53 protein-coding genes and 2 pseudogenes (1 of these 55 running past the window's edge) are annotated in these 57671 nt (G+C 54.2%); 39 read left to right on the top strand and 16 right to left on the bottom strand.

Annotated elements, in window-relative coordinates; translation table 11 throughout:
- The 6 genes from adiA to pmrB form a co-directional block, all read left to right on the top strand.
- Positions 1-310: the end of an arginine decarboxylase gene (adiA, locus tag OQV04_RS11035; protein ID WP_077757444.1), read on the top strand. 1958 nt of this gene lie to the left of the window's left edge; the window shows 310 of its 2268 coding nt (coding positions 1959-2268); the start codon falls outside the window, past its left edge; the stop codon is at positions 308-310.
- 323 nt (positions 311-633) lie between these two features.
- Positions 634-1395 (top strand): DNA-binding transcriptional activator AdiY, encoded by a 762-nt coding sequence (adiY, locus tag OQV04_RS11030; protein WP_032282020.1) that lies wholly within the window; start codon positions 634-636, stop codon positions 1393-1395.
- A 136-nt stretch (positions 1396-1531) separates the two neighbouring features.
- Positions 1532-2869, top strand: a complete 1338-nt coding sequence (gene adiC, locus OQV04_RS11025; RefSeq protein WP_000093154.1) for an arginine/agmatine antiporter — start codon at positions 1532-1534, stop codon at positions 2867-2869.
- A 103-nt stretch (positions 2870-2972) separates the two neighbouring features.
- Positions 2973-4616, top strand: a complete 1644-nt coding sequence (gene eptA / locus OQV04_RS11020; protein WP_032282018.1) for a phosphoethanolamine transferase EptA — start codon at positions 2973-2975, stop codon at positions 4614-4616.
- Entirely contained in the window at positions 4613-5281 is a 669-nt protein-coding gene (gene basR, locus OQV04_RS11015) for a two-component system response regulator BasR (protein ID WP_000697915.1), read from the top strand. Before eptA ends, basR begins: the two co-directional genes overlap by 4 nt.
- Positions 5282-6382: a two-component system sensor histidine kinase PmrB gene (pmrB, locus tag OQV04_RS11010; RefSeq protein ID WP_162721658.1), complete on the top strand. Its 1101-nt coding sequence runs from the start codon at positions 5282-5284 to the stop codon at positions 6380-6382.
- Here pmrB and pmrR read toward each other — a convergent pair.
- The 4 genes from pmrR to crfC form a co-directional block, all read right to left on the bottom strand.
- Complete coding sequence (gene pmrR, locus OQV04_RS11005; RefSeq protein WP_000797657.1) at positions 6358-6447, bottom strand: LpxT activity modulator PmrR; 90 nt, start codon at positions 6445-6447, stop codon at positions 6358-6360. The two genes, pmrB and pmrR, sit on opposite strands and share 25 nt — an antisense overlap.
- Positions 6448-6561: 114 nt before the next feature.
- Positions 6562-8064, bottom strand: coding sequence for a glycine betaine/L-proline transporter ProP (gene proP / locus OQV04_RS11000; protein ID WP_012311661.1), 1503 nt, complete (start codon positions 8062-8064; stop codon positions 6562-6564).
- Positions 8065-8327: 263 nt separating this feature from the next.
- Complete coding sequence (locus OQV04_RS10995) at positions 8328-9206, bottom strand: YjcZ-like family protein (RefSeq protein ID WP_032282017.1); 879 nt, start codon at positions 9204-9206, stop codon at positions 8328-8330.
- A complete protein-coding gene (gene crfC / locus OQV04_RS10990; RefSeq protein WP_032282016.1) occupies positions 9203-11431 on the bottom strand; it encodes a clamp-binding protein CrfC in 2229 nt (742 codons plus the stop codon). The genes OQV04_RS10995 and crfC overlap by 4 nt, the downstream gene beginning before the upstream one ends.
- A 401-nt stretch (positions 11432-11832) precedes the next feature.
- Here crfC and OQV04_RS10985 point away from each other — a divergent pair, with 401 nt between their 5' ends.
- From OQV04_RS10985 to phnP, 16 genes are all read left to right on the top strand, one after another.
- Positions 11833-12168 carry a zinc ribbon domain-containing protein YjdM gene (locus OQV04_RS10985; protein WP_001300891.1) on the top strand — a complete coding sequence of 112 codons (336 nt, stop codon included), beginning with the start codon at positions 11833-11835 and terminating at the stop codon, positions 12166-12168.
- A 257-nt stretch (positions 12169-12425) separates the two neighbouring features.
- The gene (yjdN, locus tag OQV04_RS10980; protein WP_001131322.1) at positions 12426-12869 is read left to right on the top strand and encodes a VOC family metalloprotein YjdN; all 444 of its coding nucleotides are present in this window, start codon (positions 12426-12428) and stop codon (positions 12867-12869) included.
- 132 nt (positions 12870-13001) lie between these two features.
- The gene (gene phnC, locus OQV04_RS10975; protein ID WP_032282015.1) at positions 13002-13790 is read left to right on the top strand and encodes a phosphonate ABC transporter ATP-binding protein; all 789 of its coding nucleotides are present in this window, start codon (positions 13002-13004) and stop codon (positions 13788-13790) included.
- Between the two features lie 24 nt (positions 13791-13814).
- Entirely contained in the window at positions 13815-14831 is a 1017-nt protein-coding gene (phnD, locus tag OQV04_RS10970) for a phosphonate ABC transporter substrate-binding protein (protein ID WP_000992011.1), read from the top strand.
- A gap of 105 nt (positions 14832-14936) precedes the next feature.
- The gene (gene phnE / locus OQV04_RS10965) at positions 14937-15716 is read left to right on the top strand and encodes a phosphonate ABC transporter, permease protein PhnE (protein WP_032282051.1); all 780 of its coding nucleotides are present in this window, start codon (positions 14937-14939) and stop codon (positions 15714-15716) included.
- A gap of 20 nt (positions 15717-15736) precedes the next feature.
- Positions 15737-16462 (top strand): phosphonate metabolism transcriptional regulator PhnF, encoded by a 726-nt coding sequence (phnF, locus tag OQV04_RS10960; protein WP_045176819.1) that lies wholly within the window; start codon positions 15737-15739, stop codon positions 16460-16462.
- Positions 16463-16915, top strand: coding sequence for a phosphonate C-P lyase system protein PhnG (gene phnG, locus OQV04_RS10955; RefSeq protein ID WP_032282014.1), 453 nt, complete (start codon positions 16463-16465; stop codon positions 16913-16915).
- Complete coding sequence (phnH, locus tag OQV04_RS10950) at positions 16912-17496, top strand: phosphonate C-P lyase system protein PhnH (protein ID WP_000171586.1); 585 nt, start codon at positions 16912-16914, stop codon at positions 17494-17496. The genes phnG and phnH overlap by 4 nt, the downstream gene beginning before the upstream one ends.
- Positions 17496-18560 (top strand): alpha-D-ribose 1-methylphosphonate 5-triphosphate synthase subunit PhnI, encoded by a 1065-nt coding sequence (gene phnI, locus OQV04_RS10945; RefSeq protein ID WP_001298870.1) that lies wholly within the window; start codon positions 17496-17498, stop codon positions 18558-18560. Before phnH ends, phnI begins: the two co-directional genes overlap by 1 nt.
- Positions 18553-19398, top strand: a complete 846-nt coding sequence (gene phnJ / locus OQV04_RS10940) for an alpha-D-ribose 1-methylphosphonate 5-phosphate C-P-lyase PhnJ (RefSeq protein WP_045176818.1) — start codon at positions 18553-18555, stop codon at positions 19396-19398. Before phnI ends, phnJ begins: the two co-directional genes overlap by 8 nt.
- Positions 19395-20153, top strand: a complete 759-nt coding sequence (phnK, locus tag OQV04_RS10935; protein ID WP_001075518.1) for a phosphonate C-P lyase system protein PhnK — start codon at positions 19395-19397, stop codon at positions 20151-20153. The genes phnJ and phnK overlap by 4 nt, the downstream gene beginning before the upstream one ends.
- Before the next feature lie 110 nt (positions 20154-20263).
- Positions 20264-20944 (top strand): phosphonate C-P lyase system protein PhnL, encoded by a 681-nt coding sequence (phnL, locus tag OQV04_RS10930; protein WP_000611425.1) that lies wholly within the window; start codon positions 20264-20266, stop codon positions 20942-20944.
- On the top strand, positions 20941-22077 hold the full coding sequence (gene phnM / locus OQV04_RS10925) for an alpha-D-ribose 1-methylphosphonate 5-triphosphate diphosphatase (protein ID WP_021557445.1): 1137 nt from the start codon (positions 20941-20943) through the stop codon (positions 22075-22077). The genes phnL and phnM overlap by 4 nt, the downstream gene beginning before the upstream one ends.
- Positions 22077-22634: a ribose 1,5-bisphosphokinase gene (gene phnN / locus OQV04_RS10920; protein ID WP_000147005.1), complete on the top strand. Its 558-nt coding sequence runs from the start codon at positions 22077-22079 to the stop codon at positions 22632-22634. Before phnM ends, phnN begins: the two co-directional genes overlap by 1 nt.
- A complete protein-coding gene (gene phnO / locus OQV04_RS10915; RefSeq protein WP_001110490.1) occupies positions 22621-23055 on the top strand; it encodes an aminoalkylphosphonate N-acetyltransferase in 435 nt (144 codons plus the stop codon). Before phnN ends, phnO begins: the two co-directional genes overlap by 14 nt.
- 1 nt (position 23056) lies before the next feature.
- Positions 23057-23815: a phosphonate metabolism protein PhnP gene (phnP, locus tag OQV04_RS10910; protein WP_032282012.1), complete on the top strand. Its 759-nt coding sequence runs from the start codon at positions 23057-23059 to the stop codon at positions 23813-23815.
- A 95-nt stretch (positions 23816-23910) separates the two neighbouring features.
- Here the strand turns inward: phnP and yjdP are convergent, their stop codons facing one another.
- The 3 genes and pseudogenes from yjdP to OQV04_RS10895 form a co-directional block, all read right to left on the bottom strand.
- Complete coding sequence (yjdP, locus tag OQV04_RS10905) at positions 23911-24240, bottom strand: DDRRRQL repeat protein YjdP (RefSeq protein ID WP_032282011.1); 330 nt, start codon at positions 24238-24240, stop codon at positions 23911-23913.
- 68 nt (positions 24241-24308) lie between these two features.
- The gene (locus tag OQV04_RS10900) at positions 24309-24941 is read right to left on the bottom strand and encodes an N-acetyltransferase (RefSeq protein ID WP_032282010.1); all 633 of its coding nucleotides are present in this window, start codon (positions 24939-24941) and stop codon (positions 24309-24311) included.
- Positions 24942-25053: 112 nt separating this feature from the next.
- Positions 25054-27318 (bottom strand): annotated as a pseudogene (locus OQV04_RS10895) (ATP-binding protein).
- Between the two features lie 113 nt (positions 27319-27431).
- Here OQV04_RS10895 and OQV04_RS10890 point away from each other — a divergent pair.
- From OQV04_RS10890 to OQV04_RS10865, 6 genes are read left to right on the top strand one after another with little or no spacing between them, the layout of a single operon-like run.
- Positions 27432-28952: a sugar ABC transporter ATP-binding protein gene (locus OQV04_RS10890; RefSeq protein ID WP_088375768.1), complete on the top strand. Its 1521-nt coding sequence runs from the start codon at positions 27432-27434 to the stop codon at positions 28950-28952.
- The gene (locus OQV04_RS10885) at positions 28949-29923 is read left to right on the top strand and encodes an ABC transporter permease subunit (RefSeq protein ID WP_032282006.1); all 975 of its coding nucleotides are present in this window, start codon (positions 28949-28951) and stop codon (positions 29921-29923) included. The genes OQV04_RS10890 and OQV04_RS10885 overlap by 4 nt, the downstream gene beginning before the upstream one ends.
- A gap of 18 nt (positions 29924-29941) precedes the next feature.
- On the top strand, positions 29942-30883 hold the full coding sequence (locus OQV04_RS10880) for an ABC transporter substrate-binding protein (protein ID WP_001237475.1): 942 nt from the start codon (positions 29942-29944) through the stop codon (positions 30881-30883).
- A gap of 54 nt (positions 30884-30937) precedes the next feature.
- Entirely contained in the window at positions 30938-31621 is a 684-nt protein-coding gene (locus OQV04_RS10875; RefSeq protein WP_032282005.1) for a D-lyxose/D-mannose isomerase, read from the top strand.
- Between the two features lie 14 nt (positions 31622-31635).
- A complete protein-coding gene (locus OQV04_RS10870) occupies positions 31636-32496 on the top strand; it encodes a ketose 1,6-bisphosphate aldolase (RefSeq protein WP_001128439.1) in 861 nt (286 codons plus the stop codon).
- The gene (locus OQV04_RS10865; protein ID WP_000970597.1) at positions 32493-33494 is read left to right on the top strand and encodes a carbohydrate kinase family protein; all 1002 of its coding nucleotides are present in this window, start codon (positions 32493-32495) and stop codon (positions 33492-33494) included. Before OQV04_RS10870 ends, OQV04_RS10865 begins: the two co-directional genes overlap by 4 nt.
- Here OQV04_RS10865 and OQV04_RS10860 read toward each other — a convergent pair.
- Positions 33491-34198: a response regulator transcription factor gene (locus OQV04_RS10860; RefSeq protein ID WP_000805929.1), complete on the bottom strand. Its 708-nt coding sequence runs from the start codon at positions 34196-34198 to the stop codon at positions 33491-33493. The two genes, OQV04_RS10865 and OQV04_RS10860, sit on opposite strands and share 4 nt — an antisense overlap.
- A 290-nt stretch (positions 34199-34488) precedes the next feature.
- Here OQV04_RS10860 and yjcS point away from each other — a divergent pair, with 290 nt between their 5' ends.
- The 7 genes from yjcS (at position 34489) to yjcO (ending at position 44647) form a co-directional block, all read left to right on the top strand.
- Positions 34489-36474 carry an alkyl sulfatase YjcS gene (gene yjcS, locus OQV04_RS10855; protein WP_032282004.1) on the top strand — a complete coding sequence of 662 codons (1986 nt, stop codon included), beginning with the start codon at positions 34489-34491 and terminating at the stop codon, positions 36472-36474.
- A gap of 208 nt (positions 36475-36682) precedes the next feature.
- Positions 36683-36958 carry a YtcA family lipoprotein gene (locus OQV04_RS10850; protein ID WP_001301712.1) on the top strand — a complete coding sequence of 92 codons (276 nt, stop codon included), beginning with the start codon at positions 36683-36685 and terminating at the stop codon, positions 36956-36958.
- An 18-nt stretch (positions 36959-36976) separates the two neighbouring features.
- The gene (gene mdtN / locus OQV04_RS10845) at positions 36977-38008 is read left to right on the top strand and encodes a multidrug efflux transporter periplasmic adaptor subunit MdtN (RefSeq protein ID WP_000446378.1); all 1032 of its coding nucleotides are present in this window, start codon (positions 36977-36979) and stop codon (positions 38006-38008) included.
- Positions 38008-40059, top strand: a complete 2052-nt coding sequence (gene mdtO, locus OQV04_RS10840) for a multidrug efflux transporter permease subunit MdtO (protein WP_032282003.1) — start codon at positions 38008-38010, stop codon at positions 40057-40059. Before mdtN ends, mdtO begins: the two co-directional genes overlap by 1 nt.
- On the top strand, positions 40056-41519 hold the full coding sequence (mdtP, locus tag OQV04_RS10835; protein WP_032282000.1) for a multidrug efflux transporter outer membrane subunit MdtP: 1464 nt from the start codon (positions 40056-40058) through the stop codon (positions 41517-41519). The genes mdtO and mdtP overlap by 4 nt, the downstream gene beginning before the upstream one ends.
- Before the next feature lie 197 nt (positions 41520-41716).
- Complete coding sequence (gene fdhF / locus OQV04_RS10830; RefSeq protein ID WP_001300547.1) at positions 41717-43864, top strand: formate dehydrogenase subunit alpha; 2148 nt, start codon at positions 41717-41719, stop codon at positions 43862-43864.
- A gap of 93 nt (positions 43865-43957) precedes the next feature.
- Positions 43958-44647 carry a Sel1 family TPR-like repeat protein YjcO gene (gene yjcO, locus OQV04_RS10825; RefSeq protein ID WP_000719886.1) on the top strand — a complete coding sequence of 230 codons (690 nt, stop codon included), beginning with the start codon at positions 43958-43960 and terminating at the stop codon, positions 44645-44647.
- A 189-nt stretch (positions 44648-44836) separates the two neighbouring features.
- Here the strand turns inward: yjcO and gltP are convergent, their stop codons facing one another.
- The 8 genes from gltP to nrfA form a co-directional block, all read right to left on the bottom strand.
- On the bottom strand, positions 44837-46150 hold the full coding sequence (gltP, locus tag OQV04_RS10820) for a glutamate/aspartate:proton symporter GltP (protein ID WP_000789589.1): 1314 nt from the start codon (positions 46148-46150) through the stop codon (positions 44837-44839).
- Between the two features lie 341 nt (positions 46151-46491).
- Positions 46492-47088 (bottom strand): heme lyase NrfEFG subunit NrfG, encoded by a 597-nt coding sequence (gene nrfG, locus OQV04_RS10815; protein WP_000812895.1) that lies wholly within the window; start codon positions 47086-47088, stop codon positions 46492-46494.
- Positions 47085-47468, bottom strand: coding sequence for a heme lyase NrfEFG subunit NrfF (nrfF, locus tag OQV04_RS10810; protein ID WP_032281999.1), 384 nt, complete (start codon positions 47466-47468; stop codon positions 47085-47087). Before nrfF ends, nrfG begins: the two co-directional genes overlap by 4 nt.
- Complete coding sequence (locus OQV04_RS10805; protein WP_071999288.1) at positions 47461-49179, bottom strand: heme lyase CcmF/NrfE family subunit; 1719 nt, start codon at positions 49177-49179, stop codon at positions 47461-47463. Before OQV04_RS10805 ends, nrfF begins: the two co-directional genes overlap by 8 nt.
- Before the next feature lie 19 nt (positions 49180-49198).
- On the bottom strand, positions 49199-50155 hold the full coding sequence (gene nrfD, locus OQV04_RS10800; RefSeq protein WP_032281997.1) for a cytochrome c nitrite reductase subunit NrfD: 957 nt from the start codon (positions 50153-50155) through the stop codon (positions 49199-49201).
- Positions 50152-50823, bottom strand: coding sequence for a cytochrome c nitrite reductase Fe-S protein (gene nrfC / locus OQV04_RS10795; RefSeq protein ID WP_000220281.1), 672 nt, complete (start codon positions 50821-50823; stop codon positions 50152-50154). The genes nrfD and nrfC overlap by 4 nt, the downstream gene beginning before the upstream one ends.
- Positions 50820-51386 (bottom strand): cytochrome c nitrite reductase pentaheme subunit, encoded by a 567-nt coding sequence (nrfB, locus tag OQV04_RS10790; protein WP_001296647.1) that lies wholly within the window; start codon positions 51384-51386, stop codon positions 50820-50822. The genes nrfC and nrfB overlap by 4 nt, the downstream gene beginning before the upstream one ends.
- A gap of 44 nt (positions 51387-51430) precedes the next feature.
- Complete coding sequence (gene nrfA / locus OQV04_RS10785; protein WP_000196875.1) at positions 51431-52867, bottom strand: ammonia-forming nitrite reductase cytochrome c552 subunit; 1437 nt, start codon at positions 52865-52867, stop codon at positions 51431-51433.
- Between the two features lie 392 nt (positions 52868-53259).
- Here nrfA and acs point away from each other — a divergent pair, with 392 nt between their 5' ends.
- The 4 genes and pseudogenes from acs to OQV04_RS10765 form a co-directional block, all read left to right on the top strand.
- Positions 53260-55218 (top strand): acetate--CoA ligase, encoded by a 1959-nt coding sequence (gene acs / locus OQV04_RS10780; RefSeq protein ID WP_000078209.1) that lies wholly within the window; start codon positions 53260-53262, stop codon positions 55216-55218.
- A gap of 132 nt (positions 55219-55350) precedes the next feature.
- Entirely contained in the window at positions 55351-55665 is a 315-nt protein-coding gene (locus OQV04_RS10775) for a DUF485 domain-containing protein (protein WP_001296646.1), read from the top strand.
- A complete protein-coding gene (actP, locus tag OQV04_RS10770; protein WP_000832550.1) occupies positions 55662-57311 on the top strand; it encodes a cation/acetate symporter ActP in 1650 nt (549 codons plus the stop codon). The genes OQV04_RS10775 and actP overlap by 4 nt, the downstream gene beginning before the upstream one ends.
- Before the next feature lie 177 nt (positions 57312-57488).
- A pseudogene (locus OQV04_RS10765) lies at positions 57489-57671 on the top strand (pentapeptide repeat-containing protein); the annotation flags it as partial.

The raw sequence follows: 57671 nt of genomic DNA, 5'->3' as shown, positions 1-57671 counted from the left end.
AGCCTATTCCGGCCTGCCGGTGGCGGAAATCACCCCGCGTGAAGCGTACAACGCGATTGTCGACAACAATGTCGAACTGGTTTCCATTGAAAATCTGCCAGGACGTATCGCGGCAAACTCAGTTATCCCGTATCCGCCAGGAATCCCGATGCTGCTGTCTGGTGAAAACTTCGGCGATAAAAACAGTCCGCAACTAAGTTATTTACGCTCGCTGCAATCCTGGGATCATCATTTCCCTGGATTTGAACACGAAACTGAAGGGACTGAAATTATTGACGGTATTTACCACGTTATGTGTGTGAAAGCGTAACCACTATTCCGCTGAAGGCGTAATTGTTTAAATAACATTACGCCGCCTGGCCTTAGGCCTTTTGAGTATGGCAACGTTTTCATAAAAATTGCTGCAAACAAAAATGTCATACTTTTTGCGCGGCCCCACCCCGCGCTTTTTTTGCCTGTTATTTACCCTGTAAAAAAATATGTACATGAGAAATTACTATAAAAATTTGTAATATTAGTAAAACTCGTTATTTTTATGCATGTTTATATTCATCATACAATTATATAACCATTTCCCGGTATCGCTTTGCTTTAGCGAGAACTGGTCTTTTATTCGCACTCAGGAGTACATGTATGAGGATTTGCAGCGACCAACCTTGTATTGTTTTATTGACTGAAAAAGATGTCTGGATAAGGGTGAATGGGAAAGAACCTATTAGCCTTAAAGCTAACCATATGGCGTTATTAAATTGTGAAAATAATATTATCGACGTCTCCTCTCTTAACAACACTTTGGTTGCTCATATTAGTCACGACATCATCAAAGATTACCTCCGGTTTCTGAATAAAGATCTCTCGCAAATACCAGTATGGCAACGTAGCGCTACGCCCATTCTCACCCTGCCATGCCTGACACCAGACGTCTTTCACGTTGCCGCGCAACACAGCATGATGCCCGCAGAAACTGAGTCAGAAAAGGAACGAACACGCGCATTATTATTCACTGTGCTATCCCGTTTTCTCGACAGTAAAAAATTCCTTTCATTAATGATGTATATGTTACGTAATTGTGTAAGTGACAGCGTTTATCAAATTATTGAAAGCGATATTCACAAAGACTGGAATCTTAGTATGGTAGCCAGTTGTTTATGTCTTAGCCCAAGTCTGTTAAAGAAAAAGCTGAAAAGCGAAAACACCAGTTATAGCCAAATAATCACCACCTGCCGCATGCGTTATGCCGTAAATGAATTAATGATGGACGGTAAAAATATCTCTCAGGTATCACAGTCCTGCGGCTACAACAGTACGTCGTACTTTATTTCTGTCTTTAAAGACTTCTACGGTATGACGCCACTGCATTATGTTAGCCAGCACAGAGAACGCACTGTCGCCTGATTTTTAACCTTAACGAAGAGCTATATTAATAACGGCATCAGCGATAACCCGGTCGATAATAATTCAACTATCGAATGCAGGCGTATGATATGACGTAATTTATTGTCACGAAGCTCGCCTTCGCAGGAGTTTAATTATGTCTTCGGATGCTGATGCTCACAAAGTGGGCTTAATCCCCGTCACCCTGATGGTGTCGGGGAATATTATGGGGTCAGGTGTTTTTCTGTTACCTGCAAACCTGGCCTCCACCGGCGGGATTGCCATTTATGGATGGTTGGTGACGATTATCGGTGCGCTGGGGCTCTCGATGGTATACGCCAAAATGTCGTTCCTCGACCCAAGTCCTGGTGGTTCTTACGCTTACGCCCGCCGCTGCTTTGGCCCGTTTCTCGGTTATCAAACCAACGTCCTCTACTGGCTGGCCTGCTGGATCGGCAATATCGCCATGGTGGTCATTGGCGTAGGATATTTAAGTTACTTCTTCCCGATTCTGAAAGATCCATTGGTATTAACCATCACCTGCGTCGTGGTGCTGTGGATCTTCGTCCTGCTGAACATTGTCGGTCCGAAAATGATCACCCGCGTACAGGCCGTTGCCACCGTGCTGGCGCTGATCCCCATCGTCGGGATTGCCGTATTTGGCTGGTTCTGGTTCCGTGGTGAAACCTATATGGCGGCATGGAACGTCAGCGGCCTGGGCACTTTCGGTGCAATTCAAAGCACCCTTAACGTTACGCTGTGGTCGTTCATCGGTGTGGAAAGTGCCTCCGTTGCCGCAGGTGTGGTGAAAAACCCGAAACGCAATGTCCCTATCGCCACCATCGGTGGGGTATTGATTGCCGCCGTTTGCTATGTGCTCTCCACCACCGCGATTATGGGGATGATCCCTAATGCCGCACTGCGCGTTTCTGCCTCGCCATTCGGTGATGCCGCACGGATGGCGTTGGGTGACACCGCCGGGGCCATTGTTTCCTTCTGCGCAGCTGCGGGTTGCTTAGGTTCACTGGGCGGCTGGACATTGCTGGCGGGTCAAACGGCGAAAGCCGCTGCCGATGACGGACTGTTCCCACCGATTTTTGCCCGTGTAAATAAAGCGGGTACGCCAGTAGCGGGGCTGATTATCGTCGGTATTTTGATGACCATCTTCCAGCTCAGCAGCATTTCACCAAACGCGACCAAAGAATTCGGTCTGGTTTCTTCCGTCTCGGTCATCTTTACACTGGTGCCATATCTTTACACCTGTGCGGCGTTACTGCTGCTCGGCCACGGTCATTTTGGTAAAGCACGCCCGGCATATCTGGCAGTTACTACCATTGCCTTCCTCTACTGCATCTGGGCCGTGGTGGGGTCCGGGGCGAAAGAGGTTATGTGGTCATTTGTCACCCTGATGGTCATCACCGCCATGTATGCGCTGAATTACAACCGGCTGCATAAAAACCCGTATCCCTTAGATGCACCAATAAGCAAAGATTAATTCCCCTTAATCCAGCAAAGATAAAAGCCAACCTTAAGAACTTAAGGTTGGCTTAATTTTGCTTTGCGAGCATATGCGCACTTTGTTCGATGGAAACACCGTGATGTTGAAGCGCCTACTAAAAAGACCCTCTTTGAATTTACTCGCCTGGCTATTGTTGGCCGCTTTTTATATCTCTATCTGCCTGAATATTGCCTTTTTTAAACAGGTGTTGCAGGCGCTGCCGCTGGACTCGCTGCATAACGTACTGGTTTTCTTGTCGATGCCGGTCGTCGCCTTCGGCGTGATTAATATTGTCCTGACACTAAGCTCTTTCTTATGGCTTAATCGACCGCTGGCCTGCCTGTTTATTCTGGTTGGCGCGGCTGCACAATATTTCATAATGACTTACGGCATCGTCATCGACCGCTCGATGATTGCCAATATTATTGATACCACTCCGGCAGAAAGCTATGCGCTGATGACACCGCAAATGTTATTAACGCTGGGATTCAGCGGCGTGCTTGCTGCGCTGATTGCCTGCTGGATTAAAATCAAACCTGCCACCTCGCGTCTGCGCAGTGTTCTTTTCCGTGGAGCCAATATTCTGGTTTCTGTACTGCTGATTTTGCTGGTCGCCGCACTATTTTATAAAGACTACGCCTCGTTGTTCCGCAACAACAAAGAGCTGGTGAAGTCCTTAAGCCCCTCTAACAGCATTGTTGCCAGCTGGTCATGGTACTCCCATCAGCGACTGGCAAATCTGCCGCTGGTGCGAATTGGTGAAGACGCGCACCGCAACCCATTAATGCAGAACGAAAAACGTAAAAATTTGACCATCCTGATTGTCGGCGAAACCTCGCGGGCGGAGAACTTCTCCCTCAACGGCTACCCGCGTGAAACTAACCCGCGGTTGGCGAAAGATAACGTGGTCTATTTCCCTAATACCGCATCTTGCGGCACGGCAACGGCAGTTTCAGTACCGTGCATGTTCTCGGATATGCCGCGTGAGCATTACAAAGAAGAGCTGGCACAGCACCAGGAAGGCGTGCTGGATATCATTCAGCGAGCGGGCATCAACGTGCTGTGGAATGACAACGATGGTGGCTGTAAAGGTGCCTGCGACCGCGTGCCTCACCAGAACGTCACCGCGCTGAATCTGCCTGGTCAGTGCATCAACGGCGAATGCTATGACGAAGTGCTGTTCCACGGGCTGGAAGAGTACATCAATAACCTGCAGGGTGATGGCGTGATTGTCTTACACACCATCGGCAGCCACGGTCCGACCTATTACAACCGCTATCCGCCGCAGTTCAGGAAATTTACCCCAACCTGCGACACCAATGAGATCCAGACCTGTACCAAAGAGCAACTGGTGAACACTTACGACAACACGCTGGTTTACGTCGACTATATTGTTGATAAAGCGATTAATCTGCTGAAAGAACATCAGGATAAATTTACCACCAGCCTGGTTTATCTTTCTGACCACGGTGAATCGTTAGGTGAAAATGGCATCTATCTGCACGGTCTGCCTTATGCCATCGCCCCGGATAGCCAAAAACAAGTGCCGATGCTGCTGTGGCTGTCGGAGGATTATCAAAAACGGTATCAGGTTGACCAGAACTGCCTGCAAAAACAGGCGCAAACGCAACACTATTCACAAGACAATTTATTCTCCACGCTATTGGGATTAACTGGCGTTGAGACGAAGTATTACCAGGCTGCGGATGATATTCTGCAAACTTGCAGGAGAGTGAGTGAATGAAAATTCTGATTGTTGAAGACGATACGCTGTTATTGCAGGGACTGATTCTGGCGGCGCAAACCGAAGGCTACGCGTGCGATGGCGTGACAACCGCGCGGATGGCGGAACAAAGCCTTGAGGCCGGTCATTACAGCCTGGTGGTACTGGATTTAGGGTTACCCGACGAAGATGGACTGCATTTTCTCGCCCGTATCCGGCAGAAAAAATATACCCTGCCGGTACTGATCCTCACCGCTCGCGATACGCTGACCGACAAAATCGCCGGGCTGGATGTCGGTGCCGACGACTATCTGGTGAAGCCTTTTGCGCTGGAAGAGTTACATGCCCGTATCCGCGCCCTGCTACGACGCCATAATAATCAGGGCGAAAGTGAGCTGATTGTTGGCAATCTGACGCTGAACATGGGTCGCCGTCAGGTATGGATGGGCGGTGAAGAGTTGATTCTGACGCCCAAAGAATATGCTCTGCTGTCACGGTTAATGCTCAAAGCAGGCAGTCCGGTGCATCGGGAAATTCTCTACAACGACATCTATAACTGGGACAATGAACCCTCGACCAACACCCTGGAAGTGCATATCCACAATCTGCGCGACAAAGTGGGCAAAGCCCGTATCCGCACCGTGCGCGGCTTTGGCTATATGCTTGTCGCTAATGAGGAAAACTAATTGAATCTGATGCGTTTTCTGCGCCGACCAATATCGCTGCGCCAACGGCTGATATTGACCATCGGGGCCATTTTGTTGGTGTTTGAGCTGATCAGCGTCTTCTGGCTATGGCATGAAAGTACCGAGCAGATTCAGCTGTTTGAGCAGGCGCTACGCGACAATCGCAACAACGATCGCCACATCATGCGTGAGATCCGCGAGGCGGTCGCCAGCCTGATTGTCCCCGGCGTCTTTATGGTCAGCCTGACGCTATTTATCTGCTATCAGGCGGTACGCCGCATCACCCGCCCGCTGGCGGAGCTGCAAAAAGAGCTGGAAGCGCGCACCGCCGACAACTTAACGCCCATTGCCATTCACAGCGCCACCCTCGAAATCGAAGCGGTGGTTTCGGCGTTAAACGATCTGGTCAGTCGCCTGACCAGCACGCTGGATAACGAAAGGTTGTTTACCGCTGACGTCGCGCACGAACTGCGAACGCCACTGGCGGGGGTACGTTTGCATCTGGAACTGCTGGCGAAAACGCATCACATTGATGTAGCACCGTTAGTGGCACGGCTTGATCAGATGATGGAGAGCGTCTCCCAGCTGCTGCAACTGGCGCGTGCCGGACAGTCATTTTCTTCCGGTAATTATCAACATGTAAAACTGCTGGAAGATGTCATTCTCCCCTCGTATGACGAACTCAGTACCATGCTCGACCAGCGACAGCAAACCCTGCTATTGCCAGAGAGCACCGCCGACATCACCGTTCAGGGTGATGCAACCCTGCTGCGGATGTTATTGCGAAATCTGGTAGAAAACGCCCATCGTTACAGCCCGCAAGGCAGCAACATTATGATTAAGCTGCAAGAAGATGACGGAGCGGTCATGGCCGTTGAAGATGAAGGACCGGGTATTGATGAGAGTAAATGCGGGGAGTTGAGTAAAGCGTTTGTACGAATGGACAGCCGTTATGGCGGGATTGGTCTGGGGTTAAGTATTGTCAGCCGCATTACACAGTTGCATCACGGGCAGTTTTTCCTGCAAAACCAGCAAGAGACTTCTGGCACGCGCGCCTGGATACGGCTGAAGAAAGATCAGTACGTGGCAAACCAGATATAAAGAAAGCTGCTGACCACCAGCACGCTGAACACGGTAGTTAAACTTTCATAAACACGGTTTTTCATTGCACTCTCCTCCGTTAACCTGGAGGAGAGTATGCGCGTCAGAGATTAAGTGAACCTTAAGAGTTCAATTGTTGGTCTGATAAGACAGCGTCACATCAGGCCATCTGTTTCAGCTTATTCATCAATTCGCGGATGTTGCTGCACCAGGCGGGTACGTTTCGCCTGCAAATCGGCAATCTCGTGGTCAATATCATCGATTTTCTGCTCGATATTATCGTAATGCTCGACGAGAATTTCCTTCGCTTCCTGTATATCTGACGCCGCCGGTGTTGCACCTTTTAACGGACGATTTGCCGTCTCTTTCATGGTTACGCCGGTGATTAAACCAACCACCGCCACTACCATCAGGTAATAGGCTGGCATCATCAGATTCTGCGAGCTTTCGACCAGCCAGGCCGCCAGTGTTGGCGTCAGACCGGCAACCAGCACCGAAATATTAAATGCCGCCGCCAGCGCGCTGTAACGGATATGCGTCGGGAACATCGCTGGCAAGGTAGAAGCCATAACGCCCGTAAAGCAGTTAAGGATCACCGCCAGCATCAGTAACCCGGCAAAAATCAGGCCGATGACGTTACTGTTAATCAGAATAAACGCCGGGATCGCCAACACAAACAGTGCAACACTACCAAGTAGCACAAACGGACGACGGCCAAAACGGTCACTCAGCAAGCCCATCACCGGCTGGACAAACAGCATACCGATCATAATGGCGATAATAATCAGCACCCCGTGGTCTTCGGAGTAATGCAGGTTATGCGACAAATAACTCGGCATATAGGTCAGTAACATGTAGTAAGTCACGTTGGTGGCAATTACCAGACCAATACATGTCAACAGGCTGCGCCAGTATTTAGTGGCAATCTCTTTAAACGAGACTTTCGGGCCATCCTGCAAACCTTCGCGGTCGCCCTGTTCCAGTTTATCAACATGCTGCTGGAACGCCGGAGTTTCTTCCAGCGCATGGCGCAGGTAAAGCCCGATAATCCCTAACGGCAGAGCAATAAAGAACGGAATACGCCAGCCCCAGTCGAGGAAGTTCTCTTCGCCGACAATGGTCGAAATTAACACCACTACGCCAGCTCCCAGCACAAACCCGGCAATAGAACCGAAGTCCAGCCAGCTGCCCATAAAGCCACGTTTACGGTCAGGGGAGTATTCCGCAACAAATATTGACGCCCCGGTATATTCACCGCCGACCGAGAAACCTTGTGCCATCTTACAGATCAACAGCAGAATCGGTGCCCAAATACCAATCGTGTCGTAGGACGGTATTAAGCCAATACAGAACGTACTGATCGACATAATCACAATAGTGATAGCGAGGATCTTCTGGCGACCATATTTATCGCCCAACATACCAAAGAAGAGTCCGCCAAGCGGTCGAATCAGAAAGGGAACGGAGAAAGTGGCAAGTGCAGCAACCATCTGCACGCTGGGGTCAGCCCCCGGGAAAAAAACTTTACCTAATGCGTAAGCAACAAAACCATAAACACCAAAATCAAACCATTCCATTGCATTACCCAGTGATGCTGCGGTAATGGCTTTACGCAGTTTACCGTCATCAATAATGGTGACATCACGAAGGGTAATCGGTTTTACTTTTTTCCTTTTCAGCATAGCTTTCCTCGCAGAGTTGGCCCATTTCCGCAAACGCCAGAAAAATCAGCGCGACGGCCGCAAAAGGGGAGCGGGAATTGCAGGATGCAATCTCTGTAACAAGCGTAGCGGGTTTGCTTACACCCTCCGGTTAAGGAATGTACAATCAAACCAGTTGACGCCTGAATTGGGCAGTTAATGACCTTTTTACCCTACCAGCGTTTAAATTTGTGATCAACTTCACACATGAATTTCGTTTAGGACTCATTGATGTAACTGATTATTTACACCAAATTTACAGAGAAGATTTCCTCGAGCATTGCCCCCGCCAGACGCTGCGCTGAACAGAGTCGTGGCATCCCCAGCGCGACAGTTTGCCAGCGTTGGGTCACTGACCAGCAAACGGGTTGTTTATCTGCCGTGGTCCACTTTCCCAGCCAACTTAAAAAATCAGCATGATCCCCGCCCGTCGGAACGGTCGAAGAGGCAAACCACTGATGGTAATAGTGACGCGTGGTCGGGGCCGCATTGATACTCTCTGCCAGATGTTGTGTCGCTTTCACGCGCAAATCACCCAGCAACAACGCCACCGCTTGCGGGCTTCCCAGACGACAGGCATCGCCAAATGCCCCCCAACGCAACTCTTCGAGAACGATAAAACAGCGCCCAGGCAACGACCAGGCGTTATACGCCCCAGCACGCCAGCGGGTAAAAATTTGCTCGCTCTGTTCACCCGCCTGCACCAGTAGGCCTCGTTGCGTTAACGCCTTTTCCTTCCAGCGACAACGGGCTGAAAACCACTCATACAAGGCGGCAATTTGCTGAGGGAGCTCCGGGAAAGCAGAGTGCTGGCGGAGATCCATTTTTTGCAGCAGCGCCAGATGCTGCGCGATCTGCGTCAGCGCCAGATGACCGGGATCCAGCATCGACGCCAGTTTTTCCACCAATGTCAGACGCAGGCTAAGCGGCGCATTTAACATGCCGCCGTTCGTCCATGCCTGAAGCTGCACGCGCGCAAGAAGTTCCTGCATCAGTCGTTCACGAAACTGCTGCTGATGGGCTTGTGGAAGGCGGGCATCATCGCCCTGCGCCAGATCCACTAAAAAGCGCGGATGAACCGACTCCAGCACGCGACCGGGGCCGTCCAGTAACGTCTTGGTCAATATCGTTCTGCCGTGAAAAGTGTTTGAATATCATCGCGTAACAGCTGAGCGTCGGTGTAAATCCAGCCGTGAGTCATCACAGTCTGCTGCAATTGCTGTTGCATCAGCCTGACCACCGATTCATTTTGTTGACGCAGAGCCAGACTTTCGCGTAAACGCGTCTGTAATTCCGTCAAACATGAAGCGAACTCAGCGAAAAAAGTATTCATGCCTGCCGTAACAGATTCATCGACCTGCTCTGCCAGAACTTTAGCCATTTGTTGGCAATAAAGATCGACTTCTGCGCTTAATGCTCGTTGCAACACACTGTAATCAACCGTTTCTGTCGGGGATTTCTCATTTCCCCGTCCCCAGTCGGGCTGATTCAACCAGCGCGAAAAAGTCTCACGCACAACGCCTAAACGCGTGCTCTGCTCGTCCGTTGCTTCCTGGCGCGAAATGACTTCACTGAACAGCTGGCGAGTATTGAAGTGGGGAACTGCGCCGTGAAAAACAGGAAAATGAAACCCAGGACGAAACCCTGACTCGCTCAATTCCATTTTGACTTGTTGTTCAATGGGGCGAATAACATCGGTTAACACCCGGCAAAGAGTGGATTCAAGCTCGGCAAAACGCAGCGTAAAGTCGCGACTGATGGTGTTCTGCGCCGTCTGTAACAGTGTCTCACAGCGGGTACGAATCTCGCTTAACGGCTCCGAATCATCCTGAAACAACGCGGCTAACTGCGCATTCAGCGCATCTTGCTGTTGACGCAGAAAGTGGTTGGCGGAGGTCAGGGCCAGCTCGATTTCATGTTTAATCTCGCCGCTCACCTGCGCCTGATTGAGTTGCAATAGCTGCAAACTTTCTTCGACCTGATGGATATTTTGCCGCAATTGTTCACAAGCGACATTTAACCCGTGCGCACGAAAATCCAGGTATTCCCGCGCCTGCTGCGCGTAATTCAACAGTTTATGCGCGGCAGATCGCAGAGCATACAACGAGGCGTTAGCGTAAGCGGCATGAAGCAGCGCCTGAATTGGCTGGGCGAACAGCGAATCTTCCCACAACTGATCGGCAGCATGACGAATATGTTCGAGGTCCGCCAGATCGGCATGACGCCAGCGCCTGCCGAGCGCGGCATGGGCAAAATCTTCCACCCAGCGTTGTTGCTCTGGCGCTGGTAACTTATCGTTGTTGGCTAACTCATGGCGCGCCCGATTTGCCAGGTAGCCCCACATCGACGACACCGGAAATATCTGCTGTGGCGTAATACAGCCTTTCATCAGCGTCCCGGAAATCAGTGCCCGCACCTGGTCGGCGTCGTCACTGTTACGATCCTGTTGATCGAACTTATTGACCAGCACATACAGCGGCACCGATTGCCCCACCGCCAAAATCGCCTCACGGACCTCTTCATCGGAGATCGATTTCAGTTGCGTATAATCCAGCACCGCCAGTACCGCCGAGGCGCGAGCCAGCTGCTGGTTAAGCATTTTTTGCAGATGCGGTTGCCCGGCTTCATTTGGCCCGGGGGTATCCAGTAACGTCAACTGACCGGGATAACTCTCCAGCCCCGCCAGATGGACAAACTCCACTTCAATCACGGGAATATGCTCAATGGCGGCGTAAGCAGAAAAAGGAAAATCGACGTCCAGCGCCTTCGCCAGTCGCACTAAATCATTCAAACTTTTCAGACAATGAAAAATAGGCTGGGCACCCAGATAATATTTTTCGAAAGCGACGCCATTTTCGATCCGCTGCATAAGCGCACGCATATCTTTATCTATTTCCAGCACATCGGTCAGATGCTTAATATCGCAATCACGCAGGCGCTGTTGTAATTGTTGAATTAAACAATCGATTGGCGCGACATGTGAAAAATGCAGTACCGGTTCCTTTTGCCCGGGCGTATGGCGAATAAGCGTCGGCAGGGCAGTCATTGGGCGATTGCGATTAGGCAGAACCTCCGTACCAACAATGGCATTAATGGTGGTTGATTTCCCTGCTTTCATAGTACCGACAATCGCCAGCACCATTTCCAGTTGGGAAATTTTACGCAACTCATTATTCAGCATCGCGTGACGCTCGGCGATATTAGGCTGACTCCAGGGTAAAGCCAGTTGTGGCGCATCGTCTCCGGGTACAGAGAGAGGCATTTTTTCCAGTAACTGCAACTGTTGGCGAGAAAGCTGTAACAGCCGTTCAGCCTCCTGACTTAACTCATACAGGGTCTGTGTGTACATAGAAAATTCTTCCTTAAAGCAAATTTTATTACTTTTATTTAGCCAGATTGTTTTTGAGTTCTGTTTTCGGCTTTTATAATTACTGCAAGAAATAATTTTATATTTAGAGTGTTGTTTTTTATTAGAATAAATAACATCTTCCGATACGTTTAAAACGTCAGAAAGATAAAAATATCATGTGAATAAAAAAAAGAACAAGTAGAGCATTAACCTTATCTTAAATAATAAATGGAGGCAAAAAGATTATTTTCTTTTTGCGTTTCCTTTCAAATGAAAACGATCGTCGTCTAAAATCAGCAGTACCCCCGACAAACTCAGGGATTTTGTGTATAATTGCGGCCTTTTTCGGCAATCTGCCGTTTTTTGGCGCTTTTGCCCTGCTGACTTTTGAGGAAATCCACATGTCATTACCACACTGCCCAAAATGCAACTCCGAATACACTTACGAAGATAACGGCATGTACATCTGCCCGGAATGTGCCTACGAATGGAACGACGCAGAACCTGCACAGGAAAGCGACGAGCTGATCGTTAAAGATGCTAACGGCAATCTGCTGGCTGACGGCGACAGCGTTACCATCATTAAAGATCTGAAGGTGAAAGGTAGCTCTTCGATGCTGAAAATTGGCACCAAAGTGAAAAACATTCGCCTGGTTGAAGGCGACCATAACATCGATTGCAAAATCGACGGTTTTGGTCCGATGAAACTGAAATCTGAGTTTGTGAAAAAGAACTGATTGTATTGTGATCAGTAAGCCGGATAAGGCGTTTACGCCGCATCCGGCAACGGTGCCGACTGCCTGATGCGACGCTTGCGCGTCTTATCAGGCCTACAAATTCCCGCACCCTCCGTAGGCCGGATAAGGCGTTTACGCCGCATCCGGCAACAGTGCCGACTGCCTGATGCGACGCTCGCGCGTCTTATCAGGCCGCCTCTCATCTGTATAAATTTCGAACTACACTTAACTGGCTTCTCTTAACTGAGGTCACCATCATGCCGTTAAGTCCCTACCTCTCTTTTGCCGGTAACTGTGCCGACGCAATTGCTTATTATCAACGTACGTTGGGCGCGGAACTGCTCTATAAAATCAGCTTCGGCGAAATGCCAAAATCAGCGCAGGACAGCGCCGAGAACTGCCCTTCCGGAATGCAATTTCCCGATACCGCCATCGCCCACGCCAATGTGCGCATTGCCGGAAGCGACATCATGATGAGCGATGCCATGCCGTCAGGAAAAGCCAGCTACTCCGGCTTTACGCTGGTGCTCGATTCGCAACAGGTCGAAGAAGGAAAACGCTGGTTTGACAATCTTGCCGCCAACGGAAAAATCGAAATGGCCTGGCAGGAAACTTTCTGGGCGCATGGCTTCGGCAAAGTCACCGATAAATTTGGCGTACCGTGGATGATTAATGTCGTCAAACAACAACCAACGCAATAATCCGCCGGGAGGCCCGCCCTCCCGCACTGTCATCGAATTCCCGTTAACTCTTCATCTGTTAGTCACTTTTAATTAACCAAATCGTCACAATAATCCGCCACGATGGAGCCACTTTTTTAGGGAGGCTGCATCATGCAAACGATTATCCGCGTCGAACAACTGAGCAAAACCTTCAATCAGCATCAGGCGCTGCACGCGGTTGATCTGAATATCCATCATGGTGAAATGGTGGCTCTGCTTGGGCCGTCCGGTTCCGGCAAATCCACCCTTTTACGTCATTTAAGCGGTTTGATTACCGGCGATAAATCCGCCGGTAGCCATATCGAGCTGCTGGGCCGCACTGTCCAGCGCGAAGGCCGCCTGGCCCGCGATATCCGCAAAAGCCGCGCCAACACCGGCTACATCTTCCAACAATTCAACCTGGTGAATCGCCTGAGCGTACTGGAGAACGTGCTGATTGGGGCGCTCGGCAGCACGCCGTTCTGGCGCACCTGTTTTAGTTGGTTCACCCGCGAGCAGAAACAGCGCGCGTTACAGGCGCTGACCCGCGTTGGCATGGTGCATTTTGCCCATCAGCGCGTTTCCACCCTCTCCGGCGGCCAGCAACAGCGTGTAGCGATTGCCCGCGCGCTGATGCAGCAGGCGAAGGTGATTCTCGCCGACGAACCGATCGCCTCGCTGGACCCGGAATCGGCGCGCATCGTGATGGACACCCTGCGCGACATCAATCAGAACGACGGCATCACCGTGGTCGTCACGCTGCATCAGGTGGATTACGCCCTGCGCTACTGCGAACGCATCGTCGCCCTGCGTCAGGGACACGTCTTCTACGACGGTAGCAGCCAACAGTTTGATAACGAACGTTTTGACCATCTCTACCGCAGCATTAACCGCGTCGAAGAGAACGCGAAAGCTGCCTGACATCCCCATCATTGAGGAAAACGAATGAACGCTAAGATAATTGCCTCGCTGGCCTTCACCAGCATGTTCAGCCTCAGCACCCTGTTAAGCCCGGCACACGCCGAAGAGCAGGAAAAGGCGCTGAATTTCGGCATTATTTCAACGGAATCACAGCAAAACCTGAAACCGCAATGGACGCCGTTTTTACAGGATATGGAGAAGAAGCTGGGCGTGAAGGTCAACGCCTTCTTTGCCCCGGACTATGCGGGCATTATCCAGGGAATGCGTTTCAACAAAGTGGATATCGCCTGGTACGGCAACCTGTCGGCGATGGAAGCAGTGGATCGCGCCAACGGTCAGGTCTTCGCTCAGACCGTCGCGGCGGATGGATCGCCGGGTTACTGGAGCGTGTTAATCGTCAACAAAGACAGCCCGATCAACAACCTGAGCGATCTGCTGGCGAAGCGGAAAGATCTCACCTTCGGCAATGGCGATCCTAACTCCACCTCTGGCTTCCTCGTCCCCGGCTACTACGTCTTCGCCAAAAACAATATCTCCGCCAGCGACTTCAAGCGCACCGTCAACGCCGGGCATGAAACCAACGCGCTGGCCGTCGCCAACAAGCAGGTGGATGTTGCCACTAACAACACCGAGAACCTCGACAAGCTGAAAACCTCCGCGCCGGAGAAGTTGAAAGAACTGAAAGTGATCTGGAAGTCGCCGCTGATCCCAGGCGATCCGATCGTCTGGCGCAAGAATCTTTCCGAAACCACCAAAGACAAGATCTACGACTTCTTTATGAACTACGGCAAAACGCCGGAAGAAAAAGCGGTGCTGGAACGCCTGGGCTGGGCGCCGTTCCGCGCCTCCAGCGACCTGCAACTGGTGCCGATTCGCCAGCTCGCGCTGTTTAAAGAGATGCAGGGCGTGAAAGGCAATAAAGGGCTGAATGAGCAGGACAAGCTCGCGAAAACCACCGCCATTCAGGCGCAGCTGGATGACCTGGACCGCCTGAACAACGCGCTAAGCGCGATGAGTTCGGTGAGTAAAGCGGTGCAGTAAATCGTAGGTCGGATAAGACGCCCCGGCGTCGCATCCGACAATGTGCAGGCGTTGATGCCGGATGCGGTGCAAGCACCTTATCCGGCCTACAGACCGGAGCCAAACATGCAAACCATCACCATCGCCCCACCCAAGCGCAGCTGGTTCTCGCTTCTGAGCTGGGCCATTGTTCTCGCCGTGCTGGTTGTCTCGTGGCAGGGCGCGGAAATGGCCCCGCTCACGCTGATTAAAGACGGCGGCAACATGGCGACGTTCGCCGCCGACTTCTTCCCGCCCGATTTCAGCCAGTGGCAGGATTACCTCACCGAAATGGCCGTCACGCTGCAAATCGCCGTCTGGGGCACGGCGCTGGCGGTGGTTCTCTCCATCCCCTTCGGCCTGATGAGCGCCGAAAACCTGGTGCCGTGGTGGGTTTACCAGCCCGTTCGCCGCCTGATGGATGCCTGCCGCGCCATTAACGAAATGGTCTTCGCCATGCTGTTCGTGGTCGCCGTCGGCCTCGGCCCATTCGCTGGCGTGCTGGCGCTGTTTATCCACACCACCGGCGTGCTCTCCAAGCTGCTTTCCGAAGCGGTGGAAGCGATTGAACCCGGCCCGGTGGAACGCATTCGCGCCACCGGTGCCAACAAGCTCGAAGAGATCCTCTACGGCGTGCTGCCACAGGTGATGCCGCTGCTGATCTCCTACTCCCTCTATCGTTTCGAATCCAACGTCCGCTCGGCGACCGTCGTCGGCATGGTCGGCGCAGGCGGGATCGGCGTCACCCTGTGGGAAGCGATTCGCGGTTTCCAGTTCCAGCAAACCTGCGCCCTGATGGTGCTGATTATCGTCACGGTCAGCCTGCTGGATTTCCTCTCTCAACGGTTGCGTAAGCACTTTATCTGATAAGCGAGGCATTGATATCTATGCACTTGTCTACACATCCGACCAGCTACCCAACACGCTATCAGGAGATAGCCGCAAAACTTGAGCAGGAGCTGCGTCAACACTACCGCTGCGGCGACTATCTTCCCGCCGAGCAGCAGCTGGCGGCGCGCTTTGAGGTAAATCGCCACACCCTGCGCCGCGCCATCGACCAACTGGTGGAAAAAGGCTGGGTACAGCGCCGTCAGGGCGTCGGCGTGCTGGTGCTGATGCGCCCGTTCGATTACCCGCTCAACGCCCAGGCGCGTTTTAGCCAGAACCTGCTGGACCAGGGCAGCCATCCCACCAGCGAAAAACTGCTGTCGGTGCTGCGCCCGGCTTCCGGTCACGTGGCGGATGCGCTGGGGATCGCCGGGGGTGAGAACGTTATCCACCTGCGCACCCTGCGCCGGGTCAACGGCGTCGCGCTCTGTTTGATTGACCACTACTTCGCGGATCTCACCCTCTGGCCGACGCTGCAACGCTTCGACAGCGGCTCGCTGCACGATTTTCTGCGCGAGCAAACCGGAATTGCGCTGCGCCGCAGCCAGACGCGGATCAGCGCCCGCCGCGCCCAGGCCAAAGAGTGCCAGCGTCTTGAAATTCCGAATATGTCGCCGCTGCTGTGCGTGCGCACCCTTAACCACCGTGACGGTGAAAGCAGCCCGGCGGAGTACTCCGTCAGCCTGACGCGCGCCGACATGATTGAATTTACTATGGAGCACTGAATGCACGCAGATACCGCGACCCGCCAGCACTGGATGTCCGTACTGGCACACAGCCAACCGGCAGAACTGGCAGCCCGCCTGAACGCGCTGAACATCACCGCCAACTATGAGGTGATCCGCGCCGCTGAAACTGGCCTGGTACAGATTCAGGCGCGGATGGGCGGCACCGGCGAACGCTTTTTTGCCGGCGACGCCACGCTCACCCGCGCCGCCGTACGCCTGACTGACGGCACGCTCGGCTACAGCTGGGTGCTAGGGCGCGACAAACAGCACGCCGAACGCTGCGCGCTGATTGACGCGCTGATGCAGCAATCTCGCCACTTTCAAAACTTATCAGAAATCCTTATTGCCCCGCTGGACGCTGACCGTATGGCACGCATTGCCGCACGCCAGGCCGAAGTGAACGCCAGCCGGGTCGACTTCTTTACGATGGTTCGCGGAGACAACGCATGACCCTGGAAACCGCTTTTATTCTTCCCGTGCAGGATGCCCAGCACAGTTTTCGTCGCCTGTTAAAGGCCATGAGCGAGCCGGGCGTGATTGTCGCCCTGCATCAGCTCAAACGCGGCTGGCAGCCGCTGAATATCGCCACCACCAGCGTGCTGCTGACGCTGGCCGATAACGACACGCCGGTGTGGCTTGCCGCGCCATTAAGCAACGATATCGTCAGCCAGAGCCTGCGTTTTCATACCAACGCGCCGCTGGTCAGCCAGCCGGAACAGGCGACCTTCGCGGTAACGGATGAGGCGATTTCCAGCGAACAGCTTAACGCCCTTTCCACCGGCACCGCCGTTGCGCCGGAAGCGGGCGCAACGCTGATTTTACAGGTCGCCAGCCTTAGCGGCGGGCGCATGTTGCGTCTCACCGGCGCGGGCATTGCCGAAGAACGAATGATCGCCCCGCAGCTGCCGGAGTGCATTTTGCACGAACTCACCGAGCGCCCGCACCCGTTCCCGCTCGGCATCGACCTGATCCTGACCTGCGGCGAGCGCCTGCTGGCTATCCCCCGAACCACTCATGTGGAGGTGTGCTGATGTACGTTGCCGTGAAAGGGGGCGAGAAGGCGATCGATGCCGCCCACGCCCTGCAAGAGAGCCGACGCCGGGGCGATACCGATTTGCCTGAACTGAGCGTCGCCCAGATTGAACAGCAACTTAATCTTGCGGTGGATCGCGTGATGACCGAAGGCGGCATTGCCGACCGCGAACTGGCGGCGCTGGCGCTGAAACAGGCCAGCGGCGATAACGTCGAAGCAATTTTCCTGCTGCGCGCCTACCGCACCACGCTGGCGAAACTCGCGGTAAGCGAGCCGCTCGACACCACGGAGATGCGTCTCGAACGGCGTATTTCAGCGGTTTATAAAGATATTCCCGGCGGCCAGTTGCTTGGCCCAACCTACGACTACACCCATCGCCTGCTCGATTTCACCCTGCTGGCAAACGGCGAAGCGCCGACGCTGACCACCGCCGACAGCGAACAACAGCCGTCGCCGCACGTTTTCAGCCTGCTGGCGCGTCAGGGGCTGGCGAAGTTTGAAGAGGATAGCGGCGCACAGCCGGATGACATCACCCGCACGCCGCCGGTTTACCCCTGCTCACGTTCTTCCCGTTTGCAGCAGTTGATGCGCGGCGACGAAGGCTATCTGCTGGCGCTGGCCTACTCCACCCAACGCGGCTACGGGCGCAACCACCCGTTCGCAGGCGAGATCCGCAGCGGCTATATCGACGTATCGATTGTGCCAGAAGAGCTGGGATTTGCGGTAAACGTCGGCGAACTGCTGATGACTGAGTGTGAAATGGTCAACGGTTTTATCGACCCACCAGATGAACCGCCGCACTTCACGCGCGGCTACGGGCTGGTATTCGGCATGAGCGAGCGCAAAGCGATGGCGATGGCGCTGGTTGACCGTGCTCTGCAAGCCCCGGAGTACGGCGAGCACGCGACAGGCCCGGCGCAGGATGAAGAGTTCGTGCTGGCACATGCCGACAACGTCGAAGCCGCAGGCTTTGTCTCACACCTCAAACTCCCGCACTACGTCGATTTCCAGGCCGAACTGGAGCTACTCAAACGTCTGCAACAGGAGCAGAACCATGGCTAATCTGAGCGGCTACAACTTTGCCTACCTCGACGAGCAGACCAAACGCATGATCCGCCGCGCCATCTTAAAAGCGGTGGCGATCCCCGGTTATCAGGTGCCGTTTGGCGGGCGCGAGATGCCAATGCCGTACGGCTGGGGAACCGGTGGTATCCAGCTCACCGCCAGCGTGATTGGCGAAAGCGACGTGCTGAAGGTGATTGACCAGGGCGCGGATGACACCACCAACGCCGTATCGATTCGCAACTTCTTTAAGCGCGTGACCGGGGTAAACACCACCGAGCGTACGGACGATGCCACGGTCATCCAGACGCGTCACCGCATCCCGGAAACGCCGCTGACCGAAGATCAGATAATTATCTTCCAGGTGCCGATCCCCGAACCACTGCGCTTTATCGAGCCGCGCGAAACGGAAACCCGCACCATGCACGCGCTGGAGGAGTACGGCGTGATGCAGGTGAAGCTGTATGAAGATATCGCCCGCTTCGGTCATATCGCCACCACCTACGCCTATCCGGTGAAGGTAAATGGGCGCTACGTGATGGACCCGTCGCCGATCCCGAAATTCGATAACCCGAAAATGGACATGATGCCCGCCCTGCAACTGTTCGGCGCGGGGCGCGAGAAGCGTATTTATGCGGTGCCGCCGTTTACCCGCGTGGAAAGCCTCGATTTCGACGATTACCCGTTCACCGTTCAGCAGTGGGATGAGCCATGCGCCATCTGCGGATCGACCCACAGCTATCTCGACGAAGTGGTGCTGGATGACGCCGGAAACCGCATGTTTGTCTGCTCCGATACCGATTATTGCCGCCAACAGAGCGAGGCAAAAAGCCAATGAATCAACCGTTACTTTCGGTCAATAACCTGACCCACCTTTACGCGCCGGGCAAAGGCTTTAGCGATGTCTCTTTTGATTTATGGCCGGGGGAAGTGCTGGGCATTGTCGGGGAATCCGGCTCCGGGAAGACCACGCTGCTGAAATCAATTTCCGCGCGTCTGACGCCGCAGCAGGGGGAGATTCACTATGAAAACCGTTCCCTCTATGGCATGAGCGAGGCCGACCGCCGTCGCCTGCTGCGCACCGAATGGGGCGTAGTGCATCAGCATCCGCTCGACGGCCTGCGCCGCCAGGTGTCGGCAGGCGGCAATATCGGCGAGCGGCTGATGGCGACCGGGGCGCGTCATTACGGCGACATTCGCGCCACCGCGCAGAAGTGGCTGGAAGAGGTGGAAATTCCCGCCAACCGGATCGACGACCTGCCGACCACCTTTTCCGGCGGCATGCAGCAGCGTTTGCAGATTGCCCGCAACCTGGTGACGCATCCGAAGCTGGTGTTTATGGACGAACCAACCGGCGGGCTGGATGTGTCGGTGCAGGCCCGCCTGCTCGACCTGCTGCGCGGCCTGGTGGTGGAGCTGAACCTCGCGGTAGTGATTGTCACCCACGATTTAGGCGTCGCCCGCCTGCTGGCGGACCGTTTGCTGGTGATGAAGCAGGGGCAGGTGGTGGAGAGTGGGTTAACCGACCGCGTGCTCGACGACCCGCACCATCCGTATACACAGCTGCTGGTGTCATCGGTTTTGCAGAATTGAGCCGGTGCCGGATGCGGCGTAAACGCCTTATCCGGCCTACAAATGCGCTCCCCGTAGGTCGGATAAGACGCGTCAGCGTCGCATCCGACACCCGAACCACGAGGCGAAAAATGATTAACGTACAAAACGTCAGTAAAACCTTCATCCTGCATCAGCAAAACGGCGTGCGCCTGCCCGTCTTACAACGCGCCTCACTCACCGTCAACGCGGGCGAATGCGTGGTGCTCCACGGCCACTCCGGCAGCGGCAAATCAACCCTGCTGCGCTCGCTGTACGCCAACTATCTGCCCGACGAAGGGCAAATCCAGATCAAACACGGCGACGAATGGGTTGACCTGGTCACCGCGCCAGCGCGCAAAGTGGTGGAGATCCGCAAAACCACCGTCGGCTGGGTGAGCCAGTTTCTGCGCGTCATCCCGCGTATTTCAGCACTGGAAGTGGTGATGCAGCCGCTGCTCGATACCGGCGTACCGCGTGAAGCCTGCGCCGCTAAAGCCGCGCGTCTGCTCACCCGCCTGAACGTGCCGGAACGCCTGTGGCACCTGGCGCCATCGACCTTCTCCGGCGGCGAACAGCAGCGCGTCAACATCGCCCGCGGCTTTATCGTCGACTACCCCATTCTGCTGCTCGACGAACCTACCGCCTCGCTGGACGCTAAAAACAGCGCCGCCGTAGTGGAACTGATCCGCGAAGCAAAAGCCCGTGGCGCGGCCATCGTCGGCATTTTCCATGACGAAGCCGTACGCAATGACGTCGCCGACCGCCTGCACCCAATGGGAGCCTCTGCATGATTATCAATAACGTCAAACTGGTGCTGGAAAACGAAGTGGTAAACGGTTCGCTGGAGATGCAGGACGGCGAAATCCGCGCCTTTGCCGAAAGCCAGAGCCGCCTACCGGAGGCGATGGACGGCGAAGGCGGCTGGCTGCTGCCGGGGCTGATTGAGCTGCATACCGATAATCTGGATAAATTCTTCACCCCGCGCCCGAAAGTTGACTGGCCTGCCCACTCGGCGATGAGCAGCCACGACGCGCTGATGGTGGCGAGCGGCATCACCACCGTACTGGACGCCGTGGCAATTGGCGACGTGCGCGACGGCGGCGATCGGCTGGAGAATCTGGAGAAGATGATCAACGCCATCGAAGAGACGCAGAAACGCGGCGTCAACCGCGCCGAGCACCGTCTGCATCTGCGCTGCGAACTGCCGCATCACACCACGCTGCCGCTGTTTGAAAAACTGGTGCAGCGCGAGCCGGTGACGCTGGTGTCGCTGATGGACCACTCACCGGGCCAGCGCCAGTTCGCCAACCGCGAGAAGTATCGCGAATATTATCAGGGCAAATACTCGCTCACCGACGCGCAGATGCAGCAGTATGAAGAGGAACAGCTGGCGCTTGCTGCACGCTGGTCGCAGCCAAATCGCGAATCCATCGCCGCAATGTGCCGTGCGCGACACATTGCGCTCGCCAGCCACGATGACGCCACCCACGCCCATGTTGCCGAATCCCACCAGCTTGGCAGCGTGATCGCCGAATTTCCCACTACGTTCGAAGCGGCGGAAGCCTCGCGCAAGCATGGCATGAACGTGCTGATGGGCGCGCCAAATATCGTGCGTGGCGGTTCGCACTCCGGCAACGTGGCGGCCAGTGAACTGGCGCAGCTTGGCCTGCTGGATATCCTCTCTTCCGACTACTACCCCGCCAGCCTGCTGGATGCGGCGTTCCGCGTCGCCGATGACGAGAGCAACCGCTTTACGCTGCCGCAGGCGGTGAAGCTGGTGACCAAAAATCCGGCGCAGGCGCTCAATCTCCAGGATCGCGGGGTGATTGGCGAGGGCAAACGCGCCGACCTGGTGCTGGCGCATCGCAAGGGCAACCACATTCATATCGACCACGTCTGGCGTCAGGGTAAAAGGGTGTTCTGATGACGGGAAAACTGATTTGGTTAATGGGGCCGTCCGGCTCCGGGAAAGATAGCCTGCTGGCGGAACTCCGCCTGCGGGAACAAACTCAGTTACTGGTGGCGCATCGCTACATCACGCGCGATGCCAGCGCTGGAAGCGAAAACCATATCGCCCTGAGTGAGCAGGAGTTTTTTACCCGCGCGGGGCAAAATCTGCTGGCCTTAAGCTGGCACGCCAACGGTCTGTATTATGGCGTCGGCGTCGAGATCGACCTCTGGCTGCACGCCGGATTCGACGTGCTGGTCAACGGCTCACGCGCCCATTTGCCGCAGGCGCGGGCGCGCTATCAATCGGCGCTGCTGCCCATTTGCTTGCAGGTTTCGCCGGAGATCCTGCGCCAGCGCCTGGAAAACCGTGGCCGCGAAAACGCCAGTGAAATTAACGCCCGGCTGGTGCGCGCCGCCCGCTATACTCCACAGGATTGCCATACGCTCAATAATGACGGCAGCCTGCGCCAGTCGGTCGACACGCTGCTGACGCTGATCCATCAGAAGGAGAAACACCATGCCTGCTTGTGAGCTTCGCCCGGCCACGCAGTACGACACCGACGCGGTTTACGCGCTGATTTGTGAGCTAAAACAGGCGGAGTTTGACCATCACGCGTTTCGCGTGGGCTTTAACGCTAACCTACGTGACCCGAACATGCGCTACCATTTGGCGCTGCTGGATGGCGAAGTTGTCGGCATGATCGGCCTGCATTTGCAGTTTCATCTGCATCATGTCAACTGGATCGGTGAAATTCAGGAACTGGTGGTGATGCCGCAGGCGCGCGGCCTGAACGTCGGTAGCAAGTTACTGGCGTGGGCAGAAGAAGAAGCCCGCCAGGCCGGGGCCGAAATGACCGAGCTTTCGACCAACGTGAAGCGCCACGACGCACACCGTTTCTATCTGCGCGAAGGCTACGAGCAGAGCCACTTCCGCTTCACGAAGGCGCTGTAACATGAACCTGACCCTCACGCTCACCGGCACCGGCGGCGCACAGGGCGTTCCGGCATGGGGCTGCGAGTGTGCGGCCTGCGCCAGAGCGCGGCGCTCGCCGCAGTATCGCCGCCAGCCGTGCAGCGGCGTAGTAAAGTTTAACGACGCAATCACCCTGATCGACGCCGGGCTGCACGATCTCGCCGATCGCTGGTCGCCCGGTTCGTTCCAGCAGTTTTTGCTGACGCACTACCATATGGATCACGTGCAGGGGCTATTCCCGCTGCGCTGGGGCGTGGGCGATCCGATCCCGGTTTACGGCCCACCGGATGAACAGGGCTGCGACGATCTGTTTAAACATCCGGGCCTGCTTGATTTTAGCCACACGGTGGAACCGTTTGTAGTGTTTGATTTGCAGGGATTGCAGGTCACGCCGCTGCCGCTCAACCACTCAAAACTGACCTTCGGTTATCTGCTGGAAACGGCACACAGCCGGGTGGCGTGGCTGTCTGACACCGCAGGCTTGCCGGAAAAAACGCTGAAATTTTTACTCAATAATCAGCCGCAGGTAATAGTGATTGATTGCAGCCACCCGCCGCGCGAGGATGCACCGCGTAATCACTGTGATTTAAATACCGTGCTTGCGCTGAATCAGGTTATCCGCTCGCCGCGCGTGGTTCTGACCCATATCAGCCACCAGTTTGATGCGTGGCTGATAGAAAACGCGCTGCCGCCGGGGTTTGAAGCCGGGTTTGATGGGATGGAGATTGGGGTGGCGTGATGAGAGGGAATGTGCGCGCTGGCCCCCTCACCCTAACCCTCTCCCCAGAGGGGCGAGGGCCGGGGTGAGGGGCAATGCCTGCTCCATACCCAACATCATCGCCCATACTCATCTTCCATTCTCCGCTCTTCATCCTCCAGCTGCCGACGCTCCTGATCAAGCTGGCGCTGGCGATCGTCCAGTTGCCTGCGACGATCTTCAAACTGGCGGCGGCGGTCGTCATATTGTCTGCGCCGATCGTCGCTCACTTCACGCTGCCAGCCGTCGTCGCGCGAATCTTCATAGTCTCGCCCACGGTCAGGGTTATAAGCATCGTTAATCGCCTGCTGAATATTGCCAATGGTGTCGTCGATAATATCGGCCTGGGCCGGTACGGTGGTCAGCGTGAGCAGGGTGAAAAGAAAAAGCGTGGAGTAAGGTTTCATAAGCCAGTCTCTGCGATGGACTGGCTTAACGTTAGTTGAGTGTGAATGACCGGAGTAGCGGAGTAATCTCAAACTCGGTAAGGCGCAGACTCTTCCATTAGCTGGTTAGCTCGCTGTTTATTTTCCGCCACCAGCACAATGCCATGACATTTTTGATCCGGTGAAATACTCCAGATACGCTCTTCCGGAATGCAACCGCCATCGTAGATCACTTTCGTGCCATCATAAGGCCAAAATGCCCCTTGTTCAGTGTCTAATACAAACACTGAAATCTGATCGGACTCGCGCGCGATCTTCTGCCAGAGCATCTTCCCACCATCATATTGATCAAAATCGCTGATTAGCGTGATACCGCATTGCAGGATTAGCGCTTCATACAGCCGAGTTGCCAGCCCCTTATCGCGCTCACCAGGAGAGACACAAATACCTTCTACCTGTACCAGATCCGAGTCTTCCCACCAGCGTTCAACGGCAATGATATCGCTGCCGAACTCTTTTTTACGCTGCAGATCGAGAGCGGCATGTACCCTATGACGTGGCACGCCTGCAAAAACTTCAATGTCCGCTTCAATGATGGCCGCTCTTGGCGTCTGCTTGTCATAAATTACCTGTAACAGACGTCCAGAAAGCTCGATCTCTTCCACCACGCGAAAAGAACGAGCAACCGTCATAGGGCTATAGGTGGTGGGCATCACGATCATATGTGAATCGCCTCTTGTCAGTACTGGCATAATTCCTTTTATATCCCATTCAGAACAGAATTGCTCACAATAGCAGCACATTTGCTTCAGGCCTCTTGATAAATTCTGAAAATCATCCCTCAATTTGCCCCAGCGCCTGCGCCAACTGCGCACGGGTAAAGGGTTTGCGCAACAGCGCCACGTCTGGCAGCGCGGGGTTATGGCTGGGGCGTAAATCCTGACCGCTGATGAGTAGCAGCGTCAGGTGCGGGTAAAGTTTGCGGGCCGCATTGACCACTTCTGCGCCGCTCATACCGCCGGGGAGCATTAAATCGCTGATAAAAATATCGATTTCTGCTGATGCCGCCAGCAGATCCAGCGCCTGTTCGCCGCTGCTTGCTTCCAGCGTCAAATAGCCCAGCAGGTGCAACTGTTCGCAGATGGTCTGGCGCACCGCGGCTTCATCCTCCAGCACTAACACCAGTTTATCGCCGCTGACAGAAGCCTGTTCTACTGCCGCTGGCGATAGGTTTTTCGCCGCCGTCAGCGCGCGGGGAAGCTGTAATCTGACCGTTGTCCCCTGCCCCGGCGCGCTTTCAATTTCAACGCGCCCACCGGACTGGCGCACAAAACCATAGACCATCGACAAACCCAGCCCGCTGCCGCTGCCCGTCTGTTTGGTGGTAAAGAATGGCTCAAATACCTGGCTTTTCACCGCCTGCGACATACCGCTGCCATGATCGATGACCTCCAGTGCCACCATGTCCTGACGCTGCCCACTGCTGCGAGTAACGCGCTGATTCCAGGTACGAATTTTGATGATTCCCGTCTGCCCTTCCATCGCGTCACGGGCGTTCATCACCAGGTTGATGATGGCATTTTCCAGTTGGCTGATGTCAATCCACGCGGGCCACGCCGGAGACTGCGCTTCAATCTCCAGCGCCAGCGTTGCCGGTAAGGAGTGGCGCATTAATTCGCTTAACTCTTCCAGCAATGTTTTCAGTTCAACGGATTGCGGATGTAAGGACTGCTTACGGGAAAACGCCAGCAGTCGCTGGGTCAGTAGCGCGCCACGTTCGGCAGCTTGCTGCGCCCGCTGTATTCGCGGCGCGTCGGGTGAGTCCGTGTTCACCAGTTCCAGGCTGCCAATAATTACCGCCAACAGATTATTAAAATCATGGGCCAGCCCGCCCGTCAGTTGCCCGACCGCTTTCAGTTTCTGGCTGTGTAATAGCGCCTCTTCCAACCCCTGCCGCTCAGTTTGGGCAATCTCCATCTACGTGGTCTTCTCTTTTAGCAGCCGTGAGGTTCGTTCGAGTGACGCGGTATTGCGGGCAAAAACGTTAAAGGCGCGCGCCAGTTCACCCAACTCATCACGCCGCTGTAACGCCGGAAAAGTGACGTCCGCTTCGCCGTACGCCAGGCGGCTCATGGCGCGGGAAATCGCCGTCAGGTTAGTGCCGAGGTTGCGATAGATATACCAGCCGGCAAACGCGGTGATCACCACCGCTAACAGGGCGAAAATCATGATCACCCTCTCGCCGGAGCGCAAATCCTGGTAACTTTGCGCCACACGCTGACCGGAGAGCGTCGCCACCTGTTCGGCGTAACGGTTGATGTCGCCATTGAGGATCGCCACCAGCGCTTTGATGTGAAACATATACCAGCTGATTGCCAGATCGCTTTGCTCCAGAGCGGCTGAAAGCGGCGCGAGTTTACGCAGTTCACGATTAAAATCATTGAGTAGCGTGTTAACCAACGGCGTATCGCTGTGGGTCGGCAACGCAGACATTACCCCGACCAGTTGATGAATAATCGCCTGCGGCGCGGGGGTGGCAATAGCGGCAACAATCAGTCGGTTCATCTCGTTAAGCAAAATATCATCTTGCGAGTGAGTGACTTTTTGCAGATGCCGCAGATAACTTAAGTTTTGATACAGCGAACTTAACAGCGCGTTGCGCTCCAGATGCCGCCTTTGCCCGCGCTCCAGCATTCCACCGACGCTGGTTTGCAGTTCGTTGCTACGCGTGATGATGCGCGTCACCAGCCCGGCTTCCTGCTGCGCTAAAGGCGCGTTCGCCAGTTGTGCAAGCGAGCTTTTTAATGCCCGCTGTGTCTCCTGCAACCGCTCGGCTTCGCCTTTATATTCCAGCGCTCCCACCACCTGCGACAATCGCACCGCCGCCGTTGCCACGTTTGCCGTGTCGCGCGCCAGATTCAGGCTGCCGGTCATATCATCCACCGTTTGCTGCTGCACCAGCTCCTGCATCTGGCTGGCATGACGAAAGCCCATTACCGCCACGCCGCTGACCATCAACGTCACCGCCACCACCAGCAAATTCAAAAGCAGCAATCGCCCGCGCGCGCTGGCAAAAAAATGACGTCCGGGGTGCGCCATATCACGCTCCGTGAAGAAAAATCGCAATATGACAAATATGAACGGCTTCTGACATTTTGCATTTACTTTCCTGTGATGGAGTGCTGATATCGACAACCTCGCAGGAGTCCACCATGAACAGCACGCCAGTTCTGGAGATGCGCAATATTGCCAAAGCCTTCGGCAAATTTTATGCGCTCAAAGGGGTGGATTTGACGGTCTACCCTGGCGAGATCCATGCCCTGATGGGGGAAAACGGCGCGGGAAAAAGCACGCTGATGAAGGTGCTGGCGGGGGCGTATACCGCCACCAGCGGCGAGATCCTCATAGACGGCAAGCCCTTTCACATTCGCACGCCAAAAGATGCCTTAAGCGCCGGTATTACGCTGATTTATCAGGAGATGCAGCTGGCGCCCAATTTGACGGTGGCAGAGAACATTTTCCTCGGTAGCGAGCTTTCCCACGGCGGGCTGGTGCAGCGTAAAGAGATGCTGGTGCAGGCGCAAAGAGTGATCGACCGCCTCGGCGCGCAGTTTAACGCCAGCGATAAGGTCATGACACTGACCATTGCCGAGCAACAGCAGGTCGAAATCGCCCGCGCGCTACATCGCAACAGCCGCATTCTGGTGATGGACGAACCCACCGCCGCCCTCTCCTCCCGCGAAACTCACCGCCTGTTTGAACTGATTATGCGGCTGCGCGATGAAGGGATGGCGATTATCTACATTAGCCACCGCATGGCGGAAGTGTATGAGCTTTCCGATCGCGTCAGCGTGCTGCGCGACGGGCAATACGTTGGCAGCCTGACCCGCGATAACCTCAATGCCGGGGAGCTGGTGCGGATGATGGTCGGCAGGCCACTGAGCGATCTGTTCAATAAAGAGCGCGATATCCCGCTCGGTAAAGCCCGCCTGAATGTTCACCACCTGACCGACGGCGGCAAAGTCCAGCCGAGTAGCCTGCTGGTGCGTTCCGGCGAAATTGTTGGCCTCGCCGGACTGGTGGGTGCCGGACGTTCCGAACTGGCGCAGTTGATCTTCGGCGTGCGGAAAGCGACAGGCGGAATGATTGAAGTCGATGGTGAACCGGTGGTGATCCACTCCCCGCGCGAAGCCATCGATCTTGGCATTGGCTTTCTCACCGAAAATCGCAAAGAACAGGGGCTGTTCCTTGAAATGGCGGCAGCCGAAAACATCACCATGGCGACCCTGGAGCGCGATGCCCGCTGGGGAATGCTCAATCGCAAAAAAGCGCAAACCATTTCCGATGACGCCATCAAGTTGCTCAACATTCGCGTGCCTCATGCCCAGGTACGCGCGGGCGGGCTTTCCGGCGGCAATCAGCAAAAGCTGTTGATCTCCCGCTGGGTGGCAATTGGCCCGCGCATTTTACTGCTCGATGAACCCACCCGCGGCGTGGACGTTGGCGCAAAAAGCGAGATCTACCGGATCATGAACGAGATGGCGCGCAAGGGCGTGGCGATCCTGATGATCTCCAGCGAACTGCCGGAGATAGTGGGAATGAGCGATCGCGTCTATGTGATGCGCGAAGGCAGCATTGCCGGTGAGTTAAACGGCAAAAACATCACCCAGGAAAACATTATGACCTTAGCGACTGGCGTCAACGACGCCCATTCCCAGGCGGTGCCCTCATGACGACCTCTGCAAAGACTTCTGCCAAAAAAATGCTGATGAGCGATCTGATGCAAACGGTCGGCATCTTGCCCATTTTGATTCTGATCGTGGCGGTATTTGGCTTTATCGCGCCAAACTTTTTTACCGAAAGCAACCTGCTGAATATTACCCGCCAGGCATCGATCAACATTGTTCTGGCCGCGGGGATGACCTTCATCATTTTGACCGGCGGGATCGATCTTTCCGTGGGTTCGATCCTCGGCACCACAGCGGTGGCGGCGATGGTCGTCTCCCTTAGCCCTGAGTTCGCCATGCTGTCGATCCCGGCGGCGCTGATGCTCGGCCTGCTGCTGGGGCTGTTCAACGGCGCGCTGGTGGCCTTTGCCGGATTGCCACCGTTTATCGTCACGCTTGGCACCTATACGGCGCTGCGCGGGGCGGCGTATCTGCTGGCGGACGGCACCACGGTTATCAACTCCAACATTAATTTCGAGTGGATAGGCAATAACTATCTCGGGCCGGTCCCGTGGCTGGTGGTGATTGCCCTCGCAGTGATTGTGCTGTGCTGGTTTATTCTGCGCCGCACCACGCTTGGCGTTCATATCTACGCCGTCGGCGGCAATATGCAGGCGGCGCGTCTTACCGGCATTAAGGTCTGGCTGGTGCTGCTGTTTGTTTATGGTATGAGCGGCCTGCTTTCAGGGCTGGGCGGAATTATGAACGCCTCAAGGCTGTACAGCGCCAACGGCAACTTAGGTATGGGGTACGAGCTGGACGCCATTGCGGCGGTGATCCTCGGCGGCACCAGTTTTGTCGGCGGCATCGGCACCATCACCGGCACGCTGGTCGGCGCGCTAATTATCGCCACGCTCAACAATGGCATGACCTTAATGGGCGTCTCTTACTTCTGGCAACTGGTGATCAAAGGGGCGGTGATCATCATTGCGGTGCTGATCGACAAATACCGTACCCGACACCATCAAAGTGCATAAACACATGAGGAATACAGCATGAGATTGAAGCCCTTAGTGACCGCGCTCTGTGCAGGCGCGCTGCTGGCCGCAGCACCGTTCGCCCAAGCGAAAGAACTGAAATCAATAGGCGTAACGGTGGGCGATCTGGCGAACCCGTTCTTCGTGCAGATCACCAAAGGCGCGGAGCTGGAAGCACGCAAACTGGCAGGCGATAACGTCAAAGTGACGCTGGTTTCCAGCGGCTACGATCTGGGTCAGCAGGTGTCGCAGATAGACAACTTTATCGCCGCTAACGTCGATATGATTATCCTCAACGCTGCCGATTCAAAAGGGATCGGCCCGGCGGTGAAACGGGCGAAAGATGCCGGGATCGTAGTTGTCGCGGTTGACGTAGCGGCAGAAGGTGCTGATGCCACCATCACCTCCGATAACACCCAGGCGGGCGAAATGGCCTGTAAATACATCACCGATCGCCTGAAAGGCAAAGGCAATGTGGTGATCATCAACGGCCCGCCGGTATCCGCCGTGCAAAACCGCGTCGAAGGATGCCAGACTGAATTTAAACGCCATCCTGACATCAAAGTGCTCTCTGACAACCAGAACGCGAAAGGCAGTCGTGAAGGCGGGCTGGAGGTAATGACGGGACTGCTGGCAGCAAATCCGAAGATCGACGGCGTATTTGCGATTAACGATCCCACCGCAATCGGTGCCGATCTGGCAGCAAAACAGGCGCAACGTAACGAGTTCTTTATTGTCGGTGTGGACGGAAGCCCGGACGCCGAAGAGGCGCTCAAGCGTGAGAACTCGTTGTTTGTCGCTACTCCGGCGCAAGATCCCCAGGTGATGGCAGCGAAAGCGGTGGAAATTGGCTACGACATTTTGCAGGGCAAACCTGCGCCGAAAGAGCCGGTGCTGATCCCGGTGACGATGATCGATAAAAACAACGTCGGCAATTACAAAGGCTGGACGGTGAAATAAGTCCACACGCCGGGCGGCGATGCTGCCCGGCCACCGCTAAGGAGAACGCTTTCGATGAAACGCTCCGCTATAAACGACATTCTCGGCCATACACGGCAATTCTTTTCGCAACATGACGTACATCTTCCGCCCTTTGCCAGTTTCTCGCCTGCCCAATGGCAGCAGCTCGACACCGCCGCGTGGGAGGAAGTTTTTGATCTCAAACTCGGCTGGGATGTTACCGCTTTTGGTGGCAACAACTTTGCAGCACAGGGGCTGACGCTGTTTACCCTACGTAACGGCTCAGCAAAAGGAATGCCGTATGTGAAATGTTACGCCGAGAAGATCATGCATGTGCGCGATGCGCAGGTCACGCCAATGCACTTTCACTGGCGTAAGCGCGAGGACATTATCAATCGCGGCGGCGGCAATTTGATTGTTGAACTGTGGAATGCCGATAGCAACGAGCAAACAGTTGATACCGACGTTACGGTGGTGATCGACGGCTGCCGCCAGACCCATGTCGCAGGCAGTCAGTTACGCCTGACCCCCGGCGAAAGTATCTGCCTGCCACCCGGCCTTTATCACAGTTTTTGGGCGGAAACCGGTTTTGGCGATGTGCTGGTTGGCGAAGTCTCTTCAGTCAATGACGACGACCATGATAACCACTTTTTACGCCCGCTGGCCCGCTACAACCTGATTGACGAAGACGAACCTGCACAGTTGGTATTGTGTAACGAATACCGCCAGTTCCGCTGAATAAGGATAAAGTTATGCCATTGATTTCTCTCGCTGAAGGGCTGGCACATGCCCGCGAACATCACTATTCGTTAGGTGCGTTTAATGTGCTGGACTCGCACTTTTTACGCGCCTTGTTTGCTGCTGCCAGACAAGAACGTTCGCCCTTTATTATCAACATTGCCGAAGTACATTTTAAATATATCTCGCTGGATTCCCTGGTCGAGACAGTGAAATTTGAAGCGGCGCGTCATGCCATTCCGGTGGTGTTAAATCTCGATCACGGACTGCATTTTGAATCGGTGGTGCAAGCGTTGCGGCTGGGATTCAGCTCGGTAATGTTTGATGGCTCCACGCTGGGGTATGAAGAAAATGTCCGCCAGACGCGGGAAGTGGTGAAAATGTGCCATGCCGTTGGCGTATCGGTAGAAGCTGAACTGGGCGCGGTGGGTGGCGACGAAGGCGGTGCGCTCTATGGTCATGCCGATGAATCCCTGTTTACCGATCCGCAACTGGCGCGTGATTTTGTCGACCGTACCGGCATTGACGCGTTGGCCGTGGCGATTGGCAATGCACACGGCAAATATCGCGGCGAACCGAAACTCGATTTCCCGCGCCTCGACGCTATCCGCCAGCAGGCTGCTATCCCGCTGGTATTACACGGCGGCTCAGGGATTAGTGATGCCGATTTCCGCCGCGCCATCGAACTGGGTATCCACAAAATCAATTTCTACACTGGCATGTCGCAAGCGGCGCTGGCTGCCGTTGAGGCCCGAATGGCGCACCGTCAGCCGATGTATGACGAGTTTGCCGAGTTACTGCTGGCAGTGGAAGCCGCCATCAGCGATACGGTTGCACAACAGATGCGTATTTTTGGCAGTGCGGGGCAGGCATGATGGAGCGTAAAGGGATTATCGCCGCAGGCAATATGTTGGTTGACCACGTCCATCAGATTATCCAGTGGCCAGAGCGCGGCTGGCTGGCGGAGATCACCCACAGCGAACGCTCCACCGGCGGTGCGCCGCTTAACGTCCTGCTGACGCTGGCGAAAATGCGCACCGGGCTGCCGTTACAGGCGGTTGGGCTAATCGGTCAGGACAGCGACGGCGATTACATCATGGCGATGCTTGAGCAATATCACGTCAATCGTCAGCATGTGCAGCGCACTACCTTTGCCCCGACGTCGATGTCGCAGGTGATGACAGACCCAAGCGGGCAGCGGACGTTTTTCCATTCGCCGGGTGCAAACAGACTTTTGGATCTTCCGGCGTTCGATCAGCTCGATAACACCATGAAGATTTTCCATCTCGGCTATTTACTGTTGCTCGACAGCCTGGATATGCCGGACGATGTTTACGGCACCCGTAGCGCACGCCTGCTGGCGCAAATGCGTGATACTGGCTTTGAAACCTCACTCGACCTGGTCTCCCGTAAGGGCGATCCGCGTTATCAGCCGCTGGTGCTGCCCGCGTTGCGCCATCTGGATTATCTGGTAATTAACGAACTGGAGGCCGGGGAGTTTAGCGGGCTGGAAATTCGGTTACCCAACGGCGAACCGCATATCGCGCATATTGCTGCCGCCGCGCGTGAACTGTTAGATGCGGGCGTGCGCCAGCGGGTGGTGATCCACTGCCCGGAAGGGGCGTGGGGAGAGACCCCAGAACAGGGCGGCGTGTGGATCCCTTCGCAAAAGTTAGAACAACGGGAAATTATCGGCAGCGTCGGCGCGGGCGATGCATTTTGTGCCGGATTTTTATATGGCTGCCATGAACGCTGGACGCTTACCGAGAGCATCAAACTGGCACACGCCTGCGCGCGGGCAAGCCTGTTATGCGCCAATGCCATCGACGGGGCGAAAACGCTGGAAGAGCTGCAAACAGAAATGTCGGATTAATGCACGTCGGCAGCGAAGACATACCCCAGACCGCGCAGAGTTTTAATCAACATCGGCTGATGCGGGTTGAGTTCGATTTTGCGTCGTAAGCGCATGATTAATACGTCGATGGTGCGATCAAACACCTCCACGCTGTCGCTGTGGGTGAACGCCAGCAACTGCTCGCGGCTCAATACCCGACGCGCGTTTTGCGCCAGAGCCAGTAACAAGCCATATTCGCCCTGAGTTAACTCGACATGTTGCTGAAGCGGATTGTGCAACTGGCAGCGCATGGTATCGAGATACCAGCCATTGAATGACAGCCCGGCGCTTTTCTCGTCATTAACCGCCAGCGCACCAACCCGTCGCAACACCGCTTTCAGTCGTGCGACCACCACCCGCGGGGTGAACGGTTTGCAGATGTAATCATCCGCGCCCATTTCCAGCCCGACCACCACATCAGACTCACTGCCCATGCCGGTCAACATCACCACCGGCAATGTCGGACGCAGTTTCTGGATTTGCTGCAATACCCTCAGGCCGTTGGTATCGGGTAGCATCATATCCAGCACCACCAGCGCAATGTCAGGATCGCCCTCAATACGCAATATGGCCTCCTGTCCGGTATGGCAGACTGAAACCGTAAAGACATGTTCACTTAACACGTCCTGCAACAGTGCGCAGATAGCCGTGTCATCATCCACCACCAGCACGACGGGTTTCATGGTTACACTCCGCATCATTCATCTAATTAATCATTGTGCGTACTTCTTGTCGAAGTGAAAGCTGAAAGTAATATAAATAATAAAAATATAAGTCAGGTCACATTATTGATGATAGTAATAAATATGCCGTAATTTTCCCTCTTCAGCACAAATGCCTAATAAAATGGATCGTTCTGCTCACACTTCCACTTATTAAAGTCGCAATTTCCCAATTATGATAACACCAGCTTTAAATGACGTATTTTGCATGGATTACATATTTACGACATAAATGATAAATGGAGATTTATATGAATAACTCTCAGTTATTCCGTTTGAGCAGGATTGTTATTGCGTTAACCGCCGTCAGCGGCATGATGGTAAATACCGCTAACGCGAAAGAGGAAGCGAAAGCCGCCACTCAATATACCCAACAGGTTAATCAGAATTACGCCAAATCATTACCGTTTAGCGATCGTCAGGATTTTGACGATGCCCAGCGTGGATTTATCGCCCCGCTGCTGGATGAAGGTATTCTGCGTGATGCGAACGGTAAAGTTTACTACCGCGCGGACGATTACAAATTTGATATTAATGCCGCAGCGCCGGAAACCGTAAACCCCAGCCTGTGGCGTCAGTCGCAGATCAACGGCATTTCTGGCCTGTTCAAAGTCACCGATAAAATGTATCAGGTGCGCGGCCAGGATATCTCTAACATTACGTTCGTTGAGGGCGAGAAAGGCATTATTGTTATCGACCCGCTGGTGACGCCACCTGCCGCAAAAGCCGCACTTGACCTTTACTTCCAGCATCGTCCGCAAAAACCGATTGTTGCCGTTATCTACACTCACAGCCACACCGACCACTATGGTGGCGTGAAAGGCATTATCTCTGAAGCCGATGTTAAATCCGGCAAAGTTCAGGTGATTGCCCCTGCTGGCTTTATGGACGAAGCCATCAGCGAAAACGTGCTGGCGGGTAACATCATGAGCCGCCGTGCGCTCTACTCTTACGGTCTGTTACTGCCACACAACGCGCAAGGCAACGTGGGTAATGGCCTTGGCGTGACGCTGGCAACGGGCGACCCGAGCATTATTGCACCGACTAAAACTATCGTCAGAACTGGCGAGAAGATGATTATCGACGGCCTGGAGTTTGACTTCCTGATGACCCCAGGTAGCGAAGCACCAGCCGAAATGCACTTCTATATTCCGGCCCTGAAAGCCCTGTGTACCGCCGAGAACGCCACGCATACCCTGCACAACTTCTACACTCTGCGCGGCGCGAAAACCCGCGATACCAGCAAGTGGACCGAGTACCTGAACGAAACGCTGGATATGTGGGGTAACGACGCGGAAGTGCTGTTTATGCCGCACACCTGGCCGGTCTGGGGCAATAAGCATATCAATGATTATATTGGTAAATATCGCGATACCATCAAGTATATTCACGATCAAACCCTGCATCTGGCGAACCAGGGCTACACCATGAATGAAATCGGCGACATGATTAAGCTGCCGCCTGCACTTGCCAATAACTGGGCCAGCCGTGGCTATTACGGTTCTGTCAGCCACAACGCCCGCGCGGTGTATAACTTCTATCTTGGCTATTACGACGGTAACCCGGCTAACCTGCATCCGTATGGTCAGGTAGAGATGGGCAAACGTTACGTGAAAGCGCTGGGCGGTTCTGCCCGTGTCATCAACCTGGCGCAAGAAGCGAACAAGCAAGGTGATTACCGCTGGTCGGCAGAACTGCTGAAACAGGTGATTGCCGCCAACCCGGGTGACCAGGTCGCGAAGAATCTGCAAGCGAATAACTTTGAACAGCTGGGCTATCAGGCCGAGTCCGCCACATGGCGCGGTTTCTACCTGACCGGCGCGAAAGAGCTGCGCGAAGGGGTGCATAAGTTCAGCCACGGCACCACCGGTTCCCCGGACACCATTCGCGGAATGTCGGTCGAAATGCTGTTCGACTTTATGTCCGTTCGCCTCGATAGCGAAAAAGCCGCGGGTAAAAATATCAGCCTGAACTTCAATATGAGCAACGGCGATAACCTCAACCTGACGCTGAACGATAGCGTGCTTAACTACCGTAAAACGCTGCAATCCCAAGCTGACGCCTCTTTCTACATCAGTCGTGAAGATCTGCACGCCGTGCTGACCGGACAAGCCAAAATGGCAGATCTGGTAAAAGCGAAGAAAGCCAAAATTATTGGCAATGGCGCGAAACTGGAAGAAATTATCGCCTGTCTGGATAATTTCGATTTGTGGGTGAATATCGTAACCCCAAATTAATGTCACTCGCTTTTGGGGGCCCTGAAGCCCCCAAAAGCATTTATTTTAAAAATATATACAGCCAATTAATAAATAAAATATATAAGTTATGAATGCGGTGGCTGAATAAAGCTATTTTTATTCATCGAGAAAATAGCCATACTGACGCCTTCAATGGATATTGATATTCACTACAGATATTGTTCGCAGCAGACAGGATGTATTTAATATGCCAACAGTTCTCTCTCGCATGGCGATGCAACTCAAAAAAACAGCCTGGATAATTCCCGTCTTCATGGTTTCGGGATGCTCATTATCTCCGGCAATCCCGGTGATCGGCGCTTATTATCCCAGCTGGTTTTTCTGCGCCATTGCCAGCCTTATTTTGACGCTCATCACGAGGCGAGTTATTCAGCGGGCAAATATCAAGCTGGCATTTGTCGGAATTATTTATACCGCCCTTTTTGCTCTCTACGCCATGCTGTTCTGGCTGGCATTTTTCTAATCTATTTGAGACGCGCTCATGGAAAGTACGCCGAAAAAAGCTCCTCGCAGTAAATTCCCTGCTCTGTTAGTGGTTGCGTTGGCGCTGGTTGCCCTTGTTTTCGTTATCTGGCGCGTAGACAGTGCGCCATCAACTAATGACGCTTACGCGTCAGCAGATACCATTGATGTGGTGCCGGAAGTCAGCGGTCGCATTGTAGAACTGGCGGTCACCGACAACCAGGCAGTCAAACAGGGCGATTTGCTGTTCCGCATCGACCCGCGCCCGTACGAAGCCAATCTGGCGAAAGCCGAAGCCTCCCTCGCGGCGCTGGATAAACAAATTATGCTCACCCAGCGTAGCGTTGACGCGCAACAGTTTGGTGCCGACTCGGTTAATGCCACGGTAGAAAAAGCCCGTGCCGCCGCGAAACAGGCCACAGATACATTACGCCGCACCGAGCCATTACTGAAAGAAGGTTTTGTCTCAGCGGAAGACGTTGACCGTGCGAGGACCGCGCAGCGCGCCGCAGAAGCGGATCTTAATGCCGTATTGTTACAGGCGCAGTCAGCCGCCAGCGCCGTCAGCGGCGTGGATGCATTAGTTGCCCAGCGTGCGGCGGTCGAAGCGGATATTGCCCTGACCAAACTGCATCTGGAAATGGCGACCGTTCGCGCACCGTTTGATGGCCGGGTCATTTCCCTCAAAACCTCCGTCGGGCAATTTGCTTCTGCCATGCGCCCTATTTTTACCCTAATCGACACTCGTCACTGGTACGTGATCGCCAACTTCCGCGAAACCGATCTGAAAAATATTCGCTCAGGTACACCCGCAACGATTCGCCTGATGAGTGACAGCGGCAAAACTTTCGAGGGTAAAGTGGATTCAATTGGCTACGGCGTGCTACCGGATGACGGCGGCCTGGTGCTGGGCGGCCTGCCGAAAGTTTCTCGTTCTATTAACTGGGTCCGCGTTGCCCAGCGTTTTCCGGTCAAAATCATGGTTGATAAACCTGACCCGGAAATGTTCCGCATCGGCGCTTCGGCAGTCGCTAATCTTGAGCCGCAATAATGAGCGCGCTCAACTCCCTGCCATTACCGGTGGTCAGGCTGCTGGCGTTCTTTCATGAAGAGTTAAGCGAGCGGCGACCAGGTCGCGTGCCGCAGACCGTGCAACTCTGGGTAGGCTGCCTGCTGGTGATTCTGATCTCGATGACCTTTGAGATCCCTTTCGTGGCGTTATCGCTGGCAGTGCTGTTTTACGGTATTCAGTCGAACGCGTTTTACACCAAATTTGTGGCGATCTTGTTTGTGGTTGCCACGGTGCTGGAGATCGGCAGCCTGTTTTTGATCTACAAATGGTCATACGGCGAGCCTCTGATCCGGCTGATCATCGCCGGACCGATCCTGATGGGCTGCATGTTTTTGATGCGCACCCATCGGTTGGGGCTGGTCTTTTTCGCCGTCGCCATTGTCGCTATTTACGGGCAAACCTTCCCCGCCATGCTCGACTATCCGGAAGTGGTCGTGCGCTTAACCCTGTGGTGTATCGTTGTCGGCCTCTACCCGACGTTATTGATGACGTTAATCGGCGTGCTGTGGTTTCCCAGTCGTGCCATTTCGCAAATGCATCAGGTGCTTAATGATCGGCTTGATGATGCCATTAGCCACCTGACGGACAGCCTCGCACCGCTACCCGAAACGCGGATTGAAAGAGAGGCGCTGGCGCTGCAAAAACTCAATGTCTTTTGCCTCGCGGACGATGCCAACTGGCGAACCCAGAGTGCATGGTGGCAAAGCTGCGTGGCAACGGTAACCTACATTTACTCGACACTGAATCGCTACGATCCCACCTCTTTTGCTGATTCTCAGGCAATTATTGAATTCCGACAAAAATTAGCTTCAGAAATCAACAAGCTGCAGCATGCCATTACCGAAGGTCAGTGCTGGCAAAGCGACTGGCAGATCAGTGAAAGTGAAGCGATGGCGGCACGGGAATGTAACCTGGAGAATATCTGCCAGACGCTGTTACAGCTTGGTCAGATGGACCCGAATACGCCGCCAACGCCCGCCGCCAAACCGCCATCAATGGTCGCCGATGCTTTTACCAATCCAGACTATATGCGCTACGCGGTAAAAACGCTGCTCGCCTGTTTGATCTGTTACACCTTCTACAGCGGCGTGGACTGGGAAGGCATTCATACCTGTATGCTGACCTGCGTGATCGTCGCTAACCCAAATGTCGGTTCGTCGTACCAGAAGATGGTGCTGCGTTTTGGCGGGGCCTTTTGCGGCGTGATTCTGGCGCTGTTATTCACGCTACTGGTCATGCCCTGGCTGGACAATATTGTCGAATTGCTGTTTGTGCTGGCACCGATTTTCCTGTTGGGCGCATGGATTACCACCAGCTCTGAACGCTCTTCTTATATCGGCACACAGATGGTGGTCACCTTCGCGCTCGCCACGCTCGAAAACGTTTTTGGTCCGGTGTACGACCTGGTGGAAATTCGCGATCGCGCCCTGGGTATTATCATTGGTACCGTGGTGTCTGCGGTGATTTGCACCTTTGTCTGGCCTGAAAGTGAAGCGCGCACGCTGCCGCAAAAACTGGCCGGTGCGCTGGGTATGCTAAGTAAAGTAATGCGGATCCCACGCCAGCAGGAAGTCACGGCTCTGCGCACTTATCTGCAAATTCGTATAGGTCTGCATGCGGCGTTTAATGCCTGTGAAGAGATGTGCCAACGCGTGGCGCTGGAGCGTCAACTGGACAGCGAAGAACGCGCCTTACTGATTGAACGTTCGCAAACGGTTATTCGTCAGGGCCGCGATCTTCTTCACGCCTGGGATGCCACCTGGAACTCGGCGCAGGCGCTGGATAACGCACTACAGCCGGACAGAGCAGGTCAGTTTGCCGACGCCCTGGAAAAATACGCTGCCGGTCTGGCAACCGCACTCAGCCGTTCTCCTCAAATAACGCTTGAAGAGACACCCGCCTCGCAGGCCATCCTGCCCACCTTATTAAAACAGGAGCAACACGTCTGCCAGCTTTTCGCCCGCTTGCCAGACTGGACAGCCCCGGCATTAACGCCCGCCACGGAACAGGCACAAGGAGCCACGCAATGATCAATCGTCAACTTTCACGTCTGCTGTTGTGCAGCATTCTCGGCAGCACGACGCTGATTTCCGGCTGTGCCCTGGTACGCAAGGATTCTGCGCCTCATCAACAGCTCAAACCGGAACAAATCAAACTGGCCGATGATATTCATCTTGCCAGCTCCGGCTGGCCGCAGGCGCAGTGGTGGAAACAACTCAATGACCCACAGCTGGATGCGCTGATCCAACGGACGCTAAGTGGTTCACACACCCTCGCCGAAGCGAAACTGCGGGAAGAAAAAGCGCAGTCCCAGGCCGATTTGTTAGATGCCGGTTCACAATTACAGGTCGCAGCGTTAGGGATGCTCAACCGCCAACGCGTCTCGGCGAACGGCTTTTTAAGCCCTTATGCGATGGATGCGCCAGCACTGGGTATGGACGGGCCGTACTATACGGAAGCCACAGTAGGTTTGTTTGCCGGACTGGATCTTGATTTGTGGGGTGTGCATCGCTCAGCGGTTGCCGCCGCCATTGGCGCGCATAATGCCGCGCTGGCAGAAACCGCAGCAGTAGAGCTATCGCTGACCACGGGCGTAGCGCAGCTTTATTACAGTATGCAGGCCAGCTATCAGATGCTCGATCTGTTAGAACAAACTCGCGATGTGATTGATTACGCGGTGAAAGCGCACCAACGTAAAGTGGCGCACGGTCTGGAAGCGCAAGTGCCTTTCCACGGCGCGCGGGCACAGATTCTGGCGGTCGATAAACAAATTGCTGCCGTTAAAGGGCAAATCACCGAAACGCGAGAATCTCTGCGCGCATTGATTGGCGCGGGAGCCAGCGATATGCCGGAGATCAAACCGGTGGCATTACCACGAGTCCAGACCGGCATTCCGGCGACACTCTCTTATGAGTTGCTCGCCAGACGCCCGGATCTGCAAGCCATGCGCTGGTATGTTCAGGCGTCATTAGATCAGGTGGATTCCGCGCGGGCGCTGTTCTACCCAAGCTTTGATATCAAAGCGTTTTTCGGTCTGGACTCCATCCATCTGGATACCTTATTCAAAAAAACCAGTCGCCAGTTCAACTTCATCCCGGGTCTGAAATTGCCGCTGTTTGACGGTGGACGGTTGAATGCCAATCTCGAAGGTACGCGCGCCGCCAGCAACATGATTGAACGTTACAACCAGTCAGTACTGAACGCGGTGCGTGACGTTGCCGTCAACGGCACGCGTCTGCAAACGCTCAACGACGAGCGAGAAATGCAGGCTGAACGCGTGGAAGCAACGCGCTTCACCCAGCGCGCTGCCGAGGCCGCCTATCAGCGCGGCTTAACCAGCCGCTTACAGGCCACTGAAGCCCGGTTGCCAGTACTTGCCGAAGAGATGTCATTACTGATGCTGGACAGCCGCCGGGTGATCCAAAGCATTCAGTTGATGAAATCGCTGGGCGGCGGGTATCAGGCAGGTCCCGTCGTCGAGAAAAAATAAAATGTCTGCCGCGTGATGGCTGTCACGCGGTATTTCGTTTCGTCACGTCAAAACTGACGACAGCCTGTTTTTCGTCAGAGTTTTGAATAAATAGTGCCCGTAATATCAGGGAATGACCCCAAATAAAATGTGGCATAAAAGATGCATACTGTAGTCGAGAGCGCGTATGCGTGATTTGATTAACTGGAGCGAGACCGATGAAAAAAGTCGTCACGGTTTGCCCCTATTGCGCATCAGGTTGCAAAATCAACCTGGTCGTCGATAACGGCAAAATCGTCCGGGCGGAGGCAGCGCAGGGGAAAACCAACCAGGGTACCCTGTGTCTGAAGGGTTATTATGGCTGGGATTTCATTAACGATACCCAGATCCTGACCCCGCGCCTGAAAACCCCCATGATCCGTCGCCAGCGTGGCGGCAAACTCGAACCTGTTTCCTGGGATGAGGCACTGAATTACGTTGCCGAGCGCCTGAGCGCCATCAAAGAGAAGTACGGTCCGGATGCCATCCAGACGACCGGCTCCTCGCGTGGTACGGGTAACGAAACCAACTATGTAATGCAAAAATTTGCGCGCGCCGTTATTGGTACCAATAACGTTGACTGCTGCGCTCGTGTCTGACACGGCCCATCGGTTGCAGGTCTGCACCAATCGGTCGGTAATGGCGCAATGAGCAATGCTATTAACGAAATTGATAATACCGATTTAGTGTTCGTTTTCGGGTACAACCCGGCGGATTCCCACCCAATCGTAGCGAATCACGTAATTAACGCTAAACGTAACGGGGCGAAAATTATCGTCTGCGATCCGCGCAAAATTGAAACCGCGCGCATTGCTGACATGCACATTGCACTGAAAAACGGCTCGAACATCGCGCTGTTGAATGCGATGGGCCATGTCATTATTGAAGAAAATCTGTACGACAAAGCGTTCGTCGCTTCACGTACAGAAGGCTTTGAAGAGTATCGTAAAATCGTTGAAGGCTACACGCCGGAGTCGGTTGAAGATATCACCGGCGTCAGCGCCAGTGAGATTCGTCAGGCGGCACGGATGTATGCCCAGGCGAAAAGCGCCGCCATCCTGTGGGGCATGGGTGTAACCCAGTTCTACCAGGGCGTGGAAACCGTGCGTTCTCTGACCAGCCTCGCGATGCTGACCGGTAACCTCGGTAAGCCACATGCGGGTGTTAACCCGGTTCGTGGTCAGAACAACGTTCAGGGTGCCTGCGATATGGGCGCGCTGCCGGATACGTATCCGGGATACCAGTATGTGAAAGATCCGGCTAACCGCGAGAAATTCGCCAAAGCCTGGGGCGTGGAAAGCCTGCCTGCTCATACCGGTTATCGCATCAGCGAGCTGCCGCACCGCGCAGCGCATGGCGAAGTGCGTGCCGCGTACATTATGGGCGAAGATCCGCTACAAACTGACGCGGAGCTGTCGGCAGTACGTAAAGCCTTTGAAGATCTGGAACTGGTCATCGTTCAGGACATCTTTATGACCAAAACCGCGTCGGCGGCGGATGTTATTTTACCGTCAACGTCGTGGGGCGAGCATGAAGGCGTGTTTACTGCGGCTGACCGTGGCTTCCAGCGTTTCTTCAAAGCAGTTGAACCGAAATGGGATCTGAAAACGGACTGGCAAATCATCAGTGAAATCGCCACCCGTATGGGTTATCCGATGCACTACAACAACACCCAGGAGATCTGGGATGAGTTGCGTCATCTGTGCCCGGATTTCTACGGTGCGACTTACGAGAAAATGGGCGAACTGGGCTTCATTCAGTGGCCTTGCCGCGATACTTCAGATGCCGATCAGGGGACTTCTTATCTGTTTAAAGAGAAGTTTGATACCCCGAACGGTCTGGCGCAGTTCTTCACCTGCGACTGGGTAGCGCCAATCGACAAACTCACCGACGAGTACCCGATGGTACTGTCAACGGTGCGTGAAGTTGGTCACTACTCTTGCCGTTCGATGACCGGTAACTGTGCGGCACTGGCGGCGCTGGCGGATGAACCTGGCTACGCACAAATCAATACCGAAGACGCCAAACGTCTGGGTATTGAAGATGAGGCATTGGTTTGGGTGCACTCGCGTAAAGGCAAAATTATCACCCGTGCGCAGGTCAGCGATCGTCCGAACAAAGGGGCGATTTATATGACCTACCAGTGGTGGATTGGTGCCTGTAACGAGCTGGTTACCGAAAACTTAAGCCCGATTACGAAAACGCCGGAATACAAATACTGCGCCGTGCGCGTCGAGCCGATCGCCGATCAGCGCGCCGCCGAGCAGTACGTGATTGACGAGTACAACAAGTTGAAAACTCGCCTGCGCGAAGCGGCACTGGCGTAATACAGTCCTTTCTACAGCCTCCTTTCGGAGGCTGTTTTTTTATCCATTCGAACTCTTTATACTGGTTACTCCCTACCCAATCGTATTATCAAAATGAAAAAAATTATCGCATTGATGTTGTTTTTGACATTCTTTGCCCACGCCAACGACTCCGAGCCTGGCAGCCAGTATTTAAAGGCAGCAGAGGCCGGGGACCGACGCGCACAATATTTTCTTGCCGACAGCTGGTTTAGCTCCGGCGATTTGAGCAAAGCCGAATATTGGGCACAGAAAGCCGCCGACAGCGGTGATGCTGATGCCTGCGCGCTGTTGGCGCAGATCAAAATCACCAATCCGGTCAGTCTGGACTATCCACAAGCAAAAGTTCTTGCAGAGAAAGCGGCGCAAGCGGGAAGTAAAGAAGGTGAAGTAACGCTGGCGCATATTCTGGTAAATACTCAAGCGGGCAAACCGGATTATCCAAAGGCGATTTCGCTGTTAGAAAACGCCTCGGAAGATCTGGAGAACGACTCTGCCGTCGATGCCCAAATGCTGCTTGGTTTGATTTACGCCAACGGCGTGGGCATTAAGGCCGACGATGACAAGGCAACCTGGTATTTCAAACGCAGCTCTGCAATTTCCCGAACCGGTTATTCCGAGTACTGGGCGGGAATGATGTTCTTAAACGGTGAAGAAGGTTTTATCGAGAAGAACAAGCAAAAGGCGCTGCACTGGTTGAACCTGAGCTGTATGGAAGGGTTTGATACCGGGTGTGAAGAGTTTGAAAAATTAACCAACGGTTAAGATAGGCCCGATAAGACGCGTTAAGCGTCGCATCAGGCGTTGATGTCGGATGCGGCGTAAACGCCTTATCCGACCTACAAAATCACGCTAAATCAGGCTATTGCGCTGTCTGACGTAGGCCTGATAAGACGCACCAGCGTCGCATCAGGCATCCACACATTGCCGGGGGATAACCCCGGCAATCTTCAATTATTGATCCGCAGTTTTATCAAATTTGCCCAGCACTTCACGCTCATAAGCCAGCGCCTTTTTGCGGTCAAATTTGTGTTCCCACTTGGCAATCACCAGCACCGCCAGCGCATTACCCACCACGTTCAGCGCAGTACGCGCCATGTCGAGGATACGGTCAACACCAGCAATAAACGCCAGACCTTCCAGCGGAATACCTACGCTACCCAGCGTTGCCAGCAACACCACAAACGACACGCCAGGCACGCCAGCAATCCCTTTCGAGGTCACCATCAGCGTCAGCACCAGAATGATTTCCTGCCAGATGGACAGGTCAATGCCATACAGCTGAGCGATGAAAATAGCGGCAATACTTTGGTACAGCGTCGAACCATCAAGGTTAAAAGAGTAACCGGTCGGCACCACGAAACTGGTGATCGACGCCGGTGCTCCGTAGGCTTCCATCTTCTCAATAATTCGCGGCAGTACGCTTTCAGAGCTGGCAGTGGAGTACGCCAGAATCAGCTCATCTTTCAGAATACGAATCAGGATCCAGACGCTTAACCCGCACAGGCGCGCCACAATTCCCAGCACTACCAGCGCGAAGAACAGAATGGCGAAATGCACCAGCAGCACCAGTTTCGCCAGTGGCCACAGAGAAGAGAAACCAAAGTTAGCCACCGTCACCGCAATCAGCGCAAACACACCCACCGGCGCATAACGCATCACCATGTGAGTCACTTTAAACATGGTTTCAGAGATGGAGCGGAACACGGTCACCAGCGGTTCACGATGCGTCGCGGGCAGGGAGGAAAGCCCCAGACCAAACAGCACCGAGAAGAAGATGATCGGCAGCATTTCGCCTTTCGCCATCGACGCCACAATGTTCGTCGGCACCAGCGACAAAATCGTGCCCATAATGCCGTGGGAACTGCTTTGTACCGCTTCCGTAGTGCTCTGATATTTCGAGATATCGACGGTCGCCAACTGCGACATATCCACCCCGGCACCGGGCTGGAAGACGTTCGCCAGAGTGATCCCCAAAATGATGGCGACGGTGGTGATCACCTCGAAGTAGATAATGGTTTTCGCGCCAATACGCCCGAGCTGTTTGGCATCACCAACACCCGCGATACCCACCACCAGCGTGGAGATCACAATCGGCACAACAATCATTTTGATCAGATGGATGAAGATATCACCCGCCGGAGAGAGCAAATTGACGACCAGCCAGTCGCGGCTGTCGCTATGGTAGTGCAGGTAGCTTCCCAGGAGAATGCCCAGCACCATAGCAAACAGAATCTGCCAGGCCAGGCTGAATTTTATATTTTTCATCAGAATAACTTCCTCAATGGAGCGCCGTTCCCCGTTCAGAAACGCGAGAACGTGACATACTGCCAGGGCATGAATTGTGTTGCGTTGGTTTGTGGATTTTTTTAACGCTTATGATCAGTATCATTTGCGCGGTATGTTGCGCAACCCTTTAACAACAGAGCTTTTCGCTGCATTAATGCATAATAACGCGAGTTTATGGCAGGATTAATGAATAACCATTTGTTATGGAAAGATTTTTATTTGTTTAATCTGCAATAATACTGATTGGTGATTATTTTTGGCATATGTTCATTCGATTATTTTTTATGCAGCTCAATAACATAATCTTCATCACCAGATGATTAATCCGATCTCCGCTGCAACAGTTTCGCCATATTAATCGACTCGACCAGCTGTGTCCGGTTGATCCGGGGTGAGTTGAGATCCATCACTTTTTGCCATAGTTCGATGGCTTGCGCGTAATTCGCCTGCATAAACGCATCGGAAGCCAGCAGCATCAGAGCGGTGATTTCGTTAGAGTCCAGCGCGAGGGCTTTGTCGATCATTGCGCGAGTCTGGGCGGTCATATGCTGGCTGGCCTGGTAATAAAGCACCGTCGCCAGCGCCGCATACAGTTCAGCGTTCTCACCACGTAGTTGCAACGCCTGACGGTACGCCAGCAGCGAATTGCTGTAATCGTTTTGCCACAGATAGTACTCGCCCAGTAACGCCCATTGTTCGCTGTTTTGTGGATTAGCACGGATTTTATCCTGCAATGCCTGAAGCTGCGCTTCCGGGGTTTGCTGGCTGGCAAACTGATGTAGCGGATCGCGCTGACGCTGATACTCCGCACGTACCGCCTGCCATTTTGGGCTTAACAGATAACTGCCGACACAGAGAAATACCATCAATATCGTGAGTGTTGTCAGCATTTTCACCGGTATTTTTGGCTGTTTCATCGCTTCGCCCTCACTCGCCAGAGGATCAGTGCCATCAGCAGTAACAACACCACTGGCAGCGCCCACAACACCAGCGTCTGACCCGTTAACGGTGGGTTATAGCGAACAAAATCTCCGTAGCGTTCGGTCATCCAGCCAATGATTTCGACTTCACTTTTCCCCTCCGCCACCATGCTGTAAACCTGATGGCGCATACTGACTGCCACCGGCGCGTTGGATTCCAGTAAGTTTTGATTCTGGCACTGCGGACAACGTAACTGGCTGGCAATATTTAACGCCTGTTCCTGTTGTTGCGGATTAGCGAATTGCCAGGTGTCTACAACCTGAGCGCGCGCAAAACAGGTAAATAACAGCAGTAGCGTGAGAAGTCCTTTACTCATCGCGCTTCCTCCCCCGCCATCCGCTTAATAATGCGCCTGCAATCATCAACAATCCTCCCCCCCAGATCCAGCGCACACCGCTTTGTACATACAAACGAAAAGCGTAACGATCCGCTCCAGTTTTCTCCCCCATGACCGCATACCAGTCATGGATGCCGTTCCAGCGAATTGACGGTTCCATCATTTGCTGACGACGAGCTTCGTAAAAACGCCGCTCCGGCGTTAATTCACCAATGCGTTGCTGATGGTCAAACAGCGCCACTATCGCTTTTTCGCTGGTGTAATTGCCTTTGGCTTGCAGATCGAGGCGCTCAAAACGGAAGGTGTATCCTGCCAGCGTCACCTGCTGACCCGGCTGTAAATTCAGGCTGATCTCCTGACGGCTGACGCTGGAGACCACGATCCCCGCGGCAAATAACAGCATGCCCGCATGCGCCAGCAGCGCCGGAAGCTGCGCGCGTTTGCCAGAGACAAACGTCGCCAGCACAATCACCACCAGCATCAACAGACCAAACGGTAACGTCGCGCGGTTAAAATACGGTGCGCCAACGGAGAGGCGTCCCCAGCCCAGCAGGCCGTAAATCATCGGATAAAGCGTTCCCACCAGCACGATCAGTAGCACTGCGCAAAACAGCAACAGCGTAGCGAGGATTAACATTTCCCGCGATAACCCCGAAAAACGCACCGCCGGGCCACCGTCCCGCGCTCGCCAGCCATACAGAGCCAGAGACGCAAGGCTAATCAGTGCAAACAGGCTGAACAACGGCACGGCGCGAACGTTATCCAGAGCGAACGCATGAACCGAAACCAGAATGCCAGAACGGACAATTAAGGTGCCCAGCAGCGACAGCATCAGAGTAACTATCGCCAGCAACAGCGACCAGTGGCGGAAAATCCCCCGCTGGCGTGTCAGGGATAAACTGTGCAGCAGCGCAGTGGCAGAAAGCCAGGGTAATAAAGAGGCGTTTTCCACCGGATCCCAGAACCACCAGCCGCCCCAGCCGAGTTCGCAGTAGGCCCACCAGGAACCGAGGATGATCCCCGCCGTTAATGCGCTCCAGCCAGGTAGTGCCCAACGCCAGCAAATTCGGGCGCAGGCACCATCAAACTCGCCGCGCAGTAGACTCGCCAGCGCCACGCTCGCCGCTACCATCAAACCGCCATAGCCAAGGTAAAGCAGCGGTGGATGAAAGATAAGACCGGGATGTTGCAGCATCGGATTGAGATCTCGGCCTTCGATTGCTGGTGGAAATATCCGCACGAAGGGATCGGACCACAGCACCACAAACAGTAGCAGTGCGGCGAGCATGAGAGATAAAACGGCTAACGTCAGCGGAAATAGCGGATCGGTTTGCTGCCGATAATGCCAGGCAAACAGCGTGCTCCAGGCGGAAAGCAGCAGAACCCAAAGCAGCAGCGAACCTTCATGACCACCCCATACCGCCGCCAGTTTGAGTTCCCACGACAGCAGGCTGTAGCTATGTTGCGCGACATAAATGACCGAGAAATCGCTGATGAGAAAACAATACGTCAGTACGCCAAAGGCGAGCAGCAGGAGCGCGAACTGTGCCAGAATGCCGATGCAAGTGAGTCGCATCATGGCAGGCCAGCGCAACCGCACTCCCGCAAAGGCCGTCAACGGGGTCAACACGTTGACCCCGAGACTTAACAACAGCGCCAGAAAACCGACTTCAGGAAGGAATACGTCCAGAAACCACCTCTGTTCTGGCTTACGCCACCGTTAACTGCCCGGCGTAGAGAATGAAAAAGCGCAACATCAACACGCCGACCAGGCTGGCTCCACACGCCGCCAGCACGGCAGGAATGCCGGAACTGCGATTGACCCACGGTTTGAGCAACATTGGCACAATCAGCCCCAGCCCGGCGACACCAAGCCAGAACCACCACGTCCAGAAACCGCCGCCCAATGCCGCCACCAGCGCACGCACTTTACCGTCATCGCCCAGCGCCAGACCGACAAAAAACGCCACCAGCAGGAAGATTTCACCCCATACCACGGGGATTTCCATACGGTGTACAAACTGCGCTTCCGTGGAATGCGGGTTACTGCGTTGGCGTATCGCCATGGCGATCAGTGCCACCGCCGCACCGGACGAGATGCCGGAGAAGAGGAACAGCACCGGCAGGATCGGGTTATTAAGGAACGGATACGATTTCAGCGCCGACAGCAGAAAACCGGTATAAGCCCCCAACAACACCGCCAGCACCAGCATCAATGTTTCCAGTCCGCGATGAACGGGCGTCAGCAGGCTCAGAACCTTTTGCATGATCCCCAGCTTCGGCAACCAGCGTTGTTGCAGGGCAAGCAAATCATGTTCAAAGATTTTCGCCAGCCACAGCACCAGCACCACCATGTAAAGCTGAAACAGCATCACCCCCATCGACATCACCGAGGTAAAACTGTAGTGGAACATCAGCTTCCAGAAGGTCCACGGTCTTGTCAGGTGGAAGACGAGGATCAACAGACCGAGGATCACCGCGCCAGGTCCGACAATCAGCGTGGTGCGCAGCAACGTGCTGTCTGCACCGCCCGCCTGCGGGTAGAAGCGACGTAACAGCACAGCCAGCGTCACCAAACCAGCAGAAATACCAATCAAAAACAGGTAGATGGCAATCGGCCAGTCCCACACCAGCGATTCAAAATGAAATGCGGAAGTCTGCGTCATTGGCTCACCTCCCCGTATTTAAACGGTACGCGGTACAGCTTCGGTTTGGTTCCCAGCGCCAGCTTGTAGCGGTAAGTAGGCTTCTGGCGCAGCAGTTGCGAAATCTCACTGTTAGGATCGTCCAGATTGCCAAACGTCAGCGCCTTCGTCGGGCAAGCCTCAACGCACGCGGGCAGCTTACCGGCCTGCAAATTGGTCTTACGGCAGAAATCGCATTTGTCCGCCGTCTTCGTGACCGGATGGATAAAGCGCACGCGGTACGGACAGGCGGCGATGCAGTACTGACAACCGACGCAGAGATCAGGATTAACATCGACAATCCCGCTAGCGGCATCACGAAAAGACGCACCGGTCGGGCAGACGTCAACGCACGGCGCATGATCGCAGTGCTGGCAAGACTTACGGAAGAAGCGATATTTCACATCAGGAAATTCGCCCTGCGGCTCGCTACGAATAATCGTCAGGCGCGAGACGCCTTCCGGCACCTTGTTCACTTCCCGACAAGCATCCATACAGGCGGTACAGCCGATGCATAACGACTCGTCATGCACCATGCCGTAACGTACCCCATTGATATTCAACGTTTTCGCCACCACGCGTCCTGCGGTGCCGCTGACGGCTGCCAGCACGCCGACGCCGGTGAGAAACTGGCGACGAGACCAGGTCATGGCTGCTCCTTAAGCAACGGAACAGACGCCGGGTTAAAGTTCGGATTGGTGCGCTGATCGCTGTGGCAATCGACGCAAATCTTAATCCGTCCTTTGTCACTTAACGTCTGCATCGTATCTTGCTGTGGATGCAGGGAATGGCAGCTGGCGCACGCCACTTTGGTTACGTGGACATCGTGCGGCCAGAACGCTTTTTGCAACTGTTCCGGCAGATGGCAGGACATACAGACGCTGTTCTGCTCTCCAACCTTGTACATCGGCTCGTTAAAGCGCATCACATCTTTCACCCCTTCGCGGTGTTGCGGTGATGGCTGGCCGTGACAGTTGGTGCAGGTGACCGGCAGTTTGTTATTCGGGTTGATAACGGAAGCATGTTTGCCATGCATACCTTCGGTATCTGGCTTATGACAGTCCAGACAGGCGGCATCCGGGTTACGCTGCTGGGTAACTTCGTAGCGATCACCAGATGCCTGCGCCGCAGGGGTAGCGGTAATTCCGTTCAGGCTCCACAACAGGCCCGACGCCAGCACCCCGGCAGTTAATAACGAACGTAATACGCTCATATTCACTCCATTGTGTTTTCCGCCCCTTGCGAGGCGGAACGGGGTTATTGGCTTAACAGACCGTTTTTACGTGCCTGCTCTTCCCACTGCGGGATCACCGTTTTGATGAAGTCCTGCTTCTCGGCCTTGATTTGTTCCATGTTCAGGCCAATGGCCTGCTGGGCTTTCTCTTTGGTTGAGATATCCGGGATCTGGATTTCATGGGTGATGCCTTTGGTCGCCAGCAGGCGCGCCAGTTTGGTGCGTGCATCCGCCGCTTTATCCATCGCAGTACCGAGCATCCTCAGACCTTCTTCCGGTGCGTGCATATGAATGCCGTGGGAAGCAATCGCCAGATCCCAACGCCACTGGGCATGACGGATATCGTCCTGAATCGGCTTCATTTCGGCTTCCGTCGCACCTGCGTCCAGCGCCGCTTTCGCTTCGAAGTGAGCGTGAACCAGTTGATCTTCAACCTTGATTTTCAGGTCGTTAATCGACTGCTTACGTTCCGCGACCACTTTTTGCAAGGCAGCTTTGTCCTGGGTATGGCAGTTCGCACAAGTCTGGGCGAAGTTATCAAACGGATTACCAATTTTATGGTCGGTGTAGAGTTTGCCTTCGGCGTTCTGCACTTTTGGCATATGGCAGTCGATACAGGTCACGTTGTTTTTACCGTGAATGCCCGCTGTCCAGGTTTCATATTCCGGGTGCTGCGCTTTCAGCATTGGCGTTTTCGACAGGGAGTTAGTCCAGTCAGAGAAGGCAATTTTGTCGTAATACTGCTCCATATTTTCGACTTTCATGCCGTCATCCCACGGGAATTTAACCGCTTTGTTTTTGCCGTCGAAGTAATACTCCACATGGCACTGACCGCAAACCATCGATTGCTGGTCGAAACGTCCGGCTTTCTCAAAAGGTTTACCAATGGCTTCCATCGCGCGAGCCGCATACGGACGGGAAAGGGTTAACTCCGGTTTGCCTTTGGCGAACTCTGGTGAGGCGGTGTTATGGCAGTCGGCACAACCTAAGTTGTTGACGATTTCCGGGCCGCCGCGCGCCCATTTACCGTGGAAGTAGCCATCTTCGCCGTCTTTCTGGATCAGACGCGCCACATCCGGGCTTTTACAACTCCAGCACGCCATCGGTAGCGGACCATCTTCAGCGTTTTTCGGCGCACCGGTACGCAGGGTTTCACGCACATCGGTCACAGCAAAGGCATGTCCACGCGGCTTGTTGTAATCGCGCGAGAAGGGATACCCCGCCCACAGGATCACCAGCCGTGGATCTTCCGCCAGGGCGTCAACTCGCTCTGACTGTTCCGAGGTGGCTTTCCAGGAGAGATATTGATCGGGATGCTGCGGGGCAAAGGTTTCATTCTTCGCTTCCACAGTTACAGGTTTTGCGGGAGCAGCCGTTTGTTCAGCGTGAACAGAAGTGAAAAAGAAAAAAGGAATCAATAAGCTGAAGATACGGCGTGCGTTTATTTTTATCCTTGTCATAGGGGCTTCATCCGAATTGCGCCATTGTTGCAATGGCGGTTTTTATTGTTTTTCACGACAGTAACCGCACCTACACTGTCATGACATTGCTCGCCCCTATGTGTAACAAATAACCACACTGTGAATGTTGTCTTTAATCAATTGTAAGTGCATGTAAAATACCACTTTAGAGTTAGTCAGTATCTTCCTCTTTTTCAACAGCATGCATAACTGCATGTTCCTCAAAGAATTAATCAACTTTTGTTGCTGACCTTCAAAAATTACCCTGCCGTTTATTTGCACAATTCTACTTTTGCGTGATCTGTCGCCCAAATACTAAACAAAACTGCCAATACCCCTACATTTAACGCTTATGCCACATATTATTAACATCCTACAAGGAGAACAAAAGCATGAGTCAAATTCACAAACACACCATTCCTGCCAACATCGCAGACCGTTGCCTGATAAACCCTCAGCAGTACGAGGCGATGTATCAACAATCTATTAACGCACCTGATACCTTCTGGGGCGAACAGGGAAAAATTCTCGACTGGATCAAACCGTACCAGAAGGTGAAAAACACCTCCTTTGCCCCCGGTAATGTGTCCATTAAATGGTACGAGGACGGCACGCTGAATCTGGCGGCAAACTGCCTTGACCGCCATCTGCAAGAAAATGGCGATCGTACCGCCATCATCTGGGAAGGCGACGACGCCAGCCAGAGCAAACATATCAGCTATAAAGAGCTGCACCGCGACGTCTGCCGCTTCGCCAATACTCTGCTCGAGCTGGGCATTAAAAAAGGTGACGTGGTGGCGATTTATATGCCGATGGTGCCGGAAGCCGCGGTTGCGATGCTGGCCTGCGCCCGTATTGGCGCGGTGCATTCGGTAATTTTCGGTGGCTTCTCGCCGGAAGCCGTTGCCGGGCGCATTATCGATTCTAACTCACGGTTGGTGATCACTTCCGACGAAGGCGTGCGCGCCGGGCGTAGTATTCCGCTGAAGAAAAACGTTGATGACGCACTAAAAAACCCGAACGTCACCAGCGTAGAGCATGTGGTGGTACTGAAGCGTACTGGCGGGAAAATTGACTGGCAGGAAGGGCGCGACCTGTGGTGGCACGACCTGGTTGAGCAAGCCAGCGATCAGCACCAGGCGGAAGAGATGAACGCCGAAGATCCGCTGTTTATTCTCTATACCTCCGGTTCTACCGGAAAACCAAAAGGCGTACTGCACACTACCGGCGGTTATCTGGTGTACGCGGCGCTGACCTTTAAATATGTCTTTGATTATCATCCGGGCGATATCTACTGGTGCACCGCCGATGTGGGCTGGGTGACCGGACACAGTTATTTGCTGTACGGCCCGCTGGCCTGCGGCGCGACCACGCTGATGTTTGAAGGCGTACCGAACTGGCCGACGCCTGCCCGTATGGCACAGGTGGTGGACAAGCATCAGGTCAATATTCTCTATACCGCGCCCACGGCGATTCGCGCGCTGATGGCGGAAGGCGATAAAGCGATCGAAGGCACCGACCGTTCGTCGCTGCGCATTCTCGGTTCCGTGGGCGAGCCAATTAACCCGGAAGCGTGGGAGTGGTACTGGAAAAAAATCGGCAACGAGAAATGTCCGGTGGTCGATACCTGGTGGCAGACCGAAACCGGCGGTTTCATGATCACCCCGCTGCCTGGCGCTACCGAGCTGAAAGCCGGTTCGGCAACACGTCCGTTCTTCGGCGTGCAACCGGCGCTGGTCGATAACGAAGGTAACCCGCTGGAAGGGGCCACCGAAGGCAGTCTGGTGATCACCGACTCCTGGCCGGGTCAGGCGCGTACGCTGTTTGGCGATCACGAACGTTTTGAGCAGACCTACTTCTCCACCTTCAAAAATATGTATTTCAGCGGCGACGGCGCGCGTCGCGATGAAGATGGCTATTACTGGATCACCGGGCGCGTGGACGACGTGCTGAACGTCTCCGGTCATCGTCTGGGAACGGCGGAGATTGAGTCGGCGCTGGTGGCGCATCCGAAAATCGCTGAAGCCGCTGTCGTCGGTATTCCGCACAATATTAAAGGTCAGGCGATCTACGCCTACGTCACGCTTAATCACGGGGAGGAACCGTCACCAGAACTGTACGCAGAAGTCCGCAACTGGGTGCGTAAAGAGATTGGCCCGCTGGCGACGCCAGACGTGCTGCACTGGACCGACTCCCTGCCTAAAACCCGCTCCGGCAAAATTATGCGCCGTATTCTGCGCAAAATTGCGGCGGGCGATACCAGCAACCTGGGCGATACCTCGACGCTTGCCGATCCTGGCGTAGTCGAGAAGCTGCTTGAAGAGAAGCAGGCTATCGCGATGCCATCGTAACCTACAATTGCCGGATGCGGCGTATAACGCCTTATCCGGCCTACATTCGGCAAGGGTTACCCGAGCGTTAACCTTCTCCCATAAGGGAGCGGGAATTAAAACAATCCCTACATTACCTCTGGAGAATCTGTGATGAATGGTACGATTTATCAGCGGATAGAAGACAATGCGCATTTCAGGGAGTTAGTCGAAAAACGGCAACGGTTTGCCACCATCCTGTCGATTATTATGCTGGCAGTTTATATCGGCTTTATTTTACTGATCGCCTTCGCGCCCGGCTGGCTGGGCACCCCGCTGAATCCGAACACCAGCGTCACACGCGGTATTCCAGTCGGTGTTGGGGTAATAGTGATCTCCTTTGTTCTCACTGGTATCTACATCTGGCGGGCGAACGGCGAATTCGACCGTCTTAATAATGAAGTCCTGCATGAGGTACAAGCATCATGAAAAGAGTTCTGACGGCGCTTGCCGCCACACTCCCTTTCGCAGCTAACGCCGCGGATGCTATTAGCGGGGCCGTAGAGCGCCAGCCAACGAACTGGCAGGCGATTATTATGTTCCTGATTTTCGTCGTGTTTACGCTCGGCATTACCTACTGGGCGTCAAAACGCGTACGTTCGCGTAATGACTATTACACCGCAGGCGGCAATATCACCGGTTTTCAGAACGGGCTGGCGATTGCCGGTGACTATATGTCCGCCGCCTCATTTTTGGGGATCTCCGCACTGGTGTTTACCTCCGGCTATGACGGCTTAATTTACTCGCTGGGCTTCCTGGTGGGCTGGCCGATCATTTTGTTCCTGATTGCCGAACGTCTGCGTAACCTGGGGCGTTACACCTTTGCCGATGTAGCCTCTTATCGTCTGAAACAAGGGCCGATTCGTATTCTTTCGGCCTGTGGTTCTCTGGTGGTGGTGGCGCTTTACCTTATCGCCCAGATGGTGGGCGCAGGTAAACTGATCGAGCTGCTGTTTGGCCTTAACTATCACATTGCAGTGGTGCTGGTCGGCGTGCTGATGATGATGTACGTCCTGTTCGGCGGCATGCTGGCGACCACTTGGGTACAAATTATCAAAGCTGTGCTGTTGCTGTTCGGTGCCAGCTTTATGGCCTTTATGGTGATGAAACACGTCGGCTTTAGCTTCAACAATCTGTTCAGCGAAGCGATGGCGGTACACCCGAAAGGTGTCGACATCATGAAGCCGGGAGGGCTGGTGAAAGATCCGATCTCCGCGCTGTCGCTGGGGCTTGGATTGATGTTTGGTACGGCTGGCTTGCCGCACATTCTGATGCGCTTCTTTACGGTCAGCGATGCCCGCGAAGCGCGTAAGAGCGTGTTCTACGCTACCGGATTTATGGGCTACTTCTATATCCTGACCTTTATTATCGGCTTCGGCGCGATCATGCTGGTCGGTGCAAATCCGGAATATAAAGACGCGGCGGGCCATCTGATTGGTGGTAACAACATGGCGGCCGTTCACCTGGCGAATGCAGTGGGCGGCAACCTGTTCCTCGGTTTTATTTCAGCGGTTGCTTTCGCCACTATCCTCGCGGTGGTTGCGGGTCTGACGCTGGCGGGCGCATCAGCGGTTTCGCATGACCTGTACGCTAACGTCTTCAAAAAAGGCGCGACCGAACGTGAAGAGCTGCGGGTATCGAAAATCACCGTCCTGATTTTGGGTGTGATTGCGATTATCCTCGGCGTGCTGTTTGAGAATCAGAACATCGCCTTTATGGTGGGGCTGGCGTTTGCCATCGCGGCGAGCTGTAACTTCCCGATCATTCTGCTTTCTATGTACTGGTCGAAACTGACTACGCGTGGCGCAATGATGGGCGGCTGGCTGGGGCTAATTACCGCAGTGGTACTGATGATCCTCGGCCCGACGATTTGGGTACAGATCCTCGGTCACGAAAAAGCCATCTTCCCGTATGAATACCCGGCGCTGTTCTCTATCAGCGTGGCATTCCTCGGCATCTGGTTCTTCTCGGCAACCGATAACTCAGCGGAAGGTGCGCGCGAGCGTGAACTGTTCCGTGCGCAGTTTATCCGCTCCCAGACCGGCTTTGGCGTTGAGCAAGGCCGCGCGCATTAATCTCTCCCCTTCCCCGGTCGTCTGACCGGGGAATACTCTTCCTCTCCCAAATGCATCACCTTTTCCCATAATATTAAACAAATAAACTCATTAAAAAATGAGCGATTTTTGACAGTCGTAGAAAATGATAATGCAGAGAATATGCCTTTTCTTTCTTGTTAATTATAAGGATATTTTATGCGCTATAATGGTTTAAATAATATGTTTTTCCCTCTTTGCCTGATTAACGATAACCACTCTGTCACAAGTCCATCACATACAAAGAAAACAAAATCAGATAATTACAGCAAACATCATAAAAACACGTTAATTGACAATAAAGCCCTCTCTCTTTTCACAATGGATGATGATGTACAAGTG

This window comes from Escherichia sp. Lx600-2 (assembly GCF_036662595.1).
GTDB lineage: Bacteria > Pseudomonadota > Gammaproteobacteria > Enterobacterales > Enterobacteriaceae > Escherichia > Escherichia coli.
The sequence above is the reverse complement of the archived record's forward strand: the minus strand, read 5'-3'. Positions and strand labels throughout refer to the sequence as shown.

Coding starts and splice junctions, on each gene's coding strand:
- adiY (WP_032282020.1), top strand. CDS start 634: ATGAGGATTTGCAGCGACCAACCTTGTATTGTTTTATTGACTGAAAAA.
- adiC (WP_000093154.1), top strand. CDS start 1,532: ATGTCTTCGGATGCTGATGCTCACAAAGTGGGCTTAATCCCCGTCACC.
- eptA (WP_032282018.1), top strand. CDS start 2,973: ATGTTGAAGCGCCTACTAAAAAGACCCTCTTTGAATTTACTCGCCTGG.
- basR (WP_000697915.1), top strand. CDS start 4,613: ATGAAAATTCTGATTGTTGAAGACGATACGCTGTTATTGCAGGGACTG.
- pmrR (WP_000797657.1), bottom strand. CDS start 6,447: ATGAAAAACCGTGTTTATGAAAGTTTAACTACCGTGTTCAGCGTGCTG.
- proP (WP_012311661.1), bottom strand. CDS start 8,064: ATGCTGAAAAGGAAAAAAGTAAAACCGATTACCCTTCGTGATGTCACC.
- crfC (WP_032282016.1), bottom strand. CDS start 11,431: ATGTACACACAGACCCTGTATGAGTTAAGTCAGGAGGCTGAACGGCTG.
- OQV04_RS10985 (WP_001300891.1), top strand. CDS start 11,833: ATGTCATTACCACACTGCCCAAAATGCAACTCCGAATACACTTACGAA.
- yjdN (WP_001131322.1), top strand. CDS start 12,426: ATGCCGTTAAGTCCCTACCTCTCTTTTGCCGGTAACTGTGCCGACGCA.
- phnC (WP_032282015.1), top strand. CDS start 13,002: ATGCAAACGATTATCCGCGTCGAACAACTGAGCAAAACCTTCAATCAG.
- phnD (WP_000992011.1), top strand. CDS start 13,815: ATGAACGCTAAGATAATTGCCTCGCTGGCCTTCACCAGCATGTTCAGC.
- phnE (WP_032282051.1), top strand. CDS start 14,937: ATGCAAACCATCACCATCGCCCCACCCAAGCGCAGCTGGTTCTCGCTT.
- phnF (WP_045176819.1), top strand. CDS start 15,737: ATGCACTTGTCTACACATCCGACCAGCTACCCAACACGCTATCAGGAG.
- phnG (WP_032282014.1), top strand. CDS start 16,463: ATGCACGCAGATACCGCGACCCGCCAGCACTGGATGTCCGTACTGGCA.
- phnH (WP_000171586.1), top strand. CDS start 16,912: ATGACCCTGGAAACCGCTTTTATTCTTCCCGTGCAGGATGCCCAGCAC.
- phnI (WP_001298870.1), top strand. CDS start 17,496: ATGTACGTTGCCGTGAAAGGGGGCGAGAAGGCGATCGATGCCGCCCAC.
- phnJ (WP_045176818.1), top strand. CDS start 18,553: ATGGCTAATCTGAGCGGCTACAACTTTGCCTACCTCGACGAGCAGACC.
- phnK (WP_001075518.1), top strand. CDS start 19,395: ATGAATCAACCGTTACTTTCGGTCAATAACCTGACCCACCTTTACGCG.
- phnL (WP_000611425.1), top strand. CDS start 20,264: ATGATTAACGTACAAAACGTCAGTAAAACCTTCATCCTGCATCAGCAA.
- phnM (WP_021557445.1), top strand. CDS start 20,941: ATGATTATCAATAACGTCAAACTGGTGCTGGAAAACGAAGTGGTAAAC.
- phnN (WP_000147005.1), top strand. CDS start 22,077: ATGACGGGAAAACTGATTTGGTTAATGGGGCCGTCCGGCTCCGGGAAA.
- phnO (WP_001110490.1), top strand. CDS start 22,621: ATGCCTGCTTGTGAGCTTCGCCCGGCCACGCAGTACGACACCGACGCG.
- phnP (WP_032282012.1), top strand. CDS start 23,057: ATGAACCTGACCCTCACGCTCACCGGCACCGGCGGCGCACAGGGCGTT.
- yjdP (WP_032282011.1), bottom strand. CDS start 24,240: ATGAAACCTTACTCCACGCTTTTTCTTTTCACCCTGCTCACGCTGACC.
- OQV04_RS10900 (WP_032282010.1), bottom strand. CDS start 24,941: ATGATCGTGATGCCCACCACCTATAGCCCTATGACGGTTGCTCGTTCT.
- OQV04_RS10890 (WP_088375768.1), top strand. CDS start 27,432: ATGAACAGCACGCCAGTTCTGGAGATGCGCAATATTGCCAAAGCCTTC.
- OQV04_RS10885 (WP_032282006.1), top strand. CDS start 28,949: ATGACGACCTCTGCAAAGACTTCTGCCAAAAAAATGCTGATGAGCGAT.
- OQV04_RS10880 (WP_001237475.1), top strand. CDS start 29,942: ATGAGATTGAAGCCCTTAGTGACCGCGCTCTGTGCAGGCGCGCTGCTG.
- OQV04_RS10875 (WP_032282005.1), top strand. CDS start 30,938: ATGAAACGCTCCGCTATAAACGACATTCTCGGCCATACACGGCAATTC.
- OQV04_RS10870 (WP_001128439.1), top strand. CDS start 31,636: ATGCCATTGATTTCTCTCGCTGAAGGGCTGGCACATGCCCGCGAACAT.
- OQV04_RS10865 (WP_000970597.1), top strand. CDS start 32,493: ATGATGGAGCGTAAAGGGATTATCGCCGCAGGCAATATGTTGGTTGAC.
- OQV04_RS10860 (WP_000805929.1), bottom strand. CDS start 34,198: ATGAAACCCGTCGTGCTGGTGGTGGATGATGACACGGCTATCTGCGCA.
- yjcS (WP_032282004.1), top strand. CDS start 34,489: ATGAATAACTCTCAGTTATTCCGTTTGAGCAGGATTGTTATTGCGTTA.
- OQV04_RS10850 (WP_001301712.1), top strand. CDS start 36,683: ATGCCAACAGTTCTCTCTCGCATGGCGATGCAACTCAAAAAAACAGCC.
- mdtN (WP_000446378.1), top strand. CDS start 36,977: ATGGAAAGTACGCCGAAAAAAGCTCCTCGCAGTAAATTCCCTGCTCTG.
- mdtO (WP_032282003.1), top strand. CDS start 38,008: ATGAGCGCGCTCAACTCCCTGCCATTACCGGTGGTCAGGCTGCTGGCG.
- mdtP (WP_032282000.1), top strand. CDS start 40,056: ATGATCAATCGTCAACTTTCACGTCTGCTGTTGTGCAGCATTCTCGGC.
- yjcO (WP_000719886.1), top strand. CDS start 43,958: ATGAAAAAAATTATCGCATTGATGTTGTTTTTGACATTCTTTGCCCAC.
- gltP (WP_000789589.1), bottom strand. CDS start 46,150: ATGAAAAATATAAAATTCAGCCTGGCCTGGCAGATTCTGTTTGCTATG.
- nrfG (WP_000812895.1), bottom strand. CDS start 47,088: ATGAAACAGCCAAAAATACCGGTGAAAATGCTGACAACACTCACGATA.
- nrfF (WP_032281999.1), bottom strand. CDS start 47,468: ATGAGTAAAGGACTTCTCACGCTACTGCTGTTATTTACCTGTTTTGCG.
- nrfD (WP_032281997.1), bottom strand. CDS start 50,155: ATGACGCAGACTTCCGCATTTCATTTTGAATCGCTGGTGTGGGACTGG.
- nrfC (WP_000220281.1), bottom strand. CDS start 50,823: ATGACCTGGTCTCGTCGCCAGTTTCTCACCGGCGTCGGCGTGCTGGCA.
- nrfB (WP_001296647.1), bottom strand. CDS start 51,386: ATGAGCGTATTACGTTCGTTATTAACTGCCGGGGTGCTGGCGTCGGGC.
- nrfA (WP_000196875.1), bottom strand. CDS start 52,867: ATGACAAGGATAAAAATAAACGCACGCCGTATCTTCAGCTTATTGATT.
- acs (WP_000078209.1), top strand. CDS start 53,260: ATGAGTCAAATTCACAAACACACCATTCCTGCCAACATCGCAGACCGT.
- OQV04_RS10775 (WP_001296646.1), top strand. CDS start 55,351: ATGAATGGTACGATTTATCAGCGGATAGAAGACAATGCGCATTTCAGG.
- actP (WP_000832550.1), top strand. CDS start 55,662: ATGAAAAGAGTTCTGACGGCGCTTGCCGCCACACTCCCTTTCGCAGCT.